The 55,007-nt window shown below is 73.5% G+C and carries 61 protein-coding genes (1 of these 61 running past the window's edge); 31 read left to right on the top strand and 30 right to left on the bottom strand.

Going from position 1 to position 55,007, the window contains the following annotated elements:
* The 8 genes from F8279_RS07315 to F8279_RS07280 form a co-directional block, all read right to left on the bottom strand.
* Positions 1–43, bottom strand: partial view of a hypothetical protein gene (locus tag F8279_RS07315; protein WP_151499476.1) — the 5' end (the start) only. 1,307 nt of this gene lie to the left of the window's left edge; 43 of the gene's 1,350 nt are visible here — the first part of the coding sequence; its start codon is at positions 41–43; its stop codon lies off the left edge, out of view.
* Entirely contained in the window at positions 43–837 is a 795-nt protein-coding gene (locus F8279_RS07310) for an ABC transporter ATP-binding protein (protein WP_091427049.1), read from the bottom strand. The genes F8279_RS07315 and F8279_RS07310 overlap by 1 nt, the downstream gene beginning before the upstream one ends.
* Positions 838–910: 73 nt before the next feature.
* Positions 911–1,723 carry a zf-HC2 domain-containing protein gene (locus F8279_RS07305; RefSeq protein ID WP_091427048.1) on the bottom strand — a complete coding sequence of 271 codons (813 nt, stop codon included), beginning with the start codon at positions 1,721–1,723 and terminating at the stop codon, positions 911–913.
* Positions 1,720–2,304: an RNA polymerase sigma factor gene (locus F8279_RS07300; RefSeq protein ID WP_208577260.1), complete on the bottom strand. Its 585-nt coding sequence runs from the start codon at positions 2,302–2,304 to the stop codon at positions 1,720–1,722. The genes F8279_RS07305 and F8279_RS07300 overlap by 4 nt, the downstream gene beginning before the upstream one ends.
* A gap of 64 nt (positions 2,305–2,368) precedes the next feature.
* Positions 2,369–3,535, bottom strand: coding sequence for an SGNH/GDSL hydrolase family protein (locus F8279_RS07295; protein WP_151499463.1), 1,167 nt, complete (start codon positions 3,533–3,535; stop codon positions 2,369–2,371).
* 74 nt (positions 3,536–3,609) lie between these two features.
* Positions 3,610–4,449, bottom strand: coding sequence for a sugar phosphate isomerase/epimerase (locus F8279_RS07290; RefSeq protein ID WP_151499462.1), 840 nt, complete (start codon positions 4,447–4,449; stop codon positions 3,610–3,612).
* Positions 4,446–5,609, bottom strand: coding sequence for a dihydrodipicolinate synthase family protein (locus F8279_RS07285; protein ID WP_151499461.1), 1,164 nt, complete (start codon positions 5,607–5,609; stop codon positions 4,446–4,448). Before F8279_RS07285 ends, F8279_RS07290 begins: the two co-directional genes overlap by 4 nt.
* Entirely contained in the window at positions 5,606–6,757 is a 1,152-nt protein-coding gene (locus F8279_RS07280; protein WP_151499460.1) for a Gfo/Idh/MocA family protein, read from the bottom strand. The genes F8279_RS07285 and F8279_RS07280 overlap by 4 nt, the downstream gene beginning before the upstream one ends.
* 102 nt (positions 6,758–6,859) lie before the next feature.
* On the opposite strand from F8279_RS07280, the gene F8279_RS07275 reads away from it, so the two are divergent.
* Positions 6,860–7,879 carry a LacI family DNA-binding transcriptional regulator gene (locus tag F8279_RS07275; RefSeq protein WP_151499459.1) on the top strand — a complete coding sequence of 340 codons (1,020 nt, stop codon included), beginning with the start codon at positions 6,860–6,862 and terminating at the stop codon, positions 7,877–7,879.
* Positions 7,880–7,918: 39 nt separating this feature from the next.
* Positions 7,919–8,428, top strand: coding sequence for a pyridoxamine 5'-phosphate oxidase family protein (locus F8279_RS07270; RefSeq protein ID WP_151499458.1), 510 nt, complete (start codon positions 7,919–7,921; stop codon positions 8,426–8,428).
* A 34-nt stretch (positions 8,429–8,462) separates the two neighbouring features.
* On the opposite strand, the gene F8279_RS07265 is transcribed toward F8279_RS07270, so the two are convergent.
* Together F8279_RS07265 and F8279_RS07260 are read right to left on the bottom strand one after the other, a co-directional pair.
* Positions 8,463–9,083, bottom strand: coding sequence for a bifunctional 2-polyprenyl-6-hydroxyphenol methylase/3-demethylubiquinol 3-O-methyltransferase UbiG (locus F8279_RS07265; protein WP_151499457.1), 621 nt, complete (start codon positions 9,081–9,083; stop codon positions 8,463–8,465).
* 73 nt (positions 9,084–9,156) lie between these two features.
* A complete protein-coding gene (locus tag F8279_RS07260; protein ID WP_151499456.1) occupies positions 9,157–10,101 on the bottom strand; it encodes a sugar phosphate isomerase/epimerase in 945 nt (314 codons plus the stop codon).
* Between the two features lie 147 nt (positions 10,102–10,248).
* Between F8279_RS07260 and F8279_RS07255 the strand changes: the two genes are divergently transcribed.
* Positions 10,249–10,662 (top strand): NUDIX domain-containing protein, encoded by a 414-nt coding sequence (locus tag F8279_RS07255; RefSeq protein ID WP_151499455.1) that lies wholly within the window; start codon positions 10,249–10,251, stop codon positions 10,660–10,662.
* Here the strand turns inward: F8279_RS07255 and F8279_RS07250 are convergent.
* Together F8279_RS07250 and F8279_RS07245 are read right to left on the bottom strand one after the other, a co-directional pair.
* Positions 10,659–11,549, bottom strand: coding sequence for an arginase family protein (locus F8279_RS07250; RefSeq protein ID WP_151499454.1), 891 nt, complete (start codon positions 11,547–11,549; stop codon positions 10,659–10,661). The genes F8279_RS07255 and F8279_RS07250 overlap by 4 nt on opposite strands.
* A 38-nt stretch (positions 11,550–11,587) precedes the next feature.
* Positions 11,588–12,319: a class I SAM-dependent methyltransferase gene (locus F8279_RS07245; RefSeq protein WP_151499453.1), complete on the bottom strand. Its 732-nt coding sequence runs from the start codon at positions 12,317–12,319 to the stop codon at positions 11,588–11,590.
* Positions 12,320–12,399: 80 nt separating this feature from the next.
* On the opposite strand from F8279_RS07245, the gene F8279_RS07240 reads away from it, so the two are divergent.
* Positions 12,400–12,867 (top strand): hypothetical protein, encoded by a 468-nt coding sequence (locus F8279_RS07240; RefSeq protein WP_225853176.1) that lies wholly within the window; start codon positions 12,400–12,402, stop codon positions 12,865–12,867.
* Positions 12,868–12,903: 36 nt separating this feature from the next.
* Here F8279_RS07240 and F8279_RS07235 read toward each other — a convergent pair whose 3' ends face one another.
* The 6 genes from F8279_RS07235 to F8279_RS07215 all read right to left on the bottom strand — a co-directional run bounded on the left by F8279_RS07235 (position 12,904) and on the right by F8279_RS07215 (position 17,933).
* On the bottom strand, positions 12,904–14,385 hold the full coding sequence (locus F8279_RS07235; protein ID WP_225853175.1) for a DUF2075 domain-containing protein: 1,482 nt from the start codon (positions 14,383–14,385) through the stop codon (positions 12,904–12,906).
* Positions 14,386–14,406: 21 nt separating this feature from the next.
* Positions 14,407–14,802 carry a hypothetical protein gene (locus F8279_RS30530; protein ID WP_225853174.1) on the bottom strand — a complete coding sequence of 132 codons (396 nt, stop codon included), beginning with the start codon at positions 14,800–14,802 and terminating at the stop codon, positions 14,407–14,409.
* A gap of 128 nt (positions 14,803–14,930) precedes the next feature.
* On the bottom strand, positions 14,931–15,266 hold the full coding sequence (locus tag F8279_RS07230) for a nucleotide pyrophosphohydrolase (protein WP_151499452.1): 336 nt from the start codon (positions 15,264–15,266) through the stop codon (positions 14,931–14,933).
* Positions 15,267–15,286: 20 nt separating this feature from the next.
* Positions 15,287–15,946: a response regulator transcription factor gene (locus F8279_RS07225; RefSeq protein ID WP_091427021.1), complete on the bottom strand. Its 660-nt coding sequence runs from the start codon at positions 15,944–15,946 to the stop codon at positions 15,287–15,289.
* Complete coding sequence (locus tag F8279_RS07220; protein ID WP_151499451.1) at positions 15,943–17,097, bottom strand: sensor histidine kinase; 1,155 nt, start codon at positions 17,095–17,097, stop codon at positions 15,943–15,945. Before F8279_RS07220 ends, F8279_RS07225 begins: the two co-directional genes overlap by 4 nt.
* Complete coding sequence (locus tag F8279_RS07215) at positions 17,097–17,933, bottom strand: CPBP family intramembrane glutamic endopeptidase (protein WP_151499450.1); 837 nt, start codon at positions 17,931–17,933, stop codon at positions 17,097–17,099. The genes F8279_RS07220 and F8279_RS07215 overlap by 1 nt, the downstream gene beginning before the upstream one ends.
* A gap of 203 nt (positions 17,934–18,136) precedes the next feature.
* Between F8279_RS07215 and F8279_RS07210 the strand changes: the two genes are divergently transcribed.
* Positions 18,137–18,931 (top strand): class I SAM-dependent methyltransferase, encoded by a 795-nt coding sequence (locus tag F8279_RS07210; protein WP_151499449.1) that lies wholly within the window; start codon positions 18,137–18,139, stop codon positions 18,929–18,931.
* On the opposite strand, the gene F8279_RS30525 is transcribed toward F8279_RS07210, so the two are convergent.
* Positions 18,932–19,390, bottom strand: a complete 459-nt coding sequence (locus F8279_RS30525) for a YbaB/EbfC family nucleoid-associated protein (protein ID WP_225853173.1) — start codon at positions 19,388–19,390, stop codon at positions 18,932–18,934.
* Between the two features lie 164 nt (positions 19,391–19,554).
* On the opposite strand from F8279_RS30525, the gene F8279_RS07195 reads away from it, so the two are divergent.
* From F8279_RS07195 to F8279_RS07175, 5 genes are read left to right on the top strand one after another with little or no spacing between them, the layout of a single operon-like run.
* Complete coding sequence (locus F8279_RS07195; protein WP_151499448.1) at positions 19,555–20,382, top strand: hypothetical protein; 828 nt, start codon at positions 19,555–19,557, stop codon at positions 20,380–20,382.
* A gap of 19 nt (positions 20,383–20,401) precedes the next feature.
* Positions 20,402–20,728 carry a hypothetical protein gene (locus F8279_RS07190; RefSeq protein WP_151499447.1) on the top strand — a complete coding sequence of 109 codons (327 nt, stop codon included), beginning with the start codon at positions 20,402–20,404 and terminating at the stop codon, positions 20,726–20,728.
* 1 nt (position 20,729) lies between these two features.
* A complete protein-coding gene (locus F8279_RS07185; RefSeq protein ID WP_091427009.1) occupies positions 20,730–21,224 on the top strand; it encodes a hypothetical protein in 495 nt (164 codons plus the stop codon).
* A gap of 28 nt (positions 21,225–21,252) precedes the next feature.
* Positions 21,253–21,702, top strand: coding sequence for an EndoU domain-containing protein (locus tag F8279_RS07180; protein WP_139135500.1), 450 nt, complete (start codon positions 21,253–21,255; stop codon positions 21,700–21,702).
* Positions 21,703–21,704: 2 nt separating this feature from the next.
* Positions 21,705–22,118, top strand: coding sequence for a hypothetical protein (locus F8279_RS07175; RefSeq protein WP_091427008.1), 414 nt, complete (start codon positions 21,705–21,707; stop codon positions 22,116–22,118).
* 6 nt (positions 22,119–22,124) lie between these two features.
* On the opposite strand, the gene F8279_RS07170 is transcribed toward F8279_RS07175, so the two are convergent.
* Positions 22,125–23,492, bottom strand: coding sequence for a pyridoxal-dependent decarboxylase (locus F8279_RS07170; RefSeq protein ID WP_151499446.1), 1,368 nt, complete (start codon positions 23,490–23,492; stop codon positions 22,125–22,127).
* 177 nt (positions 23,493–23,669) lie between these two features.
* Here F8279_RS07170 and F8279_RS07165 point away from each other — a divergent pair, with 177 nt between their 5' ends.
* Positions 23,670–24,593, top strand: coding sequence for a hypothetical protein (locus F8279_RS07165; protein WP_151499445.1), 924 nt, complete (start codon positions 23,670–23,672; stop codon positions 24,591–24,593).
* On the opposite strand, the gene F8279_RS07160 is transcribed toward F8279_RS07165, so the two are convergent.
* Entirely contained in the window at positions 24,562–26,517 is a 1,956-nt protein-coding gene (locus tag F8279_RS07160; protein ID WP_151499444.1) for a BTAD domain-containing putative transcriptional regulator, read from the bottom strand. The genes F8279_RS07165 and F8279_RS07160 overlap by 32 nt on opposite strands.
* A gap of 97 nt (positions 26,518–26,614) precedes the next feature.
* Here F8279_RS07160 and F8279_RS07155 point away from each other — a divergent pair, with 97 nt between their 5' ends.
* Positions 26,615–27,493, top strand: a complete 879-nt coding sequence (locus tag F8279_RS07155; RefSeq protein WP_151499443.1) for an alpha/beta fold hydrolase — start codon at positions 26,615–26,617, stop codon at positions 27,491–27,493.
* A 50-nt stretch (positions 27,494–27,543) separates the two neighbouring features.
* Here F8279_RS07155 and F8279_RS07150 read toward each other — a convergent pair whose 3' ends face one another.
* Both F8279_RS07150 and F8279_RS07145 read right to left on the bottom strand, forming a co-directional pair.
* Positions 27,544–28,515, bottom strand: coding sequence for an ABC transporter permease subunit (locus F8279_RS07150; RefSeq protein WP_151499442.1), 972 nt, complete (start codon positions 28,513–28,515; stop codon positions 27,544–27,546).
* Complete coding sequence (locus tag F8279_RS07145; RefSeq protein ID WP_151499441.1) at positions 28,512–29,345, bottom strand: ABC transporter ATP-binding protein; 834 nt, start codon at positions 29,343–29,345, stop codon at positions 28,512–28,514. Before F8279_RS07145 ends, F8279_RS07150 begins: the two co-directional genes overlap by 4 nt.
* A 118-nt stretch (positions 29,346–29,463) precedes the next feature.
* Between F8279_RS07145 and F8279_RS07140 the strand changes: the two genes are divergently transcribed.
* The 4 genes from F8279_RS07140 to F8279_RS07125 all read left to right on the top strand — a co-directional run bounded on the left by F8279_RS07140 (position 29,464) and on the right by F8279_RS07125 (position 33,070).
* On the top strand, positions 29,464–30,582 hold the full coding sequence (locus F8279_RS07140; protein ID WP_151499440.1) for a sensor histidine kinase: 1,119 nt from the start codon (positions 29,464–29,466) through the stop codon (positions 30,580–30,582).
* A complete protein-coding gene (locus tag F8279_RS07135) occupies positions 30,582–31,229 on the top strand; it encodes a response regulator transcription factor (RefSeq protein WP_151499439.1) in 648 nt (215 codons plus the stop codon). Before F8279_RS07140 ends, F8279_RS07135 begins: the two co-directional genes overlap by 1 nt.
* Before the next feature lie 66 nt (positions 31,230–31,295).
* Positions 31,296–32,264, top strand: a complete 969-nt coding sequence (locus tag F8279_RS07130; protein ID WP_151499438.1) for an ATP-binding cassette domain-containing protein — start codon at positions 31,296–31,298, stop codon at positions 32,262–32,264.
* On the top strand, positions 32,261–33,070 hold the full coding sequence (locus F8279_RS07125; RefSeq protein WP_151499437.1) for an ABC transporter permease: 810 nt from the start codon (positions 32,261–32,263) through the stop codon (positions 33,068–33,070). The genes F8279_RS07130 and F8279_RS07125 overlap by 4 nt, the downstream gene beginning before the upstream one ends.
* A 45-nt stretch (positions 33,071–33,115) precedes the next feature.
* Here the strand turns inward: F8279_RS07125 and helR are convergent, their stop codons facing one another.
* The gene (helR, locus tag F8279_RS07120) at positions 33,116–35,287 is read right to left on the bottom strand and encodes an RNA polymerase recycling motor ATPase HelR (RefSeq protein ID WP_151499436.1); all 2,172 of its coding nucleotides are present in this window, start codon (positions 35,285–35,287) and stop codon (positions 33,116–33,118) included.
* A 224-nt stretch (positions 35,288–35,511) separates the two neighbouring features.
* Between helR and F8279_RS07115 the strand changes: the two genes are divergently transcribed.
* The 5 genes from F8279_RS07115 (at position 35,512) to F8279_RS07100 (ending at position 38,689) form a co-directional block, all read left to right on the top strand.
* Complete coding sequence (locus tag F8279_RS07115; protein WP_151499435.1) at positions 35,512–36,303, top strand: TetR/AcrR family transcriptional regulator; 792 nt, start codon at positions 35,512–35,514, stop codon at positions 36,301–36,303.
* A 107-nt stretch (positions 36,304–36,410) separates the two neighbouring features.
* Complete coding sequence (locus F8279_RS30215; RefSeq protein WP_162959099.1) at positions 36,411–36,557, top strand: hypothetical protein; 147 nt, start codon at positions 36,411–36,413, stop codon at positions 36,555–36,557.
* Positions 36,557–37,777 (top strand): YeiH family protein, encoded by a 1,221-nt coding sequence (locus F8279_RS07110; protein WP_151499434.1) that lies wholly within the window; start codon positions 36,557–36,559, stop codon positions 37,775–37,777. Before F8279_RS30215 ends, F8279_RS07110 begins: the two co-directional genes overlap by 1 nt.
* 32 nt (positions 37,778–37,809) lie before the next feature.
* The gene (locus F8279_RS07105; protein ID WP_151499433.1) at positions 37,810–38,343 is read left to right on the top strand and encodes a flavin reductase family protein; all 534 of its coding nucleotides are present in this window, start codon (positions 37,810–37,812) and stop codon (positions 38,341–38,343) included.
* A gap of 34 nt (positions 38,344–38,377) precedes the next feature.
* On the top strand, positions 38,378–38,689 hold the full coding sequence (locus F8279_RS07100) for an NIPSNAP family protein (protein ID WP_091426996.1): 312 nt from the start codon (positions 38,378–38,380) through the stop codon (positions 38,687–38,689).
* Positions 38,690–38,720: 31 nt separating this feature from the next.
* On the opposite strand, the gene F8279_RS07095 is transcribed toward F8279_RS07100, so the two are convergent.
* A complete protein-coding gene (locus F8279_RS07095) occupies positions 38,721–39,731 on the bottom strand; it encodes a YafY family protein (RefSeq protein ID WP_091426995.1) in 1,011 nt (336 codons plus the stop codon).
* A gap of 79 nt (positions 39,732–39,810) precedes the next feature.
* Here F8279_RS07095 and F8279_RS07090 point away from each other — a divergent pair, with 79 nt between their 5' ends.
* Positions 39,811–40,395 (top strand): DinB family protein, encoded by a 585-nt coding sequence (locus F8279_RS07090; RefSeq protein ID WP_225853172.1) that lies wholly within the window; start codon positions 39,811–39,813, stop codon positions 40,393–40,395.
* A gap of 21 nt (positions 40,396–40,416) precedes the next feature.
* A complete protein-coding gene (locus F8279_RS30520; RefSeq protein WP_225853171.1) occupies positions 40,417–40,773 on the top strand; it encodes a crosslink repair DNA glycosylase YcaQ family protein in 357 nt (118 codons plus the stop codon).
* Here F8279_RS30520 and F8279_RS07080 read toward each other — a convergent pair.
* Positions 40,740–41,738 (bottom strand): NADP-dependent oxidoreductase, encoded by a 999-nt coding sequence (locus F8279_RS07080; RefSeq protein WP_225853170.1) that lies wholly within the window; start codon positions 41,736–41,738, stop codon positions 40,740–40,742. The two genes, F8279_RS30520 and F8279_RS07080, sit on opposite strands and share 34 nt — an antisense overlap.
* An 86-nt stretch (positions 41,739–41,824) precedes the next feature.
* On the opposite strand from F8279_RS07080, the gene F8279_RS07075 reads away from it, so the two are divergent.
* Positions 41,825–42,247, top strand: a complete 423-nt coding sequence (locus tag F8279_RS07075; RefSeq protein WP_091426993.1) for a MarR family winged helix-turn-helix transcriptional regulator — start codon at positions 41,825–41,827, stop codon at positions 42,245–42,247.
* 8 nt (positions 42,248–42,255) lie between these two features.
* Here F8279_RS07075 and F8279_RS07070 read toward each other — a convergent pair whose 3' ends face one another.
* Positions 42,256–43,464 (bottom strand): MalY/PatB family protein, encoded by a 1,209-nt coding sequence (locus F8279_RS07070; protein WP_151499432.1) that lies wholly within the window; start codon positions 43,462–43,464, stop codon positions 42,256–42,258.
* A 34-nt stretch (positions 43,465–43,498) separates the two neighbouring features.
* Between F8279_RS07070 and F8279_RS07065 the strand changes: the two genes are divergently transcribed.
* Positions 43,499–44,059, top strand: a complete 561-nt coding sequence (locus F8279_RS07065; protein ID WP_151499431.1) for a GNAT family N-acetyltransferase — start codon at positions 43,499–43,501, stop codon at positions 44,057–44,059.
* Between the two features lie 10 nt (positions 44,060–44,069).
* On the opposite strand, the gene F8279_RS07060 is transcribed toward F8279_RS07065, so the two are convergent.
* Complete coding sequence (locus F8279_RS07060; RefSeq protein WP_091426992.1) at positions 44,070–44,897, bottom strand: MOSC domain-containing protein; 828 nt, start codon at positions 44,895–44,897, stop codon at positions 44,070–44,072.
* Between the two features lie 4 nt (positions 44,898–44,901).
* The gene (locus F8279_RS07055; protein ID WP_091426991.1) at positions 44,902–46,530 is read right to left on the bottom strand and encodes an isovaleryl-CoA dehydrogenase; all 1,629 of its coding nucleotides are present in this window, start codon (positions 46,528–46,530) and stop codon (positions 44,902–44,904) included.
* 179 nt (positions 46,531–46,709) lie between these two features.
* Between F8279_RS07055 and F8279_RS07050 the strand changes: the two genes are divergently transcribed.
* From F8279_RS07050 to F8279_RS07025, 6 genes are read left to right on the top strand one after another with little or no spacing between them, the layout of a single operon-like run.
* Positions 46,710–48,248, top strand: a complete 1,539-nt coding sequence (locus F8279_RS07050; protein ID WP_151499430.1) for an ABC transporter substrate-binding protein — start codon at positions 46,710–46,712, stop codon at positions 48,246–48,248.
* Positions 48,248–49,192 (top strand): ABC transporter permease, encoded by a 945-nt coding sequence (locus tag F8279_RS07045; RefSeq protein ID WP_091426989.1) that lies wholly within the window; start codon positions 48,248–48,250, stop codon positions 49,190–49,192. The genes F8279_RS07050 and F8279_RS07045 overlap by 1 nt, the downstream gene beginning before the upstream one ends.
* Positions 49,189–50,070 carry an ABC transporter permease gene (locus F8279_RS07040; protein WP_091426988.1) on the top strand — a complete coding sequence of 294 codons (882 nt, stop codon included), beginning with the start codon at positions 49,189–49,191 and terminating at the stop codon, positions 50,068–50,070. Before F8279_RS07045 ends, F8279_RS07040 begins: the two co-directional genes overlap by 4 nt.
* A complete protein-coding gene (locus tag F8279_RS07035; protein WP_091426987.1) occupies positions 50,067–51,044 on the top strand; it encodes an ABC transporter ATP-binding protein in 978 nt (325 codons plus the stop codon). Before F8279_RS07040 ends, F8279_RS07035 begins: the two co-directional genes overlap by 4 nt.
* Positions 51,041–52,075, top strand: coding sequence for an ABC transporter ATP-binding protein (locus F8279_RS07030; protein ID WP_091426986.1), 1,035 nt, complete (start codon positions 51,041–51,043; stop codon positions 52,073–52,075). Before F8279_RS07035 ends, F8279_RS07030 begins: the two co-directional genes overlap by 4 nt.
* Positions 52,076–52,086: 11 nt before the next feature.
* The gene (locus F8279_RS07025) at positions 52,087–53,874 is read left to right on the top strand and encodes a gamma-glutamyltransferase family protein (RefSeq protein ID WP_091426985.1); all 1,788 of its coding nucleotides are present in this window, start codon (positions 52,087–52,089) and stop codon (positions 53,872–53,874) included.
* A 119-nt stretch (positions 53,875–53,993) separates the two neighbouring features.
* Here F8279_RS07025 and sthA read toward each other — a convergent pair.
* Positions 53,994–55,007: Si-specific NAD(P)(+) transhydrogenase (sthA, locus tag F8279_RS07020; protein ID WP_225853169.1), on the bottom strand; the 1,014-nt coding region annotated here is incomplete at its 5' end.

Below are 55,007 nucleotides of genomic sequence, written 5' to 3'. Positions count from 1 at the left end.
GGGCGTTGGAGCGGCGCAGTTCGACGCGTACCTGTCGGATCATCACGCGCCCCGGTGCTGCTTGAGGAGGTACGAGTAGCCGCGCTCGGCGGCGCTGTCGCCGACGCCGCCGGTCTCGCCGTGGCGGACCAGGTCGGCGGGCAGGCCCTGGAACACACGGGCGCCGTTGTCCATCAGGATCACGTCGGAGCAGGCCGCCACCACGTCCTCCACCAGGTGGGTGGAGACCAGCACGCAGGCGTCCGCGCCGAGTTCGCGGATCAGCTCGCGGAACTCGACGCGCTGTTCCGGGTCCAGGCCGACGGTCGGCTCGTCGAGCAGCAGCAGCTCCGGTTCGTTCACGATCGCCTGGGCGATGCCGGCCCGGCGCAGCATGCCGCCGGACAGCGACTTGAGCTTGGCGTCGGCCCGGTCGGTGAGGCGTACCCGGTCGATGGCCCGCTGGGCGGCGGCCGGCACCGCGGAGGCGGGCATCTCCCGCAGCCAGGCCACGTACTCGACGTACTCCCGGACGGTGAACCGGGGGTAGTAGCCGAACTGCTGCGGCAGGTAGCCGAGGCGGCGGCGCACCGGGCGCAGCTCACGGGTGGTGGCGGCGTCCGCGCCGAGCAGCCGCAGCACACCGGCGTGCGGCTTGACCACAGTGGCGAGGGCGCGCATCAGCGTGCTCTTGCCGGCGCCGTTCGGGCCGAGCAGCCCGTGCACGCCGCTGCCGAGCGTCAGGCCGAGGTTGTCGACGGCCAGGTGGCGGCCGGCCTTCACCGACAGTCCCACCGCCTCGATCCGCCAGGCGTGCCGGGTCGGCGCCACCTCGTCGGCGCTCACTGCGCGTACCAATGTCGTCTCCTTCTCGGGGCAGGGTGGTCCGCGGCGCCGGCGGGGCGCCGTGGCGTGGTTCCGGGGGCCGGCGTCAGCCGGCGGGCCGCCGCAGGTGTTCGGCGCGCAGCGCGGTCAGCACTGTGAGCACGACGGCGGCCGTCGCCCAGGCGGGCATGGTGGCGGGCCGGAGCAGGGCCTCGGTCGCGGCGGCGGCGCGTGCCGATTCGGCGCCGCCGGTGAACGACACGGCCGCGACCGCCGCGAGCCAGCCGCCGCCGAGGACGGCGGCCGCGAGCGGCACGCCGACGCGGCTGCCGAGCAGCAGCGTCGCCGCGGTGAACGTCAGGCAGGGCAGCAGCCACAGCGCGGGGTTGCGGCCGACCGCCAGGCCGGCCACCGCGAGCACCGGCGCGACCAGGAGCAGAACCGCGAGGGTACGGCGCAGCAGCAGTTCCAGCCCGGCGCGGGCGGTGCCGGCGACCACCTCCCAGTTCGGGTTGGCGCGTCGCGACCAGGCCACCGCGAGCCCGGCCAGCGGCGCCACCGGCGCGAGCAGCAGCACCGCCGACGGCTGGTCCGGGTAGTTGCGGTCCAGCAGCACCGCGGCGAGGATCGCCGTGCAGGTCATGGCCGCCCAGGCCAGCAGCGACCAGTCGGTCCAGCGCAGCCACCACCGCCGCAGCGGGCGCCTGCGCACCGGTCGTGGCCCGGTGCGGGCCTGTTCCAGGATCGCCTCCCGGGCGTCGCCGAGCAGGGCGCGCAGCGGCGGGGTGGCCAGCTCGCCGAGCCGGTCGCGGCACTCCGCGCAGCCCTCCAGGTGCACCTCGATCGTCCAGGCGGCGGCGTCGTCGGGGCTGCCCGAGGCGTACGCGGCCAGGGCCGACGGGGGAACGTGAGCGGTCATGCCAGTGCCTCCCGTAGCGCGTTGCGGGCACGCCGCGCCCGGCTCTTCACGGTGCCTTCGGGCACCCCCAACAGGACGGAGGTCTCGCGGACGGTCAGGCCGTCCAGGACCATGGCGGCCAGCACCGCCCGCAGCTCCGGTGCGAGGGCGTCCAGCGCGGTGCCCACCTCCGAGCCGAACGACCCGGCGAGCGCCTCGTCCTCGGCGGCCGGCGCGCTGCGTACCGGCAGCACGTCGGTCGGCACCTCCTGCACGCGGGCGCGGCGGCGCAGCGCGTCGACCAGGCGCCGGGCCGCGATGGTCCAGATCCAGCCGGCGGCCGAGCCACCGGGCGCGTCCGCGCCACCGGAGGGCCGGATCCCGCTGAACGAGCCGGCGGCCCGCCACACCGTCAGGTACGTGTCCTGGAGGACCTCGGCGACGATGCCGTCGTCGGCGCAGCGCCGCCGAAGCCGGATCGCGAGCCACGGCGACGTACGCCGGTACAGCTCGTCGAACGCGTCCAGGTCGGCGCGTGCGACCCGCCGCAGCAGCCGCTCCTCGTCCTGTTGGCTTCCTCCCACGCCTAGATGGTCGTTCACGGCGCCTCCGACGGATCACGGCGCGGCGTGACCTGGGTCACACCGTGCCGTGGGTGGGTGTCCGTCACTCCGGTGCGGCGAACGGTCCCTTCGGCCCGAACGCCAGCGCGGCGAACCGCTCGCCGATGCGGCGGTCGGCGGCCGGGTCGGGGTGCAGCTCGTCGGGCAGCGGCAGTTCGGCGTAGTCGGCCTCGCCGTACAGCTCCAGGCCGTCGAGGTAGTGCAGGTTCGGGTCCGCCGCGGACCGGGACGCCACGATCCGGGCCAGCTCGGCGCGGATGACGCGCAGCGTGAGCCGACCGGCGGTCACCTGGGCCGGGTCGCCGGTGGCCCGGAACCGCATCCGCCCGTCGACGAACTCGACCGCGCCCGGGCCGGGCGTGTCCTCCTGGATCGGGCACAGGATCGACGACACGACCAGCAGCGGGGTCTGCGGATGCCCCTCCCGGATGGTGTCCAGGAAGCCGTGCACGGCGGGGCCGAACGCGCGCAACCGCATCAGGTCGCTGTTCACCACGTTGATGCCGATCTTGACGCTGATCAGGTCGGCCGGGGTGTCGCGCATCGCGCGGGCGGTGAACGGGTCGAGCAGCGCGCTGCCGCTGAACCCGAGGTTGACCAGCTCCACGCCGGCGAGCGTGGCGGCGATCGCGGGCCAGGTGCCGGTGGGGCTCTCCGCGTCCGAGCCGTGGCTGATCGAGCTGCCGTGGTGCAGCCACACCCGGCGTCCGTCCGTGTCGGCCGGCTCGACCGGCGCGTCCGTGCGCAGCGCCACCAGTTCGGTGATCTCCCGGTGCGGCAGCCAGATCACCACCTCCTTGTCGGTGGCGGGCAGGTCGGTGAAGCGCACCGTGGCGACCGGGCCCGCCTCGACGCCGGACGTGCCGGTGGCGAGGTCGATGGTGAGCACCCTGCCGCCGTCGGCGGTGGCCTGGCCGGCGAGGCGGCCGTCGACGACCAGGTCGTAGCGGCCGTCGGGACGCGGCCCGGTGCCCCGGTAGACCATCTTCGTGGGCAGCACGTCCAGCTCGACTGTGGTGGCGCGGGTACGGAACACCAGCCGTACGCCCGAGGGCATCGCCTCCGCCGTCATCAGCTGCGGGTCGACGTTCTGCGCCCGGGCCCACGCGGGCAGCCGGTGCGGCAGCACCCCGTCCGCTGTGTGTTCCAGGTCGAGCGCGCCGCGAAGCAGGTCGGTGGTGATCGGGGTGGTGATGTGCCGGGATGCCATGATCCCGATCCTGCCCTCGGAGCCGGGGGAGCGGCCACCTGATTCATCCGACAGGCCGGACTCGTCACGCCGGTTCAGCCGGTCAGCACCCGCTCCACGTACCGGGCGGTCATGGTGGCGAGCACCTGGTCCGGGTCGGTGGCCCACACCTCGGCGTTGAAGATCTCCACCTCGACGTCGCCTGAGTACCCGGCGGCCTCCACGGCGCGGCGCAGCGGCGGGAAGTCGATGTGCCCGTCGCCCATCATGCCGCGGCCGAGCAGCACGTCGGCCGGCAGCGGGGTGAGGAAGTCGCACACCTGGAAGCTCGCGATCCGCGTTCCGGCGCGGGCGATCTGCCGCCACACGTCCGGATCCCACCAGACGTGGAACGTGTCCACCACGACGCCCACCTGCTCGGCCGGAAACGCCTCGGCCAGGTCGAGCGCCTGCCCGAGCGTGGACAGCACCGCCCGGTCGGCGCAGTACATCGGGTGCAGCGGCTCCAGCGCGAGGCGTACCCCGCGCTCGGCGGCGTACGGCGCCAGCTCGGCCAGCGCGTCCGCGACCCGCCGCCGGGCACCCGCCAGGTCGCGGGAACCGGGCGGCAGGCCGCCGACGACCAGCACCAGGCAGGCGGCGCGCAGCGCGGCGGCCTCGTCAATGGCGCGCCGGTTGTCAGCGAGGGCCTCGGTTCGTCCGGCCTCGTCGGCGGCGGTGAGGAACCCGCCCCGGCACAGCGACGACACCCGCAGCCCGGCGTCCGCGACGAGCCGCGCCGCGGCCGGTACGCCGATTCCGGCCACCGGTTCGCGCCACAGCCCGATCGCCGGGATGCCGGCGCGCACACACCCGTCGACCGCCTCCGCCACCGACCAGCGCCGCGTGGTGCGCTGGTTGAGCGACAGCCGGGCCAGCCGGGGGTCGGCGGTCATCCGGGCACGCCCGCGACGTCGAGGTACGCGCGCATCCGCCGCGCCGCCAGTTCCGGGTCGCACAGCAGCCCGGCCGCGTCGGCCAGCCGGAACGCCTCGACCAGGTGCGGTACGCCGCGCCCGCCGTGCAGGCCGCCGACCATGGTGAAGCCGGGCTGCCGCCCGTTCAGCCAGGACAGGAACGCGATGCCGGTCTTGTAGTACGGCGTGGGCGGGGCGAACAGGTGCCGGGACAGCGGCACCGTCGGGTCCAGGATCGCGCGGAACCCGGCCGGGTCGTCCGCGTCGAGGCGTCCCAGCGCTGCCGACGCGGCCGGGGCGATCGCCGCGAACGCGCCGAGCAGCGCATGGCTGAACCGCTTCCCGTCGCCCTCGATCAGCTCCGGGTAGTGGTAGTCGTCGCCGGTGTAGACCTTCACGGCCGGCGGCAGCAGCTCCCGCAGCCGCACCTCCCGGCCCGCGTCGAGCAGCGACACCTTCACCCCGTCGACCAGGCCGGCGTGGGCGTGCACCAGCGCGGCGAACGTCGCGGTGGCCTCGTCCAGGTCGGTCGAGCCCCAGTAGCCGGACAGCGCCGGGTCGAACATGTCGCCGAGCCAGTGCAGCACCACCGGCGCGCCTGCCTCCCGCAGCACCCGTTCGTAGACGCGCAGGTAGTCACCGGGGCCGGTGGCGAGCGCGGCGAGGTGCCGGCTGGCCATCAGCACCGGCGTGGCGCCGTACTCCTGAACGACTGCGACCTGCTCGGCGTACGCGGCGACGACCTCGTCGAGCGTGCCGGGCACGCCGGTGAGCTGGTCGGTGCCGGCCCCGGCGACGATGCGCCCGCCGCAGGCGGCGGCCTCGGCGGCGCTGCGCCGGATCAGCTCGCGGGTGGCCGCCCAGTCCAGGCCCATCCCGCGCTGCGCGGTGTCCATCGCCTCGGCCACACCGAGGCCCCACGACCACAGGTCGCGCCGCACCGCGAGCGTCGCGTCCCAGTCCAGGTGCGCCGGGCGGCCGGGGGAGTTGTCGGCGTACGGGTCGGCGACGACGTGCGCCGCCGCGTACGCGATCCGGCCGGCCGGCGGCGCGGACGGCCACCCCCAGGCGGGGGGTTCCCGCAGCGTCAGCCGCTGGGTGCCGCCGTCCGGCGTCGGCAGCGTGATGCGCGTGCTCACCGGGGGATCTCCTCGATCTGCACCCGCCGTCCCTCCCGCGCCGAGCGCAGCCCGGCCTCGGCCAGTTGCACGCCCCGGGCTCCGGCCAGGAAGTCCCACGGGAACGGCGCGTCGTCGACGACGTGGCGCAGGAACGCCTCCCACTGCACCTTGAACGCGTTGTCGTGCTCGCCGTTGTCCGGCACTGTCTGCCACTGCGCGCGGAACGGCTCGGTGACCGGCAGGTCGGGGTTCCACACCGGCATCGGGGTGGCGCCCCGGTGCTGGATGCGGCAGTCGCGCAGCCCGGCCACCGCGCTGCCGTGCGTGCCGTCGACCTGGAACTCGACCAGCTCGTCCCGGTGCACCCGGACCGCCCAGGAGGAGTTGACCTGCGCGACGATGCCGCCGGCCAGCTCGAAGATGCCGTACGCGGCGTCGTCGGCGGTGGCCCGGTAGCCGGCGCCGGTCTCGTCGACGCGCTCGGGGATGTGCGTGGCGGTGACGGCGGTGACGGCGGTGACCGGGGCGATGATCTGCTCCAGCACGTAGTGCCAGTGCGGGAACATGTCCAGCGTGATGCCGCCGCCGTCCTCGGCGCGGTAGTTCCAGCTCGGGCGCTGCGCGGCCTGCCAGTCGCCCTCGAACACCCAGTAGCCGAACTCGCCGCGCACGGACAGGATCCGGCCGAAGAAGCCGCCGTCCACGAGCCGCTTGAGTTTGCGCAGGCCGGGCAGGAACAGCTTGTCCTGCACGACGCCGTTGCGGACGCCCTTGGCGGCGGCGAGCCGGGCCAGCTCCAGCGAGGCGAGGAACCCCTCGGCGAGCGGCTTCTCGGTGTAGACGTGCTTGCCGGCCTCGATCGCCGCCCGGATCGCCTTCTCCCGCGCGGTGGTCACCTGCGCGTCGAAGTAGATCTGGTGGGCGTCGTCGGCGAGCGCCGCGTCCAGGTCGGTCGTGTACGCCGGCAGCCCGTGCCGCTCGGCGATCTCGGCGAGCCGGTTCTCGTCGCGGCCGACCAGGGTCAGCTCGGGCCAGATGCGGCTGCCGTCGCGGGCCGGCACGCCGCCCTGTTCGCGGATGGCGAGCAGGGACCGGACGAGGTGCTGCCGGTAGCCCATCCGGCCGGTGACGCCGTTGAGAATGATGCCGACGGACGTGCGTTCCACTGTGCCTCCCGGCCGTGAATGCGCTTTCAGTAAGCGCTTTCAGGGTGCTACCGTAGCCACGCCGGAACACCGGGTCAAGACGTTCCGCAGGGAGACGCATCGATGTCGCACGTGACGCTGGAAGACGTGGCCCGGGCGGCCGACGTATCCCTGGCCACCGCCTCCCGGGCACTCAACGGGCGGCGCGTCACCCCGCACCTGCACGACCGCGTCCTGGCCGCCGCCGCGCGGCTCGCGTACACCCCGAACGCCCACGCCCGCGCGCTGGCCGGCGCGTCGCGCCGCAGCGTCGGCGTCGTCTGCCACGACGTCACCGACCCCTACTTCGCCGCCGTCGCCGGCGGCGTCATGCGCGTCGCCGCCGACAACGACCTTCTGGTCATGCTGGCCAGCACGTTCCGCGACCCGGAACGCGAGATCGCGTACGTCTCGATGCTGCGCGCCGAACGCGCACCGGCGATCCTGCTCATCGGCTCCGGATTCGAGGACCCCCGTTGGGAACGGGCCATGGCCGCCGAGTTGGCGCCCTACCTCGACGGCGGCGGCCGGGTCGCGGTGGTCAGCCGGCACCGCACCCTGAAGGTCGACAGCGTCCTGCCGGAGAACCGGGCCGGCGCCGCCGAGCTGGCCCGCGCGCTGCTCGGCCTGGGGCACCGCCGCTTCGCGGTGCTCTCCGGCCCGCCCGAGCTGACCACAGTCGCCGACCGGCTCGGCGGCTTCCGCGACGAGCTGACCGCCGCCGGTGTGGCGCTCGGCCCGGGCGCGGTGGCCGAGGCGGCCTTCACCCGCGACGGCGGCTACCGGGCGATGACCGAGCTGCTCGACCGCGGGCTCGACGCCACCTGCGTGTTCGCGTGCACCGACGTGATGGCCGTCGGCGCGTACGCGGCGCTGCGCGACCGTGGGCTGTCGGTGCCCGGCGACGTCTCGGTCGCCGGCTTCGACGACATCCCGGTCGTACGCGACCTCACCCCGCCGCTGACCACTGTGGCGCTGCCGCTGCACCGGCTCGGCGAGGAGGCGATGAAGCTGGCCCTGACCGAGAACACCGGCCGCCGCCGCCGGATCGTGCGCCTGCCCGGCGAGGTCGTGATGCGGGCCAGCACGGCGCCCGTGGCCTGAGCCCGGCCGGTAGGGTGCCGTCATGACCGAGGACGTCACGTGCCGCTGACGAACCCCTGGCTGACCGGGCCGACGCCGACGCGGAAGCTGGACCGGGACCGCCTCGCCGAACGCATCCTCAACCTGATGTCGTCGCAGAACATGTGCGTGCTCGCCACCGCCGGACCGGACGGGCCGCTGGCCACGCCGGTGCGCTACTACCCGCTCGACTTCACGCTGATGTTCACCGCCGCGCCGCGCTCGCCGAAGATGCGCAACATCGCCGCCGACCCGCGCGTGTCGGTCGGCGTCTTCGCGCCGCTGGTCGGGCTCGCCAGCAGCCGCGGCGCCCAGGTGTTCGGCACCGCCCGGGTGCTCGGCCCGGGCCACCCCGACCGGGCCCACCACTGGGCCGCGTTCCGCTGGGAGAACGAACACGCCGAGCGGGGCCGGTCGCTGTCCGAGCCGCCCGAGGACCCGCTTGTCGTGATCGAGGCCGACCGGATCGTCTACACCGAACACTGGCTGCGCCGCGAGGGCTACGCCCCACGCCAGCACTGGCGTCGCTGACGCCGCTCGCCTTGTTCGTGCTGCGGCTGGAACGCTACGGGCCGTCGGGGGAGCGGGTGGCGCGGAGCAGGTTGCCCGCCAGGCGCAGGTCCGCGCCGCCGACCAGGGCGAGCACGTCGATCGGCTCGACAGTGACGTGCGTCCAGAGCGGGTCGAGGAAGGCCGCGCCCAGCGTGTCCGCGTCCAGGCCCCAGCCCTGGCCCGCCTCCGGCGACACCGCCAGGACGAACACCGCACCGCCGGGCGCGGTCAGCCGTGGCAGCAGAGCCAGGTAGTCGCGTACGGCAGCGCCCCGCCGGTCCAGTGAGTGCAGCAGACCGGAGTCGAACACCGAGTCGTACGGCACCGGCGGCACCGGGATCGCCGTCGCGTCGCACACCTCGAAGGTCACCGGCAGGCCCGCCGCTGACGCCTTGGCCCGGGCCTGGGCGATCGCCACCGGCGAGATGTCGACGCCCGTCACGTCGTGGCCGCGGCGGGCCAGCGCGAGCGCCAGCTCACCGGTGCCGCAGCCGACGTCGAGCACGCGCGGGCCGCGTACCCCGGTGTCGAGGACCTCGGCGAGCGCCGGCTGCGGGCCGCCGATCTCCCACGGCGGCCGGTCGGCGTCGCGGTAGAGGCGGTCGTAGTGGACGTCGTCCGGCTCGTCGGTCATCGCGTACCCCCTCGGTCGGCGCGGCCACCCCCGAGCGTGTCACGTCCGGCGGCGGTCCGTGCCCCGCCGGAGGTCAGAACCGCAGGCGGCGCAGGTAGCGGTAGCCGACGGCGGCGGTCTGCTGCGGCGTCACATCCGGGGTGTCGTTCTCCACGATGTACTCCATCACCTGGTGCCCCCGGAAGATCCGCGCGAAGTCGATCATCCCGGTGCCCAGGTCGGCCATGTCGCCGGTGGCCGGGTCGCGGTCCTTGACGTGGTACTGCAACACCCGCTGCGGCGCCGAGCGGATCACGTCGAGCGTGAAGCCCTCCGGGTCGTCGACGCCCTCGCCGGAGTTGATGCCGCCGGTGACCGCCCAGTAGATGTCGATCTCCAGGTGCACCAGGCGCGGGTCGAGTTCCTCGGTCAGCACGTCCCACGGTCGGCGCCCGTTGCCGAAGTCGATGGTGAACTCGTGCGCGTGGTTGTGGTAGCCGTACCGCAGGCCCGCCTTGCGCGCCGCGACGGCCTCGACGTTCATCTGCTCCGCCCAGCGCTTCCAGTCGTCCTCGCGGTCGGAGTTCAGGTACGGCACCACCATGAACCGCTGGCCCAGCGTACGGGCGTTCGCGATCTTCTGCTCCAGCGCGGCGGCGTCGGCGGCGATGCCGTCGTGGCTGGAACTGGCCTTGATCCCGATGCGGTCCAGGAACCGGCGCAGCTCCCGCGCGGTACGGCCGAAGTAGCCGAGCGCCAGCTCGACCCGCGGGTAGCCGATCCGGGCCAGGTGCGCCAGCGTCGCGTCGTAGCCGGGCGAGCCGTTCAGCGCGTCGCGGACGGTCCAGAGCTGGAGGCTGATCAGCTCCTTCGGCACCGGGCGCCGGCCGTGGTGGTGACCGCCGCCGGCCTGGGCCGCAGTCGCGCCGAGCCCGGTGGCGAGCCCGATTCCGGCCAGCGCGGCCAGGGAGCCGCGCAGCAGGTCGCGCCGGTCCAGCGACTGCCGCAGCGCGGCCTGTCCGTCGAATCCGTAGCACATGATCGCACTCCTTCGTCGGCTGCGACCGACGCTACAAAAGACATGTCGATGTGTCTATGGCTTTCGGTGTTCTGAGTCGAACTTTTGATCGGCGCGGCGGAAAGTCGAGACTGCGCGTTACCGGTGCCGCGTGGCAGGCTCGGGGGCGTGGCCGCATACGACGTCGCTCTCGTCCTGCTCGTCGACCCGACCGGCGCGATCCTCATGCAGCACCGCGACGGCAACGCGCCGGTGTCGCCGTACCAGTGGAGCCTGCCCGGCGGCAGCATCGAGCCCGGCGAGACACCGGAGCAGGCCGCCCGCCGCGAGCTACGCGAGGAGACCGGGCTGACCGCCGGTGAGCTGCACCTGCTGTGGAGCGGCCCCCGCCCGCACGAGGAGGGCTTCGCCCACGCCGTCACCGTGTACGTCTTTCGTGGCACCACCGACGCCCGGCAGGAGGACGTGGTGCTCGGCGAAGGGCAGGCCATGGTCTTCGTGCCCCGCGACCAGGTGCTCGACCGCGACCTGGCGGTGAGCGCGGCCAAGGTGCTGCCGCTGCACCTCGCGGAAACCGCCTAGCGCCCGGCCAACGCCCCGGCCAGCACGCCGGCGAACCGGGGGAGCAGCTCGTCGTCGGGCAGATGATCCGGGTTGATCTCGGTGACGGACAGCCCGGCGAACCTCGGGCTCGCCACCAGCTCCGCCAGCGTCGCCGCCGCCTCGCCGAGGCTGAGCCCGAACGGCTCCGGCACGTCCGCCAGCGGCGCGTCCACGAAACTCAGCACGTCCACGTCGAAGTGCACCACGAACCGTTCGGCCGCGCCGTCGGCCACCGACCGGGCCCGGCGCGCCGCCGCCCGCGCGTCGGCGTGCACCTCGTCGGCCGGCACGTACGCCAGCCCCAGCTCCGCCACCAGCTCCCGCTCGTGGTCACCCCGGGGCAGCGAATCCCCGTACACCACCACGCGCTCCGGTGACAGCAGCGGCACCACCGGCCCGACACCCGCCACCTCGGGCAGCGTCCCCGGCAGCCCGAGCATGTGCGCCAATCCCATCGCGTCCAGGTTGCCGTTCGCGCGGGTCTCCGGCGTGTAGAGGTCCGGGCCGCCGTCCACGTACACCAGCGCGGGCGACAGTCCGGCCCGCGCGCAACCGGCGACCAGGCCGACAGTCACCGTGCAGTCGCCGCCGAGCACGAGCGGCGCACGCCCCCGGCCCAGCGCCGCCGCGACCCGGTCGGCCACCGCCGAGGCGACGGCGGCCACCGCGCCCGCGTTCTGACCCCTCGGGTACGCCGGATCCGGCCGCCACCGGAAGCCCGGCACGTCACCGGCGTCCTCGACGTCGGCGCCCAGCAGATCGAGCAGACCGGCGGCGCGCAGGGCGGCGGGTGCGCGCTCGATGCCCGGGGTGTGGGCACCGGCGCTCGACGGCGCCCCGATGACCGTCCACTGACGATGATCCATCGCCCCACCCTAACCTCGGGTGGGGCCCGACACCGGGATCAGCGCAGCACCAGCAGGTCCAGTGCGTCGATCACCGGGCCGCTGTGCACATGCGCTGCCTCGCGCAGCCGCTGGACGCCGGCGGCGTACTCCGCGTCGGTGATGAGCTGAAGCGGCGTGTGCGCCTCCCGGCGCAGGCCGGCCGCCGCCTCCCGCAGCGAGGATGCGGTGACCTGCGGGACCTGCTCGACCGCCGCGGTGGCGAAGCCGGCGGCGGCGAAGGCGGCCTCGACGTCGGCGATGCCCGGGTACGTGTCCAGCACGCGAACGGCCTCGGGGAAGTAATCGAACAGCGTGATCGCCTCGTGCCGTCCGGCGAACGCGGACCGGATGAGCACCGGTGCGCCGGGACGCAGCACCCGGCGCAGCTCGCGCGCCGCGGCGGCAAGGTCGGGTACATGGTGGATGACTGTGGACAGCCAGGCGCCGTCGACGCTCCCGTCGGCCAGGGGGATGTGCCCGGCGTCGCCGGCCACGAGCGGCGCGAACGCGCAGCGGGCGCGCATCGCCGCCGACGGCTCGACGGCGACCACCTCGACGCCGGGGAACCAGTCGGTGAACGCGCGCGCCCAGCTGCCCGTGCCGGCACCCAGGTCGAGCAGTCGCATCCCGGGGCGCGGGGCGAGGTGCCGGGAGACGGCGGCCCGCCAGGCCGTGAGACCGTCGTCGGTGAGGTGCCGGGTCGCGGCGAACGCCTCGGCGTCGGCGTCGTGGTACGCGATGCGGCCCATACGCGACAGCCAACTCCCCGGCGGGCTGCCGGGGCAAGCACTGTGACGCGTTACCTGCGGACCTCGGAGAGGGGTAGAGAGTGCGGTATCGGATCCACTTCGACGCCGATCTGCCGGCGGACACCCTCCGCCGGTTCCTGCTGATGGAGTACGGCATCGCGCCGGAGACGGTGTACGTCGGGCGGATCGAGGACCGGGCTGTGGACGACCCACGGCCGGTGGCGATGCTCACCCCGCCCGACGGGGACGAGGGATTCGGCTGGATCCTGACCGGCGACGCCGAACTGGCCGACGCCACCGGTCTGCGTGAACACGACCTCGCGGTCACCCTCGCCCGCGCGTTCGGCGTACGGGCGCTCGTCGACGACGGCGGCATCCATCCTGACCGGTGGGTGCTGGTGAGCGCCGACGGCAGCAGCGGCCGGGTGCTGACCGACTCCGACGCCGCCGCCGACGGTGACCTGCGGATCGTGCACGCGCTCGAACCGGTCAGTGGGGAGCCGCAGCTCGCCGTCGTACCGCCGCCGGACTGGGCCCGCGACTGGTGACTCGGCCGTGCCCCGAACCCGGCAATTCCTGGGGAGCTATGAACCGCCGCTCTGCTCGTAGATCGTCTCGAGGCCGCGCTCCACGCGGATCAGCGAGCCGAGCCATGCCCGGGTCTCGTTATCAGTCGAGTACAGGACCGTGCCGCGCATGCCTCGCGTCATCAGCACCTTGTAGGTGTTGCGGATCAGACGGTCCGCCTCCGCGTCACTGAGCGTCTTCCGGCTGCGGAATGCGGGGTCCTTCGACTCCGCGCGCTGGGTGACGAGCCGACCGTCCCGCGCCACCAGATCAGGTCCGAGGATGACGCCGGACCATTCGTACTCGAAGCCCTGTGCCGTGTAGACACAGCCCACCTGTCCGAAGCCGTGCGGGTCGGTGGCCCAGAACGCGCTGCCGGGCGCGTCACCGACGCTGCGGTCGCTCTTGACGTTCCACGGTCGCGACCAGCCGCCGATCCGCACATCGGGTACCAGGGAATCGTCCGGTAGCGGGTCGCTCCACGGCCAGCAGTACCCGGCCGACATCCGCGCCGTCTCCCCGGCCGCCTGCTTCGCGGCCAGGAACGCCTCCATCTCCTCCGGCGAATCCGCCAGCCGCAGGTCGAAGCGTCCGTCTCCCGCCCACACCGACGGCTTGCCGCCGTCGAGGCCGAGCAGGTCGACGACCCACTCCTCGTACGCCTCACTGCCACCGCACCGGAACTGGTCGTGGAGCGACACCACCTCGACGTCCAGGTTGAGCTGCCTGGCGTGCGCCGAGATGACGTCGACGTTTCCGAGCTCACCCGGCTTGACCACCTGGTGCTCGTCGAGCAGGAAGACCGGCACCCGGGCAGCGGCGATCAACTCGTCGATCTGCGGGCGTGGGCGCTCCCGCTTCGCCTTCGGGGTGAACCGGTTGACCGAGGTCTCCCGGATCCGGTGCGCCTCGTCGCAGATCAGCACGTCGAGGCCGTTGCGCTCGGCGGACATGAAGCTGTTGAAGTAGCCGAAGAGGTTCTTCAACCGGGTCGAGCCCTTGCCCGCGTAACGCCGCAGCGTCTGGGTGAACGACCGGGAACCGGTCGCGTGCATGACCGAGCGCTGCTGCCGGGCCAGTTCGCCGAGCACCGACAACGCGATGACGCTCTTGCCGCTGCCCGGCCCGCCGGCGACCACCACGACCGACTTGCGGTCGGCACTGCGCGCACGCTCCACGGCGTGCAACACCAACTCGTACGCCAGACGCTGCTCGTCGAGCAGCGTGAAGTGGGACCGGTCCTTCAGCTCGGCGGCAGCATAGGACAGCAGGTGCTTGCTGGGGCGTACCGAACTCGTGAGGAAGCGGTCCGCGGCGGACGCGCCGGAGGCGGGGGCCAGGTGGCTGCGGAGATAGTCGAGGAACTGGCCGCGGCGCTGCTTGGTGAAGATCCGGCTCTGTTCCGTCGGCCGCCGTCCGAAGAGGTCGTCGACGTCGCGGTCGACGGCGTTGTGCAGGTAGGCGACCCCGGCGATCGGGTTACGCGAATGGGCGAGCACGCCGAGGAAGTCCGCCAGGTACTAGCAGTAGTCCTCGACCTGCACCCCGGGATGCAGCCGAGGGGTGAAGGTGTGCTCGACCAGGACGAGGCTCTCGGATCCCTCGTACGACTCGACCCGGGACCACTGCTTCAACTCCACCACCACATAGGAGTCCTCGGCCGTCCTCGGATGCGTTCCTGCGAGGACGACGTCGATCCGCTTGCTGGTCAACGGAAGCTGGTACTCCACCAGCATCTCGACCTGCCCGAGGCCCGCGTCGGCGAGATCCTGGGCGAGCACCGGCAGGCTCCGCTCCCAGGACCGCCGTTCGGAGATGCTCACGTTGTGCCCGATGTGCTCCGCGATCCGGTCGGCGAGGGCGCCACCGGCCGCGTAGCGCAGCAGGCCGTCGGCGGAGGTGCGAAAGGCTGACACGACTTGCCCCCGGGCAGCACGAAATGATCGTGCGCATGGGGGGCGTGTCCGGCGACGACCGGAAGCCCGTCGTTACGCGCTTGTACGGGTGGACTGTAGCGGAGAGATCATCCGCATGGCACGCCCTGCTACCGCTTGGCCGCGGCGCCCTTGACGTCTTCGGCGGGATAGCGGATGGCAACCTCGGCCAGCTTGGCGAGGGCGGCCTCCGTCAGATCGACGCCGAGAACGTCCGCCAATCTCGTCAGGTAGATCATGACGTCGCCGATCTCCGCCTGTACACGGGCGCCCGCCTCGGGATCGGACATCACCGCGCCGGCCTGCTCCGGGGTCAGCCACTGGAACTCGGCGACCAGTTCCCCGACCTCACCGGCGAGTGCCATGGTGAGGTTCTTCGGCGTGTGGAACTGCTGCCAGTCACGTTCCTCCGCGAACGCCCGTACGCGGGCCGTCAAGTCGTCCACGGGGGCAGTGTGACACGTGCTCAGGTGACCAGGCCGGTCCGGTACGCGTACACCACCGCCTGCACCCGGTCCCGCAGGTCCAGCTTCGTGAGGATCCGCGACACGTACGTCTTGACCGTCTCCTGGCTGATCACCAGCCGCGCCGCGATCTCGCTGTTCGACAGCCCGTCGGCGATCAGCCGCAGCACCTCCAGCTCACGCGGCGTCAGCCCCACGTCCGCCGGCGCGCCCTCGGCCGGGCGGATCCGCGCGGCGTACCGGCCGACGAGCTGCCGCGTCACCTCGGGCGCGAGCAGCGCGGCGCCGGAGGCGACGGTGCGGATGCCGTGCAGCAGCTGCGCCGGTGGGGCGTCCTTGAGCAGGAACCCGCTCGCGCCGGCGCGCAGCGCCTCGTAGACGTACTCGTCGAGGTTGAACGTCGTCACCACCAGCACCTTGACCGGGTGGGCGACGCCCGCGCCGGCCAGCAGGCGGGTCGCCTCGATGCCGTCGAGCACCGGCATGCGTACGTCCATCACCACCACGTCGGGCCGCAGGCGGCCGGCGAGGTCGACAGCGGCGCGGCCGTCGCCGCACTCACCCACCGCCTCCATGTCCGGCTGCGCGCCGATGATGGTAGCGAATCCGGTACGGATGAGCGCCTGGTCGTCGCAGACGAGCACCCGGATCGGCGCGGTCACGACGCGCTCCCGGTGGGGATGCGCGCCCGGACGACGAAGCCGTCGCCGGCCCGGCTCCCGGCGTCGAACTCGCCGCCGAGCACCGTGACGCGCTCGCGCAGCCCGGCGAGGCCGCGTCCGCTTCCGCCCGGACCCGCGGCGCGCGTGCCGGGGCCGTCCGTGCTGATCTCCACCGTGATCTCCCTGTCGCCATGGTGTACGTGGACGGCGGTGGGGCGGCCGTGGGCGTACTTGAGCGCGTTCGTCAGCGCCTCCTGCACCACCCGGTAGGCGGCCACCTCGGCGCCGCCGGTCACCTCCGCCGGGCTGCCCTCCTGCGTGAACTCCACCGGCTGCCCGGCCTGCCGGGTCTGCTCCACCAGGGCGTGCAGCTCGCCGACCGACGGGGTGCGCGGCTCCGTACCGTGGTCGGGGTTGAGCACGTCGAGCAGCACCCGCAGGTCGCCGATGGCGCGGCGGCCGGTGTCGGTGACGGCGGTCAGGGCGGCGTCGAGGCGGTCGGGCGCGGCGGTCAGGTAGCGGGCCGCCTCCGCCTGCACCACCATGGCCGTCACGTGGTGGGTCACGACGTCGTGCAGCTCACCGGCGATGCGGGCACGTTCGGCGGCACGGGCGGTCTCGGCGACGTGCCGGCGGCGCTCGGCCTCGGCGGCGCGGTTCTGCCGCAGCCACGACCCGGTGCCCCAGGCGAGCGCCAACAGCAGGTAGAACGTGGTGAAGCCGACCACCCCTTCGGTCGACCCCTGCCGGTCCAGGGCGACGGCCAGCCCGACGTACGCGAGAGAGCCGGCGAGCACCGTGATACGGCGGCCTCGGTCCAGATGGGCGCCCGCGCTCAGCAGCGCGACGGCGAGCGCGGCGCCCGCGAAGGTGTGGTACGCGCGTACCTGGTCGATCGCGAAGCCGAGGGACACCAGGGCGAGGGACAGCGCCGGACGGCTGCGGCGCAGCGCCAGCGGAAGGCACTCCAGCGCGATCGTCACCACTGTGAGCGCGTCGAACGGCCGGGCGGGCAGGTCGCCGAGCTGCGTACCGATGCCACGCAGCGGTGGGGTCACTGACGCGAGCGCGATCACCAGCGCGAGCGGGAGATCCCGGACCGTGACGGGCCGGCGCCGCCACGAGTCCGGGAACATCCGTCGGGTGATCATCAGGAGACCGTAACGCTCTCCGCCGGGGCCTCGACCGCGCGGCGGCGCCGCCGCACGATGTTGCCCCGGCGGTGGGCCAGCCAGAGGAAGACCACAGTCAGCGCCGCCCCGGCGGCCACCGTGTAGAGGCTGCCCTCCGGTCCGAAGTCGCCGCCGCTGAGCAGCGTCGAACCCGACGTGGTGGCGTCCAGCAGCCCTGTCGACTCGCCGTTGCCGGAGACGACGACGCCGAAGACGCCGCCGGCGGCGAAGTTCCAGCCGAAGTGCAGGCCGATCGGCACCCACAGGTTGCGGGTCGCGGCGTAGCAGGCGGCCAGCATGAACCCCGCCTCGATCGCGATGGCGGTCGCGCCCCACAGGCTCGCGTCCGGGTTCAGCAGGTGCATCAGGCCGAACAATACGCCGGTCAGCAGCAGCGACAGCCACGTACCGAGCCGCTCCTCGACCAGGCGGAACAGCAGGCCGCGGAACATCAGCTCCTCGGTCACCGCCGCGGCGGCCATGAACCCGAACATGCCCACCGCGCCGGACACCGACCCGATGCCGTGTACGTGGTAGCCGCCCATGAGGGCGATGTTGACGATGACCGCCGCGAACATGGCGAACCCGATTAGCACCCCGCGGTTGAGCCGGGCTGCCGCGCCGTTCCGGGCCAGCTCGGTGACCTCGCGGCGTTCGGTACGGCGCACCACCCACCCGTACACCATGATCGCGGCCGCGGCGGTCGCGACGCCGAGGATCAGGCTGAGCCAGGCGTTGTCCTGTGCCGCGACGACCGCCCGGCTGCCGACGAGACTGACCGCGACGACGGCCAGGAACTGCTTCACCACACGCATGACGATTCCTTCGCAAAGGTCCGCGGCCGGAGCGCCGCGGGTCACCTGAAACGCTATGGATTCGCAGGCCGGGAATCGTCACCGTGCGGTGGACACTTGCGGGTAGCTCGCACGGGGGACAGCCGCGGCGGTCGGGGCGTTTTGGGGCGTGCCCTGAGCAGAACGGCTGGCCTTCAGACGGTCGCGGCGGGCAGGCTTCCGGCATGGCGACGGGCTTCGGCGGTGAGGTGGCGACCTACTACTCACGGCATCGGCGCGGCTATCCGCCCGAGGTGCTCGACGCGCTGGCGGCAGCCTTCCGTCTCGGCGGCGACGACACGGTGGTCGACCTCGGCTGCGGCACCGGTCAGTTGAGCCTCCCGCTCGCCGATCGGGTGGGCGCAGTCGTCGGCATGGATCCGGAACCGGACATGCTGGCGATCGCCCGGCGTACCGCCCTCGACCGGGGGATCGGCAACGCCACATGGGTGCTGGGCGGGGACGGCGACGTGCCCGCGTTGTCCCGGCTGCTCGGCGGGGGCACGCTCGGTGCGCTGACAGTCGCCGTCGCCATTCACTTCATGGACCGCGACACGCTGTTCGAGGCGGCCCGGCCGTTGCTGCGCCCCGGAGGTGGCATCGCCGTCGTCACCAACGGCGAACCCCTCTGGACGCAGCACACCGAATGGTCGCTCGCGCTGCGCGGATGCCTGGAGCGGATGCTCGGCCACCCGGTCACCGCGAGATGCCAGACCGACGAGGACGGACGTCGGCGCAACCGGGAGGCGCTCGTGCGCGCCGGTTATCGGTACGAGGAGAGGTCGGTGCGGTACGACGCGCCGCTCACCGTCGACGACATGGTCGGCGGCGTCTTCTCCGCCATGTCCGCCGAACATCTGCCGTCCTCGCGGCAACGGACGGCGTTCGCCGACGAGCTTCGGGATGCGCTCGGCGGGAGGACCGAGGTGACCGAGAGTGTGCGGGTCTGGTTGCAGTGCGGCGTGCGCGACGAAGGCTAGCTAACTCGCGAAGAGCATCCGTTGCGGAAAATCGCCCCGGTCGCGCCGGGCGTTGACGATCTTCGCGGTGATCGCGCTGGCGGCAGCGTTGAAGTCGCCGTCCTCGACTCGCGCCTGCAAGGTCTGCGGGTCGATGACGAGGATGCGGTCGAACCTGTCCTCGAAACCGAACTCGTAACGCACCTCGTCCGCCGGGGCTTCGATCCGGCGGGCGGTGACCATCATGCCCATGTCGCTACTCTCCGAATGCCTGACGCGTTCGTCCAGGCGCAGATCCGCCAGCAGACCGTTCGCGTCGACGGTGACCTCGATCAACCCGTCGGCGCTGCGGGCGGTGCCGGTCAGTGCCTGTGTGCGGGCGGACAGGTCCCGGGCGCGCGCCGCCCGGGCGGCCAGCGACGACTCCCACTCGTCGAGCCGTCGTGCCGCCGCGTCCAGCGCGGCCTCGTCCGCCCACATGACGACCCTCCCCAGAGGACAGCGGTGACCGACACGGTAGCAACCCGTCGCGCTACGTGTGGGCCCCGTGACGGCGCGGTGGTGACCGATCTCCCCTGTGGAGGGACATCCGGGCGTGCCGGGCGTTGCTAGGGTCTGGTTGACCGTGACGGGGAGGCAACGGGATGACACAGGACGCCGCGGCCGACGACTACGCGGCGCGCGTCTCCGGCTACCGTGAGGAGCTGGCGGCCCTGCGCGCCGGCGGGCATCCCGCCGGCGGCGTGACCGCCGAGGCGCACGGCCGCGCCGCCGACGGCCAGGTCGAGGTGACGGCGGAGGACGGGCAGCTGCGCTCGGTGGAGCTGGCGGCGCCGTTGATGCGGCTGTCCGAGGACGAGTTGGGCCGCTTGGTCGAGCAGGCGGTCAACGACGCGTTGACCGCGTCCCGCGGCAGCCTGGCGAGCAGCGAACCGGCACCCGACCTGCCCGCGCTGGCCGGAAGCCTAGGGGCCGTCCTCGCCGAGAGCGAGTCGGCGATGCGCCGTCTCCACGGCACGATCGCCGAGGCCGTCGCCAAGGCCGGTCCGGCCACCGGGCTCGGCGGGGATCTCCCGGCGAACGGGCCGGGGGACCTCCTGCACCAGGTCCTGGACGTGCTGGGCGCGGCGACCGGCGGCACGCCGCCCGACGGCGGCGGGGACGAGCGGTGGAGTGGATCCGATGACGCCGGGACCGTGCGCGCGGAGGTCGACGGCGCGGCTCGGCTGACCCGGCTGGAGGTCACCCGACCGCCCCGCCGGCTGTCCTCGGCGGAGCTCGGCGAGTCGGTGGTGGTCGCGGTCAACCGCGCGCTGGAGCAGATTCCTCAGGCGGCGGCGCCACAGGGGGTCGGCTCGGCCGCGCTCGACGTGCGGCTGCGCGAGCTTCAGGAGGCGAGCGTCCGCCAGATGTCCGCACTCACCGGCGCGCTGACCGGCGTGATGCAGACCATCCGGGAACCGGGACGATGACCGACGGAGGGGAGCGCTGATGGCCCGCGAGATCGAGATCGATCCCGAATCGATCATCGGTGCGGGTGACGACATCGTCGCCTCGGCGCAGCGGATGCGCGCCGCACTGTCCGCGTTCGACGCCGAGCTGGCGGCCTTCGGCGCGCCGTGGGGCAACGACGACCTCGGCTCGCTCATCGGGATGGTGTACGAGACGATCCGCGACCTGGCGCTGGAGAGCTACGACGCGAACCTCGTCGAGATCGAGGACATCGGCAAGCTGAGCCGGGTGATGGGCCTCAACTACCAGGAGACCGAACGCATGATCACCGAGAGTCTCGGCCGTTTCCGTGAGGTGCTCGGCTGACATGGGAATGACCCTGCCCGGAGAGCTGGTGTCCCTGCTCGGCATGCTCGGCTACACCTGGCCCGAGGCCGACGAGACGAAGCTGCTGGAGATGGGCCAGGCGTGGCTCGCCTTCCCGGACCGGCTCCGGACTCCGGTGGCCGACGCCGACCGGTCGGCGCAGCAGATGTGGACCCAGAACCGCGACGACGCCATCGAACGTTTCCAGACGAGCTGGCAGGCCGCCGACTCGGCGAAGACCAACCTGGACGACGGGGCGTCCGCGGCGGCGCTCATCGGAACCGGGCTCATGGTGTGCGCCGGGATCGTCCTCGCGTTGAAGATCAACGTGATCGTGCAGCTGACGCTCCTGGCCATTCAGATCGCGCAAGCAGTCGCCACCGCTGCTGTCACGTTCGGCGCCTCCCTGCTGGAGATCCCGATCTTCAAGCTCATCACCGGTGTCCTCATCGACCAGCTGCTCAACATGGCCACCGAAGCGGTGCTCGGTGGGTAGGCGGGGAAAGGCCGGTCTCTTCACGCCGGTGGAGAAATGGCTCCGGGCCCGGATGCGGCACCGCCGCTACGCGCACATCTTCCGCGGCCACGTGAACACCAACGCCACTCCGCCCCGGGGCACCGGCTTTCACCACCGGTTCATGGGGGAGAACCCGCCGGGTGCCCGGGTCCGGGTCGACGCGGACGGCCGCGAGATGATCCTCGAACGGCACGCCGACGGCACGTACCGCGCCCGCGTCGACGTGCAGGACGACGGCGGTGTCTGGCGCCAGAAGCGCGGTTCGAGCACCTTCTTCCCGGACAACTGGACGCCGCAGCGGGTCGACGAGACGATCGAGGGCGCGTTCCGGTCCGGCGGCCCGCACCCGGACGACCCGAACAAATGGCAGGGGAGGGCGAACGGGTTGCTCGTCGAGGGCTTCTACAATCCCGGTGGCACGACGTGGTACTCGGCTTGGCCGGTGGGGGGACGCTAGCTGTGGGTGACATCCAGTTCGGGCGCAATCAGAACGGCGCGCCCACCATGACCAGCGGTGACGCGCGTTTCCGCCCCTTCGCCTCCCAGCTCGTCAGCGACATCCAGACGTACGCCCCGGACTGCCTCGAGCTGCTGCAGTGCATCGACGACGTGATGTCCGGGCGCTCGGACTACGAGGAGTACGAGGGCAACTCCGCCGTCGTGCGCTGCACGCCGACCGGCGTCCGCGTGGACAGCCTCGGACCGGTGCCGTCGGGAGCGTCGTACACGGTCGACGAGGCCCGCACGGTGATCCTCGCCTACTTCGGCTTCCTCGCCCCCTCGCCCGAGGAGAAGAAGCGCCACCTCGCCACCTGGGAACGGGAGCACGGCGGCCCGTTCCCCGGGCGGCACCTGCTGCGTCTGCCCGGCTGACGCCGCTCAGCGGGCCAGCCGGGCGATCGCCGCCACCGACCGGTCCACGTCCGCCTCCGTCGTGGTCGCGTTCGACACCGAGATGCGCATCAGCCGCCGCCCCCGCCACGTCGTCCCGCCTGCCCAGCACGTCCCGTCGGCCTGCACCGCGGCGACCACCCGGTCGGTGCGCGCGTCGTCGCCGAACCCGACGAGCACCTGGTTGAGCACGACGTCGTTCACCACCTCGAACCCGGCCGCCGTGAGCCCGTCGGCGAACCGACGGGCCAGCGCGCAACACCGCTCGACCAGAGCGGCGACGCCGTCGCGACCCAGCTCCCGCAGGCCGGCCCAGACCGCGAAGCCACGGGCGCGGCGGGAGGACTCCGCGGTCAGGTCCGCGCCCGCGGGCACCCCGCCGGAGCCCACGAGGTACGCAGCCGCGTACGACATGGCCGCCGCGTGCACGTCGGGCCGGGCGCAGAACGCGAACGCGGTGTCGTACGGCAGGTTCAGCCACTTGTGGCCGTCGCAGGCCCACGAGTCGGCCGCCTCCAGCCCGTCCACCAGGTGCCGGGTCGACGGGCTGGCGGCCGCCCACAGCCCGAACGCGCCGTCCACGTGCGCCCAGCCGCCGTACCGGTGGACCAGGTCGCAGGCGCGGCGCAGGTCGTCGCACGCGCCGGTGTTCACGTTTCCGGCCTGCAGGCAGACGATCGTCGGGCCGGGACCGGCGTCGCGCAGCGCCGCCGCCAGCGCGTGCGGGTCGATGGCGCCCTGCGGGCCGGTCGGCACCGGGCGCAGCGCGTCGGTGCCGAGGCCGAGCAGCCGTAGCGACCTGTCGATGGTGGCGTGCCGTTCGGCGCCGGCGAACACGCGGATCACTGGCGCGCCGGGCAGGCCGCGTCGTTCCACGTCCCAGCCGACGTCGGCGAGGACTTGGTGGCGGGCGGCGGCGAGCCCGGCGGTGTTCGCCGCCTGCCCGCCGGTGACGAAACCGACGGACGCGGTCGCCGGGATGCCGAGCAGTTCCTTGAGCCAGGTACCGGCGGCCGTCTCGGCGGCCACCGCGGCGGGGGAGGCGACCGCGTTGAACGCGTTCTGATCCCACCCGGCGGCCAGCATGTCCGCGGCGGTGGCGGCCGGCAAGGCGCCGCCGATGACGAAGCCGAAGTAGCGCGGCCCGGCGGTGGCCACGAGTCCCGGTTCGGCGGCGGCCACCAGCTCCGCGAGCACATGTTCGGGCGGGGTGGGCGCGTTCGGCAGCGGGCCGGCGAACGCCTTGTTCAGCGCGGCCTGGTCCACGGGTACGCTGACCGGCCGGTCCGGCAGCGACAGCCGGTAGTCGGCCGCGTGGTCGGCGGCGCGCCGGAGCAGGTGCCTCAGCTCGTCCATCGCCGCACCCTAACTCCCGCAACTCTGCTGGCGGGGCGTTAGCGGGCCGTCGATGTACGCGGAGTGAGTGCTGAGTGACGTCCGTGACCACTGGCTCACCCACTGTTCCTGCGCTTGTGTGGACTGCAGAGAGCCGTTGGTGGCTTTCCCACTGATGAGGTGGGGCCCGGAGGACCGATGATTCTGAGAAGACTGCTGGACAGCACACCCGCTCGCCTCGCCCGCCAGAGTTCCGACCTGCTTCAGCTCCTCGTCCTGGCCGGTACGGCGCTCGTCACGATGTTCGGCGTTGGAAGTGCATGGATGGTGGCGTTGCGTCTCCCGCTCTGGACTCTTGCAACCCTCGTGATGCTTCTGCCCGTTGGAGCGATGATCACTTACTACGTCCGGTGTCTCTACCACCCGCCTGATTTCGTGATCGAGGAACTCGACGGGTTACTGGTCGTCACCAGAGTCAGAGGCGACGACGGCCGCGACCATCACCGCTACGCCTACACCCGACAGCAACGTGTCCGCGCCACCCGGCAGATCCGTCTTGTGGGCATCCGCTCCCACTGGAGTGGACAGAACCGGGTGATCGAGGGCGTGACGTCGCTGTTCCCCGAACACCGGCTGCTCGACGGAGCCGTGGCGGAGGAAGACGGACGCGTCTACCGGTGGTTGTATCTGCTCGGTCCGCTTGCCCGCGGACGTCGCGTCAACGTCGGTATCAGGCAAGTGTTCGAAGACGTGTACGCCCCAATGAAGCCCTACTATCGCGAGAGCTGCGAGGAGCGGCGAGTAGGGAAGCTGTCGGTGCGTGTGCAGTTCGATCGCGCGGACGCACCGGCAGAGGCGTGGCAGGTCGTGTGGCGGAGAACGCGGTCGGGGTCGAGCCGCCAGGAGATCGCCCGTACCCGCTGCGAGCCGAGTGGTGAGCGCCTAGCGGGGAAAGTCATCTACGAGATGACGTTCCGGCGCCCGGACCGCGAGTGTGCCTATGGGATCTGGTGGCGGTGGCCCGACGAGCCACCACGTCGACGCCGGACCTCGGCTTCCCTCGACGCGACGAATCAGCACGAACGCGAGGTCACCCCGGATTCCCCAACAAGGCGGCGGTGATTCGGTCCAGGTGCGCGGCGACCGGCCCGGCGGTGAGCAGGCCGCTACCGGCCCCGGCCAGCTCGTGCGCCGCCGGGGCGAGCGCGCTCCGTGCCCGGAGCATCGCGTCCCGGTCGCCGAGCGCCACAGCGGCCCGGCCGGTGAGGCACCACAGCGCCTCCATGAGCAGGTCACGCGGCGGCGCCGGGGTGCGGCGCAACGCCGCGGCGGCCTCGTCCCGGCGGCCGTCGGCGAGCAGGAGCAGCGGGCGGGCCCAGGGCGCGTACGGGCCCCAGTCGGTGCCACCGGGGAAGGCGGCGGGCCGGTCGTGCCACACCCGCAGGCAGAGCAGGGCCAGCGGCAGCAGTCCGCGTTCCACGCCGGGCATCCCGCAGCCGGCCAGCGCGGTCGCCCACGACCGGTACGCCGCCTCCGCCTCCGGGTACGACGCGCCGGTGGCGGCGGTCCGCATGGCCCGGTAGCCGCCGGTGAACACGCCGACGAGCGGGCTCTCGTGCCGGGCGGCGAGCCGGTCCGCCGCGTCGGCGTGCGCGTCGGCGGCGGTGAAGTCGGCGAGCGCGCCGCGCGCCTGCACCCGGATCAGGTGCCCGAGGATCTCGGCGGTGGCCAGGCCGTGCCGGGCGGCGAGCGCGACCAGCTCCGCGCCGATCGCGTCCCGCTGCGCGGCCAGCCCGGCCCGGTGGAACGTCTGCATGTACACGCCGTTGAGCGCCTGGGCCAGCAGCGCCGGGTCGGCCACCCGCCGCGCGATCGCCTCCGCCTCACGCGCCGCCTCGGCGGGGCCCGGCGACGCCGTACCTCGGGACTCGATCGCGACGGTGGCCAGCAGCCGGGCGCGGGTCGCCTCCGGCGCGTCCGGGCCCAGCCCGGCCAGCGCCCGCTCCGCGGCCGCGACGACCCGGGCCGCCTGCGCCGGGTCGTCCGAGCGGGTCCAGATCGCCGGTACGTCGTACCCGCCGATCACCCGCGCCGTGAACTCCGGGTCGCCCAGGTGCTCGGCCGCGGTGATGGCCGCCTCACGCTGGTCCCGGGCGGCCTCCAGTCCGCCCGGCCCGGTCACCGCGAGGCTGCGCAGCATTCCGACCGTCGACTCCAGCCGGGCTCGCGCGCCGGGCACGACACTGCGCTCGTACGCGGCGGCGGTCTCCGCCCAGACCCGCGCCGGACCGGTCGGTTCGGGTTCGGCCTGGCGCAGCAGGTCGGTCTCCAGCCGTCGCAGCCGCGGTCCCGGGTCGAGGCCGAGCTGGTCGCGCAGCAGTTCCCGGGCGCGGCGCAGCACGGCGAGCGCGTCGGCCTGCCGTCCGGCGCGGTAGAGCGCCGACGCCAGCAGCGCCCACCCCTCTTCCCGCCACGGGTACCCGGCGACGTGGGCGTCGAGATCGGGCACGGCGTCGGCGGCCCGGTCCAGCGCCAGCAGCGCCTCGGCCCGCCGCTCCACGGCCGTCAGCCGGATCTGGTCGAGCCGGGACCGTTCGGCGTGCGCCCACGGCTGGTCGAAGTCGGCGTACGCGGGTCCGCGCCACCAGCCCAGCGCCTCGTCGAGCCGGTCGAGCGCGGCCCGGGGCAGCGCCTCGGCAGTCGCGGTGACGGTGTCCTCGAACCGCCAGGCGTCGACGGTGTCCGGGGCGGCGCGCAGCGCGTACCCCGGTCCGTCGGTGACCAGCAGCCGGGCCGGCTCGCGTGGCGGACGGTGCGGTTCAAGGCGGCGGCGCAGCGCCGCGACGAACGTGCGGACCGCGCCCACCGCGCCGGCCGGCGGGTCGTCCCACAGGTCGTCGACGATCTGCCCGACCGGCACGGTCCGCCCTCGGGCGGCGACCAGCCGCGCCAGCACGGCCCGGTGCCGGGGCCCCTTGAGGTCGACCGGCTCGCCCGCATCGTCCCAGGCCGTCACCGGACCCAGCACACCGAAACCGACAGGCACCGACCCCTCCTCGCCAGGGTCACCGTATCGCGCTCATCGGTTGCTCATCCGGCGCCGCCACGCTGGACCGGTACGACGAGACGAAAGAGGGATCGAGATGAGCACCGCCATCGCGGGATTCGACTACCAGCGCGTTCCGGTCGCCGAGGGTGTGACGCTGAACGTGGCGGTGGGCGGCACCGGCAGCCCGGTCGTGCTGCTGCACGGCTTCCCACAGACCCACCTGATGTGGCGGCACGTCGCCGCCGACCTGGCAGGCGAGCACACGGTGATCTGCCCCGACCTGCGCGGCTACGGCGCCAGTGACAAACCGGCCGCCGACAGCGAGGACACGTACAGCAAGCGGACCATGGCCGCCGACGTGGTGGCGCTGGCTCGCGCGCTCGGGCACGAGCGGTTCGCGCTCGCCGGGCACGACCGGGGCGCCCTGGTGGCGGTCCGGGCCGGTCTGGACCACCCGGACGCGGTCACCCACCTGGCGTCGCTGGACGTGCTGCCCACCCTCGACATGTGGGACGTGCTGCACGGCGTGTCCGCTTCGGTGGCGTTCCACCTCTACCTGATGGCCCAGCCGCCCGGCCTGCCGGAGAAGATGATCGCGGGCAGCGCCGACGCGTTCTTCGGGCACTTCCTCGACGCCTGGGCCGGTGACCCGGCGGCCATGCCGGCCGAGGTGCGCGCCGAGTACCTGCGGGCCTCCCGGGAGGCGGTCGACTCGATCGTCGCCGACTACCGGGCGTCGGCCGGGATCGACGTGGCGCACGACCTGGCTGACCGGGACGCAGGGCGGCGGCTGGCCATGCCGGTCACCGTCATCCAGCAGGACTGGGGCGCCGCGCTCGGCTACGACGCGGCGGCGGTGTGGCGGGCCTGGGCCCCGGACCTGGAGCACCGCACCACCACGGCCGGGCACTTCATGGCCGAGGAGGCCCCCGGCGAGGTCGCCGAGGCGCTGCGCGCGCTGCTGAAGCGATAGGTACGGCGGTCCGGGCGCGGCTTGCGCCCGGACCGTCCGCCCCCGTCCGCTCAGCCGGCCCGTCTCCGGACGTGCCACAGGCCGAACGCCGCCAGCAGACCGGCCGCGCCGAGGTGGAGCGCCAGCTCGATCCACTGGAACGCCCAGAACCGGCGGTTCGGCTGGTACGCCAGGTCCACGTGCAGGTCGAGCCCGCCGAGGCAGACCGCTGTGTCACCGAACGTGCCGGTGGCGCCGGTGCGCGGCGGGTCACGGAAACAGGTGCCGAACGCGGCGTCGGAGAGCTGCCGCCCGTCGGCGGTCCGCAGCGGGCTGATGTCGGTGACCCAGGCGCCCGGCACGTCCAGCCCGCCGACGACCGGCGAGCCGGTGATGCTGCCCAGGTTGCGGGCCCGGTTGACCGTGTCGGCGGTCATCGGCACGGTGACCCGCTCCGGCGGCAGGTAGTGCGGGCGCAGCAGGTTCGGCACCGCGAGCTGCACCACGACCACGGCCAGGAACACCACGGCCATCGCCGGCAGGGTGCGGCGCAGCACCAGCCCGGCGACCACGCCGAGGACGAGGGCGAACACGGCGTACCCGGCCGGCGCGATGCCGCGCGCGCCGAACAGCACGGTGCTGAACCGGTCGCCGGCGACCCGGTCGACGGGCGCGGCCGCCCAGGTCAGCAGCGCGCCGAGCACACCGGCGACGAGCGCGGCGGCGGCCGACAGCACCGCGAGCTTGACCGCCAGCCAGCGGCGGCGCGGCACGCTCTGGTTCCACACCAGCCGGTGCGTGCCCTGCTCCAGCTCCCGGGCCACCAGCGGCGCGCCCCAGAACGCGCCGATCAGCGCGGGCACCAGCGCGAACCCACCGGCGAGGAACAGCATCGTCTGCGCGTACCGGTCGGGCAGCCGGGCCGGGTCGGGCTCGGCCCGGATGTCCGCGCCGAGGCGCAGCAGGTAGGCGCCGGCCAGCGCCAGTGCGACGGCGCCGGCGAGCGCCGGAAGGCGGAACTGCCGCACCGTCATCCGGATCATCGGATCACCGCCGTGCGGGCGGCGGCCCGGGACAGGTACGCCAGCACCAGCTCCTCCAGCGTGACCGGCGCGTCGTCGCGTACCGCCGGGCCCCGGACCACGACGCGGCCGGGCTCGGCCCAGACCACCTCGGCCCCGGCGGGCGCGGCGGCGGCCCGGCGGTGCGTGGCGAGCAGGTCAGTGACCGGGCCGGCCACCTGGACCCGGGCGGCGCAGAGCACGACCAGGTGGTCGCAGACCTGCGCCACGTCGCCGAGCAGGTGCGAGGAGAGCACCGCGCCGGAGCCGAGTTCCCGCACGAATCCGGCCAGCCCGTGCATGAACTCGCGGCGGGCCAGCGGGTCCAGCGCGGCGGCCGGCTCGTCGAGGATCAGCAGCTCGGGACGCTTCGCGGCGGCCAGCGCGAGGGCCAGCTGCGCGCGCTGGCCGCCGGAGAGCCGGCCCGCCTTCTGCGCCGGGTCCAGGCCGACCTCGGCGACGCGCCGCCGGGCCAGCGCCGCGTCCCAGGACGGGTTGAGCCAGGCGCCCATCCGCAGGTGCTCCGCGACGGTGAGGGAGGCGTACACCGGCGTGTCCTGGGCGACGAAACCGACCCGGGCCAGGTGCGCGGCGTCGGCGGCCGGCGGCGAGCCGAGCACCGTCAACGATCCCGAGGTCGGCGCGATCAGCCCGCAGGCCAGTTGCAGCAGCGTGGACTTTCCGGCCCCGTTGGGGCCGACCAGGCCGACCACGTGCCCGCGCGGGACGCTCAGGTCGCAGTCGGCAAGCGCGGTGCGGCGGCCGTACCGTTTGGTCAGCCGCTCGGCGTGCAGGGCGAGTGGTGGATGCATGCGGCTCATCCTGGGCACGCCGCGACCGGCGGGCATCGGTCCGGAGCAGGGTCCGGCGCGCGACGGACCCTACTTTCGGCCGGTTCGGCCCGGCCCGCGATCTCCTAGCGTCCTGGGCATGGCTACCGAACGGCTCACCCGGGTGGCGGCGACGGCGGGCCTCGCCGTGGTGCTGCTCGCCGCGATCGGCGTCCAGGCGGTGGCGATCGCCGCGAGCTGGGGACTGCGGTACTGGTTCGTCGGCGGGGCGGCCGCCGTCGTGGTCGGCGCGCTGGCTCTGGTACGCCACCGGCAGCGCGTCGTCACGGCCGTTGCCGGACTCGTCGTCGCGGCGTCGGCCGTCGTCGCCGCCCGGCTGTTCGACCTGCCCACCGAGCCGGGGCCCGCGCTGGCGCTGGCGTCGGCCGTCCTGGTCGGATCGGCGGTACGCGCGCTGCCGCCGCTGCCCGCCGGCCTGATCGCCGCCGGTGGGCTCGTGGTGGCGGTCGGGGCGTGGTCGTCCGCCCGGCCTGGGGCGGGCGGGTCCGGGGTGGTGGCGCTCAACAGCCTGTGCTGGCTCGGCGGGGTCGCCGCCGGGCTCACGTTGCGGCTGCTCGACGAGCGGGCGAAGGTCACCGCCGAGCAGGTACGCCGCGACGAGCGGCTGGAGCTGGCCCGGGAACTGCACGACGTGGTGGCCCACCACGTCACCGGCATGGTGGTGCAGGCGCAGGCCGCCCACCTGGTCGGGCGCCGGGATCCGGCGCGCGCCACGGAGTCGCTGGCCGGCATCGAGGCGGCCGGCGGCGAGGCGATGCGGGCCATGCGCCGCCTGGTCGGGGTGCTGCGCGACACCGCCGACGCGCCGCCGGCCTCGGCCGGTCCGGAGCAGGTCGAGGAGCTGGTCGAGCGGTTCCGCCGGCAGGGCCCGCCGGTGCGGCTGCGGCTACCGGAACAGACGGCCTGGCCGCCGGAGGTCACCAGCACCGTGCACCGGATCGTCCGGGAGGCGCTGACGAACGTGGCCCGCCACGCCCCGCACGCCGCCCAGGTCACTGTGGACGTGGCGCAGGAGCCGGATGCGGTGGTGGTCGAGGTGACCGATGACGCGTCCTCCGCGCCCGCCGAGTCCCGGGGTGGGTACGGCCTGGTCGGCCTGCGGGAGCGGGTCGAGGCCCTGGGCGGCACGCTGCACGCCGGTCCCCGCCCCGAGGCCGGGTGGTCGGTGCGGGCGGTAGTGCCGAAGGGGAGGGCGTGATGACGATCCGCGTGCTGCTCGCCGACGACCAGGCGATGGTCCGCGGCGGGCTGCGGCTGATCCTGGAGGACCAGCCCGACATCTCGGTGGTGGCCGAGGCGGCCGACGGCGTCGACGCGGTCGCCCAGGCGCGCCGCCTGCGCCCCGACGTCTGCCTGGTGGACATCCGGATGCCGCGGCTCGACGGTCTCCAGGTGACGCGGGCGCTCGCCGGGCCCGAGGTGGCCGACCCGCTGCGCGTCGTCGTGGTCACCACGTTCGACCTGGACGAGTACGTCTACGGCGCGTTGCGCGGGGGAGCGGCCGGGTTCCTGCTCAAGGACGCCGGACCGGCCCTGCTGGTGGAGGCGGTACGGGCCGCGTACCAGGGCGACGCGCTCGTGTCCCCGTCGGTGACGGTCCGGTTGCTGCGTCACCTGACCCCGCCCGCGCCGCCGCGTGACGAGCGCCGCCCGGCGTTGTCGGAGCGGGAGACCGAGGTGGTCCGCGAGATCGCCCGGGGCCGTACCAACCTGGAGATCGGTGCGGAGCTGTTCATCTCGCTGAGCACCGTCAAGAGCCACGTCTCGGCGGTGCAGACAAAGCTCGGCCTGCGCAACCGTACCGAGATCGCGGTCTGGGCGTGGGAGCAGCGCGTGGTCGACTGAAAACATTGGCGGACGCCCTACCGTACGTTGTACGTTAGTGCCCTCGTCGACGGAGGGGGCACAGACGTGGAACACGCGATCCGCGCGGAGGGCCTGCGCAAGCGGTACGGGGACACGGACGCGCTGGACGGCTTCGACCTGCGGGTGCCACCGGGCACCGTGTGCGGGCTGCTCGGCCCGAACGGCGCCGGCAAGACCACAGCCGTACGCATCCTGGCCACACTGCTGCGCTTCGACGCCGGGCGGGCCGAGGTCGCCGGCTTCGACGTGGCGGGGCAGGCCGACCAGGTGCGCCACCGCATCGGCCTGGTCGGGCAGCACCCGGCGGTGGACGAGGCACTGAGCGGGCGGGAGAACCTGGTGATTTTCGGCCGGCTGTTCCACCTGGACCGGGCCGGGGCGAGACGGCGGGCGACCGAACTGCTCGACCGGTTCGGGCTCGCCGACGCCGGTGATCGGCCGGTACGCACGTACTCCGGTGGCATGCGCCGCCGCCTCGACCTGGCCGCCGGCATGATCCTCGCGCCGGCAGTGCTGTTCCTGGACGAGCCGACCACCGCGCTCGACCCGCGCGGGCGCAACGAGGTGTGGGAGGCGGTACGCGACCTGGTGCGCACCGGCACCACGGTGCTGCTCACCACGCAGTACCTGGACGAGGCCGACCAGCTCGCCGATCGCGTCTGCGTGCTCGACGCCGGCCGGGTGATCGCCGAGGGCACCCCTGACGCGCTCAAGTCCCGGCTCGGCGGCGACCGGATCGAACTGGTCGTACGCGACGCCGCCGACCTCGCCACCGCCGCCGGGCGGCTGCGTACGGTCGCCCGCGCCGAACCGGCGGTCGATCCGGACCGGCGGGCGGTCAGCGCCCAGGTCGGCGACCGGGCCGGCGCGCTGACCGAGGTGCTGCGCGCGCTCGACGCCGACGGCGTGACGGTGGCCGACGTGGCGCTGCGGCGACCCACACTGGACGAGGTGTTCCTCCAGCTCACCGGCGGGCCGTCCGCCGACCGGACCGGCGTGGAGGTGACCGCGTGACCGCGACGGTGACCCCGGCCCGGCGCCCGTCCCTGGCCGGTGACGGCCTGACGCTCACCGGGCGCGCGCTGGCGCACTGGCGGCGCGAGCCCGGCCCGCTGATCGGCTCGCTGGGCTTCGACATCCTGATGGTGCTGATGTTCGCGTACCTGTTCGGCGGCGCGCTCCAGGTACCGGGCGGCGGCAGCTACCGGGAGTTCCTGATGCCCGGCATGTTCGCCATGACCATGGTCTTCGGCATCAGCATGACCACCATGGCGGTGTCGGCGGACCTGGACCGCGGTGTCACCGACCGGCTGCGGTCCATGCCGGTGTCCCGGCTGGCCCCGCTGCTCGGCCGCGCGGTCGCCGACCTGATGTTCGCGGTGGTGACGCTCGCCGTCATGCTGGGCGTCGGCCTGGCCGTCGGGTGGCGGGCGCGCGGCGACCTCGGCGACACGCTCGCCGCGCTCGGGCTGATCCTGCTGCTGCGGTTCGCGCTGGTCTGGGTGGGCATCTTCCTCGGCCTGACCGTGAAGGGGCAGAGCGCGGTCACCGCCGTGCAGACGCTGGAGTTCCCGCTCGGCTTCCTGTCCAGCGCGTTCGTGGCGCCGTCCACAATGCCCGCGTGGCTGGGCGCGGTAGCCGAGTGGAATCCGCTGTCCGCGACCGTCGGGGCCACCCGGGAGCTGTTCGGCAACCCCGGCTGGGGCGGCGACTCTTGGGTGGCCGCGCATCACCCGCTGCTGGCGGTGCTGTGGCCGCTGGTGCTGGTCGCGGTGTTCCTGCCGCTGTCGCTGCGCCGCTACCGGGCGCTGAGCCGCTGAGCCGTACCCCCGGGGGCGGTGCACACTCCGCCCCCGGGGGTACGGTCACGGCCCGGTGAGCACGACCAGCTCGCCGGTGGCGCGGGTCATCGCGACGTACCGGTCCACCGCGCCGGCGACCCCGTCGCCGAACGCCTCCGGGTCGACCAGCACCACCAGGTCGAACTCCAGCCCCTTGGCCAGCACCGGGCTCAGCGAGCGGACCCGGTCCGTCGCCGGGAACGCCGGATCGCCGATGACGCACGCGAGGCCCTCGCTGTGGGCGGCGAGCCAGCCGTCCACCACCGCGCGCAGGTCGGCGCGGTCGCCGTACCGCAACGGGGCGCCGTCGCGGATGGACGTGGGCACGTTGGCGTCCGGGAGGACGGCCCGGATCACCGGCTCGGCCGCCGCCATCACCTGCGCCGGGGTGCGGTAGTTGACAGTCAGCGTCGCCACCTCGACCCGGTCGAACCCGGCCCGCGCCAGCCGCTGCGGCCACGACTCGGTGAACCCGTGCCGCGCCTGCGCCCGGTCACCGACCACTGTGAAGCTGCGCGACGGGCAGCGCGCCAGCAGCATCTGCCACTGCGCGTCGGTCAGCTCCTGCGCCTCGTCCACCACGACGTGCGCGAACGGCCCGGCCAGCAGGTCCGGATCGGCCACGCTCAACGCGCTGGAGTCGACCAGGCTGGTCCGCATGTCCTCGCCGTACAGCATTGTCATCAGACCCTCGCCGTCGTCGTAGGCGTGCGAGGCGATCAGGGCGTCGACCACCGTGTCCATCTCGACGCGCTGCGCGGCCAGCACCGCCTCGTCGCGGCGCCGCCGCAGCGACGCCTCCGGATCGCCGACCCGCCGCCGGGCCGCGTCCAGCCACGGCAGGTCCGCCACCGTCCAGGCCCGGGGGTCGGCCCGCCGCAGCGTACGGATCTCCTCGGCACTCAGCCAGGGGGCGCACCGGCGCAGGTAGGCCGGCACCGACCAGAGGTCGGCCACCACGTCGAGCGGGTCGAGCAGCGGCCACGCCCGGCCGAATGCCGTGACCAGTTCCCGGTCGCGCCCCAGCGCCCGGCGAACCGCCTCCCCCGGTTCGTCGCCCCGGTACTTCTCCACGAGGATCGTGAGCAGTTCCTCCCACACGTCGTCGCGGGCCTCGTTGTGCGGGACGCCCGGCCCGGCCGCCTCGAACGCCGTCGCCCAGTCGTCGGCGGTCAGCCGCAACTCGGCGTCCTCGACGCCGACCGTCAATACGGTCGTGGGCGGCTCCTCGTAGAACCGGACCGCGGCGTCGATCACCCGCACCAGGTCCGCCGACGCCTTGAGCCGGGCCACCTCCGGGTCGGCGTCGGGCGCCGCCGCCGCGCCCTCGGGCACCAGGTCAGCGAGCGTGCAGATCTGTACGTCCTCTTCGCCCAGGCTGGGCAGCACGTCGGAGACGTAGTTCAGGTACGGCTGGTGCGGGCCCACGACGAGCACGCCGCCCCGGCGCTCGCCCAGCCGCGGGTCGGCGTGCAGCAGGTACGCGGTGCGGTGCAGCGCCACCACCGTCTTGCCGGTGCCGGGGCCGCCGTCGACCACCAGCGCGCCCCGGGAACCGGCCCGGATGATCGCGTCCTGGTCGGCCTGGATGGTGCCGAGCACGTCGCGCATCCGCGCCGACCGGGTCGCGCCCAGGCTGGCGATGAACGCGGACTGGTCGTCCAGCGCGGCGTGCCCGGCCAGTCCGTCGGCGGTGAACACCTCGTCCCAGTAGTCGGTGATCCGGCCTCCGCTCCACCGGTACCGGCGGCGGCTGACCAGGCCCCTCGGGTCGGCGTGGGTCGCGCCGAAGAACGGCTCGGCGGCGGGGGAGCGCCAGTCCAGCAGCAGCCGGCCGCCCGCGCCGTCGGTCAGGCCGAGCCGGCCCACGTACACCGGGGCCGCGCCGTCCGCGCCGACCATCCGGCCCAGGCACAGGTCCAGGCCGTAACGGCGCAGCGTACGCAGGCGCGCGCTCAACCGGCGGACCTCCTGGTCCCGGTCGACCGCCTGCCGGCCCCGGCCGCCCGCGGCCCGGCGCGTCGCGTCGAGCCGGTCGGTCAGTTCGGCGATCGAGCGGCGCAGGCTGTCCGCGATGGCGGCGAAGTGCCGCTCGTCGGCGGCGATCAGGTCCGGGTCGGCCTTCGCCGACAGACGCTCGGGAAGATCGAAAACGCTCGTGGTGGGCAGGTTCAACTCGTCTCCGATCACGGGCACGGCCGAGCCTCCGCTCTTCGCGGCTCTTTCGAATGCCTCGGCAATGGGTTACGGCCGGCAATTGTGCGCCCTTACCCGGGTCTTGCGGCAAGACCGGGGGTGCGCTATATGTTGGTAGTGGCGGGAGAACCCGCCATTCTTTTTGCGCGAACAATTCTCGGGCCGCCCTTTCCGGCGTCCCGCCCACGGCCGGTGACCGGCGTGGCCGGTAGGATGACGGCACCATGTCGAAGGAGCGCCGGCGCAAGGCCGATCCCGCCCGCAGCCTGGCCCTTCTCTGGCGTACCCGGGAGCCGGCCAGCCGTGGCGCCGGTCCCGGCCTCAGCGTCGACCGGATCGTGCGCACCGCGATCGAGATCGCCGACGCCGAGGGCATCGACGCGCTCACCATGCGCCGGGTCAGCGAGGCGCTCGGCGTCGGGACCATGTCCGTCTACACGTACGTCCCGGGCAAGGCGGAACTGCTCGACGTCATGGTGGACACCGTCCTCGGTGACCTGCCGCGCCCGTCCGGCGTGCCGGGTGGCTGGCGGGGCCGGCTGGAACGCATCGCCCGCGACAACCTCGCGCTCTACCGGGCCCATCCGTGGCTGCTGCGCGCCGAGACGACCCGGCCGGTGCTCGGCCCGAACGTGCTCGCCAAGTACGACTACGAACTGCACGCGGTAGCGGACATCGGGCTCGACGACGTGGAGATGGACGCGGTTCTCACGCTCGTGCTGGGGCACGCCAAGAGCGCGGCCCGGGTCGCGCTGGACGTGGCCGAGCTGGAACGTGAGACCGGGATGACCGACGACCAGTGGTGGCAGACGCACGGCCCCTGGCTGGAGAAGTTCATGACCGCCGGCAGTTTTCCACTCGCCGCGCGGGTCGGGACCGCCGCCGGTATGGCGCACGGCGGGGCGTACGGGCCGGACCACGCCTTCGAGTTCGGTCTCCAGCGGGTGCTCGACGGCATCTCGGTGGTGGTGGCCGCCCGCGCCGCGGGTGAGCCGGAGCCCGGGAAGACCTTGTAATCCTACTAGTTAAGTAGGAAACTCTCTCCATCGATCGGCTCCGGCCGGTCGATCACCCCTCGCCTCCGGCTGCCCTCCGTCGCCCGCGCGTACCCGTAGGAGCCCTCATGAGCAACGCGCCCACGCCACCCGAACCGCCCACCGCAGGCACGTCCCGGCTCGCCTTCAGCGAGGACTGGGCCGCCACCGTCCTCGGCCTCGCGCTGCTGCTCCTGGTGCTGGCCGGCGCGATCCCCGCCGGGCTGGTGCCGTGATGGCCGCCGCCCCGGAACCCGCCGTCCGCAACACCGCCGCCGGGCCGTCCGCGGCCTCCACCGCGGACGCCCCGGCCGCCGCGACCCCGGTGGACCGACCCGCCGGTACGCCCGCGGTCGCTCCACCCCGGGCCGACCTGCGTACCGGCGCGTTCTGGGCCTGGACCGGCCTGGGCCTGCTGGTGGTGCTCGGTCTCGCCGCGCTCACCCGGTACCTCGAACAGAACGTGCCGGTCTGGGCCGAGGGCAGCGCGATCGAGGACGTGGCCGGCGCCGTCGAGTACCCGGTCTACGCGATCCTGCTCGGCCTGCTCGGCAACCTGGTCGTCACCGTGACCGGGCTGCGGGACCGGATCTCCGCCGCGTTCCGTACCGAGTTCTTCATCAAGACCGGTCTGGTGCTGCTCGGCGCCTCGATCAACCTCGCCGTCATCGGGAGCGCCGCCGGACCCGCCATCGCCCAGGCGCTGCTGCTGATCAGTGGCGTGTTCCTGTTCACCTGGTGGCTGGCCGGGCGGTTCGGCCTGGACGAGAAGCTGCGGGCGCTGCTCGCCTCGGCGGTGTCGATCTGCGGAGTCAGCGCCGCCATCGCCGCCGCCGGTGCGGTACGGGCCCGCCGGGAGCAGCTCGCGTACACGGCCAGCCTGGTCATCGCGTTCGCGCTGCCGTCGATCTTCCTGCTGCCGTGGCTGGCCGACGTGCTCGGCCTCTCCGACGCGGTCGCCGGCGCCTGGATCGGCGGCAACATCGACACCACCGCCGCCGTCACCGCGGCCGGCGCGCTCGCCGGTGAGGACGCGCTCCAGATCGCCAGCATCGTCAAGGTCACCCAGAACGCGCTGATGGGCGTGGTCGCGGTGGCCCTCACCGCGTACTTCGCGCTGCACGTGGAGCGCCGGCCGGACGCCCCGCGCCCCGGGCTCGGCGAGCTGTGGCGCCGGTTCCCGAAGTTCGTGCTCGGGTTCGTCGCCGCCTCGGTGATCGCCACCTGGTACCTCGACGCGGCGGGCGCGGACGGCAAGGCCACCATGGCCGTCGTCACCGACCTGCGGGTCTGGTTCCTGATCCTGGCGTTCGTCAGCATCGGCCTGGAGGTCCGCGTGTCGTCGCTGCGCGAGGCCGGCTGGCGGCCGGTGACCGTGTTCGCCGCCGCCACAGTGTTCAACCTGGTGCTGGCCCTCGGACTGGCGTCGGTGCTGTTCCACGGCTTCACGGTGTGACCCCACGCCCCCGTACACCTTGGAGGAACGCCGTGCCCGAGCCCGCCGACGTCCCGGTCGACGCCGACGCCGACGCGCTGCGGACGCTGCTGCGCCACCAGGCCAGCACCGTCACGGTGGTCACCGCCGCCGGTCCGCCCGCGGCCGGGTTCACGGCCACCTCGTTCACCGCGGTGTCGCTGCGGCCGCCGATCGTCTCGTTCTGCCTGGGCCTGGGCTCGTCGAGCTGGCCGGTGGTGTCCCGGGCCCGGCACGTCGGGGTGCACCTGCTCGGGCACGGCCAGCACGAGGTGGCCCGGAGGTTCGCCACCAGCGGGATCGACCGGTTCGCCGAGCCGACCCGCTGGCGGCCCGGCCCCGAGGGGGTGCCGGTCCTCGACGACACGCTGGCCTGGCTGCTGTGCCGGGTGGTGGACCGGGTGGTCGTCGGCGACCACGCGATCGTGCTGGCCGAACCGGAGCTGTTGCGGCACGCCGACGTCGGGTCGCCGCTGCTCTACCACCGGGGGCGGTACGCCGGCCTCGCCGGCACGACCGACCCCGGCGACCGCCGCTCCGCCGCCTGAGCGGCAGGGGACCGGGCGTCGCTATCGTGGCCGGGTGATCACCTGCGTCGTGCACTACACGATCGACCCCGCGAAGACCGAGGCGTTCGAGCGCTTCGCCCGCACCTGGATGCGGCTGGTGGCACGGCACGGCGGCGTGCACCACGGCTACTTCCTGCCTGCCGAGGGCGCCAGCGACCGGGCCGAGGCGCTGTTCAGCTTCGAGAGCCTGGCGGCGTACGAGCAGTACCGGGCCCGGTTCGGGGTGGACCCGGAGTTCGTCGCCGCCGACCGGATCCGCGACGAGTCGGGCTGCGTCCTGCGGTACGAGCGCACGTTCATGCGCCCGCTCCTGCCCACCGACTGACACCGGCGCGACCGGGCAGTGGGAGGCGCGGTCAGCCGGTGCGCGGCGAGTCCGGGGTCTGTGCGGCGGCGGCGTAGCGGCGGGCCAGGCGGGCGAACGCCTCCCGTAGCTCCGGCGGGCCGACCACCTCGATGTCGGCGTCGTAGCGGCCGAGCACGGCGGCCAGCCCGGGCCACGACCAGGCGCCGAGCACCAGCCGGCAGCGGTCCGGGCCCAGTTCCTCGACGATCCCGTCGCGGGTCCACGCAGAGACCGTCCGGGCGGGCAGGTCGAGGATCACCTCGCCCCGGCAGGGCCAGTCGCCCGGGCCGGTGCCGCCCTTGAACCGGCCGGCGACGTACGCGGCCACGTCCCCGCCGGGCAGCTCACGGGGCGTGAACCGGGGGCCGGTGGGCGTACGCGGGCTGATCCGGTCGACCCGGAACGTGCGCCAGTCGTCGCGGTCGAGGTCCCAGGCGACGAGGTACCAGCGCCCACCCCAGGTGACGAGGTGGTGCGGCTGCACCCGGCGCGGCGGCCGGTTCGGATCCGGCGGCGCGGCGGACACCGACTCGTAGTCGAAGCGCAACTCCTCGCGGGCGTGCACGGCGGCGCTCAACGTCATCAGCAGCGCCGGTTCCACCCGGTGCCGGGCGGGCGTACCGGCGCGTTGCACGTCGACCACCCGCAGCCCGTCCACCCGGTGCCGCAGCCGCGCCGGCATCACCTGCCGCACCGTGGTCAGCGCCCGCGCCGCCGCCTCCTCGATGCCGGTCACGCCGCTGGCGGCGGTCTGCAACGCCACGGTGAGCGCGACGGCCTGCTCGTCGTCGAAGAGCAGCGGCGGCAGCGCGGAACCGGCGCCCAGCCGGTAGCCGCCGTCCGGCCCCTTGGCGCTCTCGATCGGATAGCCCAGCTCGCGCAGCCGGTCGACGTCGCGGCGCACGGTACGCGGGCTGACCCGCAGCCGTTCGGCGAGCAGCGATCCCGGCCAGTCCCGTCGCGCCTGCAACAGGGACAGCAGCGAGAGCAGTCGGGCGGAAGTCTTCGGCACGACACGCATTCTGCCGCGAGAAGAGGACACTTTCTGACCGCTATGCCTGCGAGGGTGGACCCGTACCGATCAGGACCGGAAGGAACCGATGACGATGACCGGCACCACCACGACCCCCACCACCCTCGACGCCGAGCGGGCCGACCTGCTGGCCGAGCTCGCCGACGCCCGGAACATGCTGATCAACGCGGTGCGCGGCCTCACCGACGAGCAGGCCGGGCAGAAGCCGACAGTCAGCGCGCTCTGCCTCGGCGGCCTGATCAAGCACGTCGCGTCCACCGAGGAGGCGTGGCTGCGGTTCGTGGTCGAGGGCCCCTCGGCGATGTCCTTCGCCCTGCCCGAGGGCGTCACCTGGGAGGACTTCATGTCCGGCCAGGCCCGCGAGCTGCCGCAGTGGGCGATCGACCGGGGACGGGACTTCCAGATGCTGCCCGAGGACACGCTGCCGGCGATCCTCGACCGGTACGCCCGCATCGCCGCGCGTACCGAGGAGATCGTCGCCGGCGTCGAGGACCTGTCGGCGACCTGGCCGGTGCCGGACGCGCCGTGGAACGAGCCGGGCTCGGTCCGCAGCGTCCGGCGGGCGCTGATCCACGTCATCGCCGAGACCACGCAGCACGCCGGGCACGCGGACATCCTGCGCGAGAGCATCGACGGGCAGACCACCACCTGAGCCGGCCGGGGGACCGCGGCCATGACAGTGCTCGGCCAGCGCGCGCTCAACCGGGCGACGCTCGCCCGGCAACTGCTGCTCGACCGCGCCGGCCTGCCGGTGGCCGGCGCGGTCGCGCACCTGTGCGGACCGCAGGCCCAGGAGCCGCAGGAACCGTGCGCCGGGCTCTGGTCACGGCTGCGGTCCTTCGACCCGGTGGTGCTGTCGGACCTGCTGGCGCGCCGCCGACTGGTGCGGTGCTCTCGCTGGCGCCGACCCCACGGGCGCCGTGGCGCGGGCTGTGGCGCAGCACGGTCGGCGGCCGGGCCGGCCCTGAGTCACCGAGCTTCACCAGCGGCGGCGCCTCATCCGACCGTGAGTGCCAGCTTCCCGACGTAGTGATCACCCAGGGCGCGGTGTGCATCCTGGACCCGCTCCAACGGGAAGGCCCGGGCGACGTGGACCTCGAAGGAGCCCGCCTCGATGATCGCGTTCAGCCGATCGGTGGCGGCGCGGCTTCGATCGCCGTCGTAGTGGGACACCGGCGCGCCCGGCGACGACGCGAGCGCGGGCAGGACGCCGTTCGGCCAGGCGATCCGCCCCGAGTTCCGGATCGCGTGAAGAGCGCGTTCGGCGGTTCCGCCGCCCACTGTGACCAGAGCCGCGTCCAGTCCGCCCGGTGCGAACTCCAGCGCTGCGGCCGGCACATCGTCCCTGCGGCCGTCGACCGCGTCGTCGGCGCCCAGTCGCCGGGCCAGGGCGACGCCGTCGTCACCGGAGGCCACTGCCAGGACCCGGATGCCACGATGCCGCGCCAGTTGCACGGCCATGTGCCCGATGCCCCCGCTGGCGCCGAAGACCATGAGCGTCTCGTCCGGCCGCAGGCCGAGCAGGTCGAGGCCGCTCAGCGCGGTCAGGGCGTCCCAGGCCATCGCGCCGGCCTGTCCGGTCGGCATCCGGTCGGGCACGCGCGCGACGAACTCCGCCTCGACGACGGCGTACTCGGCGTAGAAGCCGCCGCGCGGCACCGGCATCGTCGCGGCGTAGACACGCTCGCCCACCTCGAACCGGGTGACGTCGCGTCCGACAGCGGCCACCGTGCCCGCGCCGTCCCAGCCGAGGACGTAGGGGAAGCTCGACGCGACACCGAAGACCCCGTCGTATTCCCCCTCCCGCTCGCCCGCGTCCCAGGACCCGACCCCTGCGGACTCCACCCGGATGAGGACGTCGTCGGCGCCGACCTCCGGAAGCGGTATCCGGCGCGACGAGAGCTCGCCGACTCCACCGAACCGATCCAGGACGACCGCGTTCATCCGCGGCCCCGGGACCGCGCCGCGCGCTGTGTGCTCGGCTCTGCCGTCCATCTGACCTCCCCGTTGCTTGAGTTAATCAAGGATCAGTGGAGCACAAGTATTTGAGCGAATCAAGCATCTGCTCTAGGCTGGGTGCCATGGCACTGCCCAGCGGACCCGTGACCGCCTCGTCCGATGCGGAGGCCGCGTTGTTCGACCTGGTCGACGTATACGACCGTGCCTACGAGGCGGCCGCGGCCGAGCTGTCGCTGAGCCCGGCCCAGGCATGTGTGCTCGGACGACTCGACGAGCGACGCGGCATGGGCGCCCTGGCCGAGGAACTGGGCTGTGACGCCTCCAACATCACCCAGATCGTGGTGCGGCTCGAAGCGCTCGGCCTCGTCACCCGTGAACCGAATCCCCGGGACCGCCGCGCGCGGCTCGTGGCGCGAACTCCCCGAGGCGATGAGATCTACCATCGGTTCGCCGCCGCCTTCACCTTCGCCCGCTCGGCGGTCGGGCGACTGACACCCCAGGAACAGGACCAGCTGACGGCGCTGCTGCGCAAAGCTCTGGGCTGACCCCGCCCTCAGGAGCGCGTCGCGCGGCCCATCCGGGTGACCGCCTCGGTGAGCACGGCGGGGGAGGTGGCGAAGTTGAGCCGCACGAAGCCGGCGCCACCGGCGCCGAAGACGTGCCCGGAGCTGAGCGCCACCCGGGCCCGGTCGAGGAACATCCGCGCCGGACCGGCCAGGTCGCTCGCCACCCCCGGTCCGTCGCCCGCCTCCGTGGGCACGCCGAGGCGCCGGCAGTCCAGCCAGGCCAGGTACGTGCCCTCGGGCGGCCGCCACGACACGGTGGGCAGGTGCTCGGCCAGCAGCGACCCGAGCAGCGCCCGGTTCGCGTCCAGGCCGTCGAGCAGCCGGTCCAGCCACGGACCGCCGGCCCGGAACGCGGCGGTGTGCGCGAGCACCCCGAGGTGACTGGGACCGTGGCTGACCTCCTCCGGCATCCGGGCCAGGTCGTCCGCCGCGTCCGGCCCGGCAACCGCCAGCGCCGCCTTCAGCCCGGCCAGGTTCCACGCCTTCGACGCCGACACCAGCGCGAACGCGTTCTGGGCGCCCGGCACAGTCAGGTACGGAGTGAACCGCGCGCCGGGCAGCGCCAGCGGCGAGTGGATCTCGTCGGCCACCACCCGTACGCCGTGCCGGTCGGCCAGCGCGGCGACCGTGGCCAGCTCGTCGGGCCGGTGGACCACACCGGTCGGGTTGTGCGGGTTGCAGAGCAGGAACGCCGGCCGGTCGCCGATCGCGCGGGCACGCCGGAACGCCTCCTCCAGCGCGGCCGGGTCGAGCCGCTGGTCCGCGCCGAGCGGCGCCTCGAGGATCTGCCGCCCGGCGTTGGTGACGAACGCGTAGAACGGCGGGTAGACCGGGGGAGTGACCACCACCGCGTCACCAGGGTCGGTGACCAGGCGCAGCACCTCGACCGTACCCATCATCACATCCGGTACGAGCGTGGTGCGGCCGACCGGGAAGTCGGCCCAGTCCCACCGCTGCGCGGCGAACCCGCCGACCGCCTCGGCGTACGCGGTGCCGTACGAGTAGCCGGTGTCGCCCAGCTCGACGGCCCGGCGCAGCGCCTCGGCCACCGGCGGCGCCAGCGGCACGTCCTGCTCGGCGACCCACAGCGGCAGCACGTCCGGCGGGTACAGCCGCCACTTCACGCTGGTGCGCTGCCGGAGCTGGTCGAGCGTGAGCTGGGTGAGCGGGTTGCCGTCGTCGGCGGAAACGACCATGCGGCCCACCCTAGGCGCGCCCTACCATCGCGCGGTGGCCCACCCGACGTACCCGCTGACCACGCCCCGGCTGCTGCTGCGCCCGGTCACGCCAGGTGACCTGGACGACGTGCACGCCTGGCAGCGCCGCCCGGACGTGGTCCGCTGGATGCGCGGAGCCCGGCCGCGTACCCGGGAGGAGTCGCGGTCGTCGGTCGCGGCGATGGCGGCGGAGGACGCGCTGCGCGCGGAGGGCGACTGCCTGACCCTGGCAGTGGTCGGCGACGCCCGGGTGATCGGCGCGGTGGAGCTGGTCTGGCGCAGCCGGGTCGACAGCACCGCCGAGCTGGGGTATGTCTTCCACCCCGCTCACGGTGGCCGAGGGCTGGCCACGGAGGCGGCCGGCGCGCTGCTGGACTGGGGTTTCGGCGAGTTCGGACTGCACCGGGTGATGGCCCGCTGCCACGCGGACAACGAGCCGTCGGCGCGCCTGATGGCCCGGCTCGGAATGCGGCGGGAGGCGCGGCACGTGCGCAGCTACCGGTTCCGCGGCGAGTGGGCCGACCAGCTCGTCTACGCGATCCTGGCCGACGAGTGGCGGTCCGGCGCGGGCTGAGCGATGCGGCTCAGCCCACGACGACCGGGTTGCCGATCCGGATCTCGCCGGTGGTCAGCGGCACGAGCCGGATGCCGAACCAGGTCTTCCCGTCGTGGCGCCGGTGCCGGGCCAGGGTGCGGATCGGCTCCTTCCCGCTGGCCAGGGTCTCCGGGTCGATGAGCGTCACGGCGCAGCGGTCGCAGCGTTCGGAGACCCGGAAGTCCACGGCGCCGACGCGTACCCGGCTCCAGCCGTCCTCGGCGAACGGCGCGAACGGCCCGTCCAGCACCACCGTCGGCCGGAACCGGGCCATCGCCAGCGGCTCCGGCGCGGGCTCGCCGCGTTCCAGCGCGCCCTCGACGATCCAGTCCCGCAGCCGCCGCAGCGACGGCAGTGTGGCCACCAGCAGCGGTCCGGCGTCGGACAGGTTCAGCGGATCGCCGGGCCCGCCGCCGTGCTCGGCCGACATCGGCCGGCGGCGCGGGTCGTCCAGCCAGGCCAGCCGCACCGGCCGGCCCAGCCGCGCGGAGAGCCAGTCGTGGGCCTCGTCGGCGGCGAGCCGGACCGTGTCCAGCCGGGACACGTCGGTGGCGACCGGCGGCCCGTCGACCGGTTCGGCGACTGTGAGCGACGACCCGTCGCGGGTGGTGAGCGTGATCGACCCGGGACCGGGGGCGGCGGTCAGGCCGAGCAGCGCCGGCAGGGCGGTCGAGCCCAGTTTGCCGCCGTCGGGGCGCAGCACCACCCAGCGGCGGTCGTGACGCAACCCCCACGGCTCGACGTCGGCGCGGTCGACGTCGACGCCGCCCAGGGACTTGACCGGGTACAGGTGGGCCGAGACGAGCCGCGTCACCACACCCTCAGCCGATCTTCGGGGTGGCGCGGTCGATGATCGCGGCGAGGTCCAGCCCGCCCGGCAGCGTCCCGTACGCCTGACCGTGGTCGCCGTCGAGCCGGGACGCGCAGAACGCGTCGGCGACCGCCGGGTGTCCGTGGCGCACCAGCAGCGCGCCCTGGAGCACCAGCGCGAGCCGCTCCACCACCCGCCGGGCGCGCAGCTCCAGGTCGGTGTGGTCGGCCAGTTCGTCGCGCACCCGGCGCACCGCGGCGTCCAGCCGTGCGTCCGCGCCGGCCGCGGCGGCCACCTCCGCCTCGTACGCGGCGAGCACCTGCGGTTCCCGGGTGAGCGCGCGCAGCACGTCGAGCGCGGCGACGTTGCCGGAGCCCTCCCAGATCGAGTTCAGCGGCGACTCGCGGAACAGCCGCGGCATGCCGGACTCCTCGACGTAGCCGTTGCCGCCCAGGCACTCCAGCGCCTCGGCGGCGTGCCCCGGCCAGCGCTTGCACACCCAGTACTTGCCGACTGCGAGGGCGAGGCGCTTGAACGCGGTCTCGCCGTCGTCGCCGCGCGCCGACCGGTCGGTCGCCCCGGCCAGCCGCATCATCAGCACGGTGGCGGCCTCGGACTCGACGGCCAGGTCGGCCAGCACGTTGCGCATCAGCGGCTGGTCGGCCAGGTAGTTGCCGAACGCGCGCCGGTGGGTGGCGTGGTGCACGGCTGTGGTCACGCCGTGGCGCATCCCGGCGGCGGCGCCGATCACGCAGTCCAGCCGGGTCAGGTTGACCATGTCGATGATGGTGCGGACGCCCCGGCCCTCGTCGCCGACGCGCCACGCCACCGCGTGCTCGTACTCGACCTCGGCGGAGGCGTTGGAGCGGTTGCCGAGCTTGTCCTTGAGCCGCATCAGCCGCATCGGGTTGCGTTCACCGTCGGGCAGCACCCGGGGGACCAGGAAGCAGGTGAGGCCGCCGGGCGCCTGGGCGAGCGTCAGGAACAGATCGCACATCGGCGCCGAGGTGAACCACTTGTGCCCGACGAGCCGGTAGCTGCCGTCCGGCTCGGGCCGGGCCGTGGTGGTGTTGGCGCGGACGTCCGAGCCGCCCTGCTTCTCGGTCATCGACATGCCGGCGAGCAGCCCGCGCTTGGTCTGCGGCGGGCGCAGCCCGAAGTCGTACTCGCGGCTGGTGAGCAGCGGCTCGTAGCGGGCGGCCAGGTCCGGGCTGTGCCGCAGCGCGGGCACCGCCGCGTATGTCATCGAGATCGGGCAGCCGTGCCCGGCGTCGGGCCGCCACAGGTAGAAGCCGGCAGCCCGGGCCACGTGCGCGCCCGGCCGGTCGTCGGCCCACGGCGCGGCGTGCAGGCCGTGCCCGACGGCGGTACGCATCAGCTCGTGCCAGGACGGGTGGAACTCCACCTCGTCGATCCGGTGGCCGTACCGGTCGTGGGTGCGCAGCACCGGCGGGTGTTCGTTGGCGAGCCGCCCGTGTTCGGCGGCCTCCTGGCCACCGGCGAGCCGGCCCAGCTCGTGCAACCCGGGCAGCGCCCAGCCGGCGCCCTCGCGGGCCACGCCGTCGCACAGCGCCGGGTCGTCGGCGGTGTCGTGGCCGACCATCGGCGGGACCTGGTTGACGACCTCGTGTGTGGTCACGGCGGCAACTCCCAGCGCAGGTGGCGGATCAGGTCGGGGCCCGGATTGAACCACCGTTCACTCCGCACCGGCAAGCACTCGACGACAAGTCAATTTGGCTGGATTCGTTTGACATGATCCGGCTCGGAGAGAAGACTCGCCGAAACTTTCTTTTGTCCGGGAAGTCGCTAGGGGGGCCTGTGTCCAGGAAGAAGCTCGGCGCGCTCGGCGCCGCACTCACGCTGACCGTCGGCGTCCTGTCCGGATGCACCGGAGGCGAGGCGGTCGACGTCGGTGGCGGGGGGAACGCCGGCGGCGCCGGTGGTGTCCTCAACGCCGCGATCGGCGGCGAGCCGGACCAGCTCGACCCGCACAAGACCTCGGCCTACTACAGCTTCCAGGTGCTGGAGAACGTCTACGACACACTCGTCGAGCCGGACGCCGACCTGAAGATGGTGCCGTCGCTGGCGACCAAGTGGACCACCAGCGCCGACCAGCTCACCTGGACCTTCACGCTGCGCGAGGGCGTCAAGTTCTCCGACGGGTCGCCGCTGACCTCCGAGGACGTCGTCTACTCGTTCGAGCGGATCATCAAGGAGAAGCTGAACAACGCGTACAAGTTCGCCACCGTCAAGTCGGTCACCGGGCCGGACCCGGCCACCGTGGTGGTGACGCTGAGCGCGCCCACCCCGAACCTGCTGGCGAACCTCGGCGGGTTCAAGGGCGTGGCGATCGTCGAGAAGTCCAACGTGGAGTCCGGCACGGTGAAGACCGCACCGGTCGGCAGCGGCCCGTTCAAGGTGGCCGGCTACACCTCCGGCGACAGCGTCAAGCTGGTGCGCAACGACTCCTACTGGGGTGAGAAGCCGAAGCTGGACGGCGTCACGTTCACCTTCGTCAAGGACCCCACTGTGGCGCTGCAGAACCTGCGCAGCGGTCAGGTGCAGTGGACCGACAACCTGCCGCCCCAGCAGGTGAAGTCGTTGCAGGACGGCGACGACCCGGTGGTGAGGTCGGCGCCGTCGACCGACTACTGGTACGTGGCGCTCAACGAGGCCCGCAAGCCGTTCGACAACCCCGAGGTGCGGCGGGCGATCGGGTACGCGCTCGACCGTGAGGCGATCACCAAGGCGGCGAAGTTCGGGCTGGCCACCGTCAACCAGACCGCCATCCCGAAGGCCAGCGCGTTCTACTACGACTACGCGCCCTACAGCCACGACCCGGGCAAGGCGAAGCAGATGCTCGGCCAGGCCGGCGTCGGCAACCTGACCATGGACCTGATGGTCACCAGCGAGTACCCGGAGACGGTCACCGCCGCGCAGGTCATCGCCGCGCAGCTCAAGGCCGTCGGCATCACCGTCAAGATCCGTACGCTGGACTTCGCCCAGTGGCTCGACGAGCAGGCCAAGGGCAACTTCGACGGGTTCATGCTCGGCTGGCTCGGCAACATCGACCCGGACGAGTTCTACTACGCCCAGCACCACAGCGGCGGCACGTTCAACTTCCACAAGTACAAGAACCCGGCGGTGGACAAGCTGCTGGACGACGCGCGCACCCAGACCGACCAGGGCGCCCGCAAGCAGGCGTACGAGCAGGCCGCGAAGCAGATCGTCGACGACGCCAGCTACCTCTACCTCTACAACCCGGACGTGGTGCAGGGCTGGTCGAAGAAGGTGTCCGGCTACGAGGTGCGCACCGATCGGGCGATCCGGTTCCGGTCGGTCGCCCTGGCCAAGTGATGGCCCGCTTCGTCCTGCGGCGGGTACTCCAGTCGGCGGTCGTACTGGTCGGCGTGACCCTTGTGGTGTTCCTGCTGCTGCAACTGGTGCCGGGCGACCCGGTCCGAGTGGCGCTCGGCACCCGGTTCGACCCGCAGACGTACGAGGCGCTGCGGGAGCGCGCCGGCCTCGACCAGCCGCTGCCCGTGCAGTACGCCAGCTACCTCGGGCACGCGCTCACCGGTGACCTGGGAGTCAGCTTCCGCACCGGCCAGCCGGTGAGCCAGATCGTGCTGGAGCGGCTGCCCGCCACGCTGTCGCTCGCCGTCACCGCTGTGGTGTTCGCGCTGCTCGTCGCGTTCCCGCTGGGCATCGTCGCGGCGGTACGCAGCGGCTCCGCCGTCGACCACGCGGCCCGCGTGTTCAGCCAGTTCGGCGTCTCCGTGCCGGACTTCTGGATGGGCATCATGGGCATCCTGCTGTTCGCCGGGGTGCTCGGCTGGCTACCCCCGTCGGGTTACGTGGCGCTGACCGACGACCCCGGCCGGTGGGCCACCCACGTGGCGCTGCCGGCGGTCACCGTCGGCCTGGTCACCGCGTCGATCCTCACCCGGTTCATCCGCTCCTCGGTGCTGGAGGTGCTCTCCGCCGACTACGTGCGCACCGCCGAGGCGAAAGGGCTGCGCAGCCGGGTGGTGATCCTGCGGCACGTGCTGCGCAACGCGCTGATCCCGGTCGTCACGGTGGTCGCGGTGCAGCTGGCCAGCCTGCTCGGCGGCGTCATCGTGATCGAGGTGCTGTTCGCCTGGCCCGGCATCGGCCGGCTCACCTTCGACGCCGTGCAGGCCCGCGACTATCCCGTCCTGCAGGGCGCGGTGCTGCTCGTCGCGGCGCTGTTCCTGCTGGTCAACCTGCTGGTGGACATCCTCTACGCCCGCCTCGACCCGAGGATCACGGTCAAGTGAGCGCCACGACCGAGAGCACCGGCCGCCGCGTCCTCGACGCGCTGCGCCGCGACCCGCTCGCCGTCGGCGGCACGATCGTGCTCGTGCTGCTGGTCGTGGTGGGCGTGGCCGGCCCGTGGCTGGCCCCGGCCGGCGTCAACGACGTCGACGTGGACCAGATGCTGCGCCCACCCAGCGGCGCGCACCCGTTCGGCACCGACGAGTTGGGCCGCGACGTGCTCAGCCGGGTGCTCGTCGCCGCCCGCGTGTCACTCCAGGTCGGCGCGGTCAGCGTCGGCATCGCGCTGGTCGCCGGGGTGACGCTCGGACTGTTCGCCGGCTACTACCGGGGCTGGTTGGACAGCGTGCTCATGCGCTGCATGGACGTGCTGTTCGCGTTCCCGGTGCTGCTGCTGGCGGTGGCCATCGTGGCGGTGCTCGGCCCCGGCCTGCTCACCGCCATGGTCGCCATCGGCGTGGTCTACACGCCCATCTTCGCCCGGATCACCCGCGCCGGCGTGCTGTCCGTGCGCGAGCAGGTGTTTGTTCGGGCCGCCGTCTCCATCGGCGCGTCCGACGTGCGCATCATGCGCCGGCACGTGCTGCCGAACATCGCCGCGCCGCTGATCGTGCAGACGTCGCTGTCGCTGGCGTTCGCGATCCTCTCCGAGGCCGCGCTGTCCTTCCTCGGCCTGGGCATCCAGCCGCCCGCGCCGGCCTGGGGGCGGATGCTGTTCGACGGGCGCGGCTTCGTCACCGACGCGTGGTGGCTGGGTGTGTTCCCGGGCGCGGCGATCTTCCTCACCGTGCTGGCGTTCAACCTGGTCGGCGACGCGTTGCGGGACGTGCTCGACCCGCGGCAGCTCACCCTCGGCGAGGCACGCAGGAGCACCACATGAGCCATACGACAGTGCTGTCCGTGGACGACCTGACCGTCACCGTCGGCACCCGCCGTGGCCCGGTCCGCGCCGTCGCCGGGGTGTCCTGGCAGGTGCGGCCGGGGGAGACGTTCGCCCTCGTCGGCGAGTCCGGCAGCGGCAAGAGCATGACACTGCTCGCCGCCACCGGCCTCGCCCCGCGGGCCGCGACCGTCACCGGCCGGGTGCGGCTGCTCGACACCGAGCTGACCGCGCTGCCCGACGACCGTCGCCGCAAGGTACGCGGCCGGCACGTCGGGTTCGTCTTCCAGGATCCGATGACCTCGCTCAACCCGGTGCTGCCGGTGGGCCGGCAGGTCACCGAGGCGGCCGAGGAGCACCTCGGACTGACCCGCCGGGCCGCCCGCGACCGGGCGGTGGAGCTGCTGGAACTGGTGGGCATTCCGTCCGCGGCGCGGCGCGTCGACGCGTACCCGCACCAGTTCTCCGGCGGCATGCGCCAGCGCGTCGCCATCGCCATGGCGCTCGCCTGCGAGCCGGACCTGCTGATCGCCGACGAGCCGACCACGGCGCTCGACGTCACCACGCAGGCGCAGATCATCGAACTGGTCGCCGACCTCCAGGCCCGGCTCGGCACAGCCGTCGTCTGGGTCACCCACGACCTGGGAGTGGTGGCCGGCATCGCCGACACCGTGGCGGTCATGTACGGAGGGCGGATCGTCGAGCAGGGCCCGGTCGACGCGGTGTTCGACGCGCCCACGCACCCGTACACCCGGGCGCTGCTGGCGGCCCGGCCGGACCCGTCCCGCCGGGGCGAGGACCTCGTGGCCATTCCCGGTTCGCCGCCGAGCCCGCTGGACCTGCCCCCGGGCTGCGCGTTCTGGCCGCGCTGCCCGGTCCGCGCCGATCCCCGCTGCGAGCACGAGCTGCCTCCGCTGACGACGGTCGGCGACGGGCACACGGTCCGCACCTTCTACCGTGGAGAGGCCGGATGAGCGCCGACACCCCGGACGTGGTCGCCGAGCTGGACGACCTGAAGGTGCACTTCCCGACCCCGGCCGGCACGGTCCGCGCGGTGGACGGCGTCAGTCTCGCCGTACGTCGGGGCGAGACGCTCGGGCTGGTCGGTGAGTCGGGCAGCGGCAAGTCCACCGCCGGTCTGGCGTTGCTGCGGCTGGTCGACCCGACCGCCGGGCGGGTCCGGGTGGCGGGCGCGGACGTGACCCTCTGGTCGCGCCGCCGTCTGCGTGCGACGCGCCGCCACGTCGCGATGGTGTTCCAGGATCCGCAGGCGTCGCTCGATCCACGCCGGACGGTCGGCGACAGCATCGCCGAGCCGCTGATCGTGCACCGGCTCGCCGCGTCCACAGCCGCCCGGCGGGCCCGGGTCGCGGAGCTGCTGGACCTGGTCGGCCTGCGCGCCGACACGGCGGGCCGGTATCCGCACGAGCTGTCCGGCGGCCAGCGCCAGCGGGTCGGTGTGGCCCGGGCCCTGGCCGGCGAACCGGACCTGATCGTCCTGGACGAGCCGATCGCCTCGCTCGACCTGAGCGTCCAGGCACAGATCATGAACCTGCTCCGGCACCTGCAACGCGACCTCGGGCTGACCTACCTGTTCATCGCGCACGACCTGGCCGCCGTCGAGCACATGAGCGACCGGATCGCGGTGATGTACCTGGGCCGCATCGTCGAGACCGGCCCACCCGAGCGGATCTACCGGCACCCGGCGCACCCCTACACGGCCGCGCTGCTGTCGGCGGTGCCGGTGGCCGATCCGCGCGTCGAGCGGGAGCGCCGCCGGATCGTGCTCACCGGCGACATCCCCAGCCCGGTGGACCCGCCGAGCGGCTGCCGTTTCCGTACCCGATGCCCCCAGGCCCGCCCCGCGTGCGCCGAGACCGATCCGGCGCTCGCCGAGGTCGGTCCGGGCCACGACGCCGCGTGCCTGTTCCCGCTCGACGGGGAGCGCGACGGCGGCGTGGGGGAGGGCGCGACGACGCGCGCCGACGCGGCCGGCACGGCGTAGGCTCACCGCCGATGACGTTCACCACCCGGCCGACGCTGCGGGGCACGTTCGGCATGGTCTCCTCCACGCACTGGCTCGCCAGCCAGTCCGCGATGGGCGTGCTGGAACGCGGCGGCAACGCGTTCGACGCCGCTGTGGCCGCCGGGTTCGTGCTGCACGTCGTGGAGCCGCACCTCAACGGTCCGGCCGGCGAGGTGCCCGCGATCCTCGCCACCGCGACCGACCCCACGCCGCGGGTGCTGTGCGGTCAGGGCCCGGCCCCGGCCGCCGCCACCGTCGCGCACTTCCGCTCGCTCGGCCTGGGCCTCGTGCCCGGCGCCGGCCCGCTCGCCGCCGTGGTGCCGGGCGCTGTCGACGCCTGGCTGCTGCTGTTGCGCGACCACGGCACCCGCACGCTCGCCGAGGTGCTCGAACCGGCGATCGGCTACGCCGCCGCCGGCCACCCGCTCGTCGGCGCCGCCGGGCAGACGGTCGCGCGGGTCCGGTCGCTGTTCACCGACCACTGGCCGACCTCCGCGCGCCTCTGGCTCCGCCACGGCCGCCCGCCCGCGCCGGGGGAGATGGTCACCAACCCGGCGTACGCGGACACGCTGCGCCGCCTCGTCGACGCCGGACGGGCCGCCGGTACGGACCGGGAGGCGCAGATCGAGGCCGCCCGGCGCGCCTGGCGGGAGGGTTTCGTCGCCGAGGCGATCGACGCGTTCAGCCGGCTGCCGTTGCGCGACTCCAGCGGGCGCGCCCACGCCGGGCTGGTCACCGGCGACGACATGGCCCGCTGGTCGGCCACCTGGGAGGAACCGGTCACGCTGGACTGGCACGGGCACACGGTCGCCAAGACCGGCTTCTGGGGCCAGGGCCCGGTGCTGCTGCAGACGCTCTCGATCCTGGACGCGCTCGACGACCCGGCGGTCTACGATCCGTCCGGTCTGGACGGCGTCCACGCGCAGGCCGAGGCGCTGAAGCTCGCCTTCGCCGACCGGGAGGCCTGGTACGGCGACACCGACGTCCCGGGCTCCGCGCTGCTGTCGGCCGGTTACGCCCGTTCGCGGGCCGCGCTGGTCGGCGACCGCGCCGACACGTCGCTGCGCCCCGGGAGCCCGGCGGGAGCGCCGCCCCGGCTGCCGTCCCACCTGCGTGCCCACGCCGCCGGGCGGGCCGTCCCGCAGGACCCGAGCACCGGCGAACCCACGGTACGGGCCGACGGCGTGACCCGCGGCGACACCTGCCACGTCGACGTGGTGGACCGGTGGGGCAACATCATCTCCGCCACGCCCAGCGGTGGCTGGTTGCAGAGTTCACCCGCCATCCCGGAGCTGGGCTTCCCGCTCGGCAGCCGGCTGCAGATGTGCTGGCTGGAGGAGGGGCTCGCCTCGACGCTGCGGCCGGGCCGGCGTCCGCGTACCACGCTCAGCCCGACGCTGGTGCTGCGCGACGGCGAGCCGGTGATGGCGTGCGGCACGCCGGGCGGGGACCAGCAGGACCAGTGGCAGTTGCTGTTTCTGCTGCGGCACCTGGCCGGCGGGCAGGAGTTGCAGGAGGCGATCGACGCCCCCACGTGGCACACGACGAGCTTTCCGGCGTCGTTCTATCCGCGCGAGGTCGAGCCGGGCGTGCTGGTGCTGGAGGACCGGATCGACGGCGACGTGCTGGCGGGCCTGCGTGCCCGCGGGCACACCGTGCGCCTGTCCGACCCGTGGAGCCTGGGCCGCATGTGCGCGGTGACCCGCGACCCGGCTACCGGAGTCCTCTCCGCCGCGGCGAACCCCCGAGGCGCCCAGGGCTACGCCACCGGCCGCTGACCCACCCGGCCCCCTTCCGCGTTGATCTTGCACTTGTGGCCCCGGCGTAACTGGCATAACGGGCGTTCGTCGGGCCGAAACTGCAAGATCGCCGGGGAGAGGGGCAGGGCGGGGGCGGGTCAGTCGTTGATCCGGGTTATGTTGCGGATCTTGTTGGCGGCGTCGAGGGCGGCCACCTTGTACGCCTCCGCGAGCGTCGGGTAGTTGAAGACCGCGTCCAGCAGGTAGTCGACTGTGCCGCCGCAGCCCATCACGGCCTGCCCGATGTGGACGATCTCGGTGGCGCCGGTGCCGAACACGTGCACGCCGAGCAGCCGGCCGTCCTCGGGCGAGACGAGCAGTTTCAGCATGCCGTACGAGTCGCCGACGATCTGCCCCCGGGCCAGCTCCCGGTAGCGGGCGATGCCCACCTCGAACGGGACGGACGCCTCGGTCAGATCCTCCTCGGTCTTCCCGACGAAGCTGATCTCCGGAATGGTGTAGATGCCGATCGGTTGCAGGTCCGACATGCCGCGCGCCGGTTCCCCGCAGGCGTGCTGGGCGGCCAGCCGGCCCTGTTCCATCGAGGTGGACGCCAGCGCGGGGAAGCCAATCACGTCGCCGACGGCGTAGATGTTGTCGACGGCGGTGCGGTAGTCGGCGTCGACGGTGATCCGGCCCCGGTGGTCGGCGGTGAGCCCGGCCGCCTCCAGCGCGAGGTCGTCGGTCTGCCCCTGCCGGCCGGCCGAGTACATCACCGTGTCCGCGACGATCTTCTTGCCGCTGCGCAGGACGCAGAGCGCGGCGCTGCGGTGCTTCTCCACGGCGGCCACCTCCTCGCCGAAGCGGAAGGTCACCGACAGGTCCCGCAGGTGGTACTTCAGCGATTCGACGATCTCCTCGTCGCAGAAGTCGAGCATCCGGGGGCGGCGCTCGACCACTGTCACCTTGGTGCCGAGCGCGGCGAACAGGGACGCGTACTCCATGCCGATCACCCCGGCGCCGACCACGACCATGCTGCGCGGGACTGCCTGGAGGTTGATCACGCCGTCGGAGTCGACGATCGTCCGGTCGTCGACTCCGACGGCGTGATCAACCTCCAGGCAGTCCCGCGCAGCATGGTCGTGGTCGGCGCCGGGGTGATCGGCATGGAG

Origin of the sequence: Micromonospora sp. AMSO1212t (assembly GCF_008868145.1) — a bacterium.
In the GTDB taxonomy this organism is placed as follows: domain Bacteria; phylum Actinomycetota; class Actinomycetes; order Mycobacteriales; family Micromonosporaceae; genus Micromonospora; species Micromonospora tulbaghiae.
This window is presented reverse-complemented; position numbering and strand designations above follow the sequence as displayed.

Excerpts from the sequence above, each read along its gene's own strand:
- F8279_RS07220 (WP_151499451.1), bottom strand. The coding sequence starts at position 17,097 with ATGATCACCCGACGGATGTTCCCGGACTCGTGGCGGCGCCGGCCCGTC.
- F8279_RS07295 (WP_151499463.1), bottom strand. The coding sequence starts at position 3,535 with ATGGCATCCCGGCACATCACCACCCCGATCACCACCGACCTGCTTCGC.
- F8279_RS30520 (WP_225853171.1), top strand. The coding sequence starts at position 40,417 with ATGACAGTGCTCGGCCAGCGCGCGCTCAACCGGGCGACGCTCGCCCGG.
- F8279_RS07070 (WP_151499432.1), bottom strand. The coding sequence starts at position 43,464 with ATGGTCGTTTCCGCCGACGACGGCAACCCGCTCACCCAGCTCACGCTC.
- F8279_RS07305 (WP_091427048.1), bottom strand. The coding sequence starts at position 1,723 with ATGACCGCTCACGTTCCCCCGTCGGCCCTGGCCGCGTACGCCTCGGGC.
- F8279_RS07165 (WP_151499445.1), top strand. The coding sequence starts at position 23,670 with ATGATTCTGAGAAGACTGCTGGACAGCACACCCGCTCGCCTCGCCCGC.
- F8279_RS07145 (WP_151499441.1), bottom strand. The coding sequence starts at position 29,345 with ATGCATCCACCACTCGCCCTGCACGCCGAGCGGCTGACCAAACGGTAC.
- F8279_RS07250 (WP_151499454.1), bottom strand. The coding sequence starts at position 11,549 with ATGGATCATCGTCAGTGGACGGTCATCGGGGCGCCGTCGAGCGCCGGT.
- F8279_RS07115 (WP_151499435.1), top strand. The coding sequence starts at position 35,512 with ATGTCGAAGGAGCGCCGGCGCAAGGCCGATCCCGCCCGCAGCCTGGCC.
- F8279_RS07155 (WP_151499443.1), top strand. The coding sequence starts at position 26,615 with ATGAGCACCGCCATCGCGGGATTCGACTACCAGCGCGTTCCGGTCGCC.
- F8279_RS30215 (WP_162959099.1), top strand. The coding sequence starts at position 36,411 with ATGAGCAACGCGCCCACGCCACCCGAACCGCCCACCGCAGGCACGTCC.
- F8279_RS07035 (WP_091426987.1), top strand. The coding sequence starts at position 50,067 with ATGAGCCATACGACAGTGCTGTCCGTGGACGACCTGACCGTCACCGTC.
- F8279_RS07080 (WP_225853170.1), bottom strand. The coding sequence starts at position 41,738 with ATGGACGGCAGAGCCGAGCACACAGCGCGCGGCGCGGTCCCGGGGCCG.
- F8279_RS07185 (WP_091427009.1), top strand. The coding sequence starts at position 20,730 with ATGGGAATGACCCTGCCCGGAGAGCTGGTGTCCCTGCTCGGCATGCTC.
- F8279_RS07265 (WP_151499457.1), bottom strand. The coding sequence starts at position 9,083 with ATGACCGACGAGCCGGACGACGTCCACTACGACCGCCTCTACCGCGAC.
- F8279_RS07090 (WP_225853172.1), top strand. The coding sequence starts at position 39,811 with ATGACGATGACCGGCACCACCACGACCCCCACCACCCTCGACGCCGAG.
- F8279_RS07030 (WP_091426986.1), top strand. The coding sequence starts at position 51,041 with ATGAGCGCCGACACCCCGGACGTGGTCGCCGAGCTGGACGACCTGAAG.
- F8279_RS07025 (WP_091426985.1), top strand. The coding sequence starts at position 52,087 with ATGACGTTCACCACCCGGCCGACGCTGCGGGGCACGTTCGGCATGGTC.
- F8279_RS07210 (WP_151499449.1), top strand. The coding sequence starts at position 18,137 with ATGGCGACGGGCTTCGGCGGTGAGGTGGCGACCTACTACTCACGGCAT.
- F8279_RS07140 (WP_151499440.1), top strand. The coding sequence starts at position 29,464 with ATGGCTACCGAACGGCTCACCCGGGTGGCGGCGACGGCGGGCCTCGCC.
- F8279_RS07245 (WP_151499453.1), bottom strand. The coding sequence starts at position 12,319 with ATGGGCCGCATCGCGTACCACGACGCCGACGCCGAGGCGTTCGCCGCG.
- F8279_RS07275 (WP_151499459.1), top strand. The coding sequence starts at position 6,860 with ATGTCGCACGTGACGCTGGAAGACGTGGCCCGGGCGGCCGACGTATCC.
- F8279_RS07075 (WP_091426993.1), top strand. The coding sequence starts at position 41,825 with ATGGCACTGCCCAGCGGACCCGTGACCGCCTCGTCCGATGCGGAGGCC.
- F8279_RS07260 (WP_151499456.1), bottom strand. The coding sequence starts at position 10,101 with ATGTGCTACGGATTCGACGGACAGGCCGCGCTGCGGCAGTCGCTGGAC.
- F8279_RS07290 (WP_151499462.1), bottom strand. The coding sequence starts at position 4,449 with ATGACCGCCGACCCCCGGCTGGCCCGGCTGTCGCTCAACCAGCGCACC.
- F8279_RS07095 (WP_091426995.1), bottom strand. The coding sequence starts at position 39,731 with ATGCGTGTCGTGCCGAAGACTTCCGCCCGACTGCTCTCGCTGCTGTCC.
- F8279_RS07195 (WP_151499448.1), top strand. The coding sequence starts at position 19,555 with ATGACACAGGACGCCGCGGCCGACGACTACGCGGCGCGCGTCTCCGGC.
- F8279_RS30525 (WP_225853173.1), bottom strand. The coding sequence starts at position 19,390 with ATGTGGGCGGACGAGGCCGCGCTGGACGCGGCGGCACGACGGCTCGAC.
- F8279_RS07110 (WP_151499434.1), top strand. The coding sequence starts at position 36,557 with ATGGCCGCCGCCCCGGAACCCGCCGTCCGCAACACCGCCGCCGGGCCG.
- F8279_RS07215 (WP_151499450.1), bottom strand. The coding sequence starts at position 17,933 with ATGCGTGTGGTGAAGCAGTTCCTGGCCGTCGTCGCGGTCAGTCTCGTC.
- F8279_RS07170 (WP_151499446.1), bottom strand. The coding sequence starts at position 23,492 with ATGGACGAGCTGAGGCACCTGCTCCGGCGCGCCGCCGACCACGCGGCC.
- F8279_RS07045 (WP_091426989.1), top strand. The coding sequence starts at position 48,248 with ATGGCCCGCTTCGTCCTGCGGCGGGTACTCCAGTCGGCGGTCGTACTG.
- F8279_RS07135 (WP_151499439.1), top strand. The coding sequence starts at position 30,582 with ATGACGATCCGCGTGCTGCTCGCCGACGACCAGGCGATGGTCCGCGGC.
- F8279_RS07150 (WP_151499442.1), bottom strand. The coding sequence starts at position 28,515 with ATGATCCGGATGACGGTGCGGCAGTTCCGCCTTCCGGCGCTCGCCGGC.
- F8279_RS07190 (WP_151499447.1), top strand. The coding sequence starts at position 20,402 with ATGGCCCGCGAGATCGAGATCGATCCCGAATCGATCATCGGTGCGGGT.